53 protein-coding genes (1 of these 53 only partly in view) are annotated in these 56344 nt (G+C 71.6%); 29 read left to right on the top strand and 24 right to left on the bottom strand.

Annotated elements, in window-relative coordinates:
* Positions 1–140: 140 nt before the first annotated feature.
* Genes K3769_RS12760 through K3769_RS12745 form a run of 4 tightly spaced genes read right to left on the bottom strand, consistent with a single transcriptional unit; the run spans position 141 to position 6257 of the window.
* A complete protein-coding gene (locus K3769_RS12760) occupies positions 141–2030 on the bottom strand; it encodes an acetyl/propionyl/methylcrotonyl-CoA carboxylase subunit alpha (protein WP_267026552.1) in 1890 nt (629 codons plus the stop codon).
* Positions 2031–2047: 17 nt separating this feature from the next.
* A complete protein-coding gene (locus K3769_RS12755) occupies positions 2048–3655 on the bottom strand; it encodes an acyl-CoA carboxylase subunit beta (protein WP_267026551.1) in 1608 nt (535 codons plus the stop codon).
* On the bottom strand, positions 3652–5415 hold the full coding sequence (locus K3769_RS12750; protein WP_267031345.1) for an acyclic terpene utilization AtuA family protein: 1764 nt from the start codon (positions 5413–5415) through the stop codon (positions 3652–3654). Before K3769_RS12750 ends, K3769_RS12755 begins: the two co-directional genes overlap by 4 nt.
* Before the next feature lie 47 nt (positions 5416–5462).
* Positions 5463–6257 (bottom strand): TIGR03084 family metal-binding protein, encoded by a 795-nt coding sequence (locus K3769_RS12745; protein WP_267026550.1) that lies wholly within the window; start codon positions 6255–6257, stop codon positions 5463–5465.
* A 279-nt stretch (positions 6258–6536) separates the two neighbouring features.
* Between K3769_RS12745 and K3769_RS12740 the strand changes: the two genes are divergently transcribed.
* Complete coding sequence (locus tag K3769_RS12740; protein WP_267026549.1) at positions 6537–7232, top strand: hypothetical protein; 696 nt, start codon at positions 6537–6539, stop codon at positions 7230–7232.
* A gap of 115 nt (positions 7233–7347) precedes the next feature.
* Here K3769_RS12740 and K3769_RS12735 read toward each other — a convergent pair whose 3' ends face one another.
* Together K3769_RS12735 and K3769_RS12730 are read right to left on the bottom strand one after the other, a co-directional pair.
* On the bottom strand, positions 7348–8286 hold the full coding sequence (locus K3769_RS12735; protein WP_372515145.1) for an EamA family transporter: 939 nt from the start codon (positions 8284–8286) through the stop codon (positions 7348–7350).
* A gap of 282 nt (positions 8287–8568) precedes the next feature.
* Entirely contained in the window at positions 8569–11487 is a 2919-nt protein-coding gene (locus K3769_RS12730; RefSeq protein WP_267026547.1) for an FAD-binding and (Fe-S)-binding domain-containing protein, read from the bottom strand.
* 417 nt (positions 11488–11904) lie between these two features.
* Here K3769_RS12730 and K3769_RS12725 point away from each other — a divergent pair, with 417 nt between their 5' ends.
* The 5 genes from K3769_RS12725 (at position 11905) to serC (ending at position 17244) form a co-directional block, all read left to right on the top strand.
* Entirely contained in the window at positions 11905–13764 is a 1860-nt protein-coding gene (locus K3769_RS12725; protein WP_267026546.1) for a sensor histidine kinase, read from the top strand.
* Positions 13761–14255 (top strand): roadblock/LC7 domain-containing protein, encoded by a 495-nt coding sequence (locus tag K3769_RS12720; RefSeq protein ID WP_267026545.1) that lies wholly within the window; start codon positions 13761–13763, stop codon positions 14253–14255. The genes K3769_RS12725 and K3769_RS12720 overlap by 4 nt, the downstream gene beginning before the upstream one ends.
* Positions 14252–14608: a DUF742 domain-containing protein gene (locus K3769_RS12715; protein ID WP_267026544.1), complete on the top strand. Its 357-nt coding sequence runs from the start codon at positions 14252–14254 to the stop codon at positions 14606–14608. The genes K3769_RS12720 and K3769_RS12715 overlap by 4 nt, the downstream gene beginning before the upstream one ends.
* Positions 14589–15830, top strand: a complete 1242-nt coding sequence (locus tag K3769_RS12710; protein ID WP_267026543.1) for a cytochrome P450 — start codon at positions 14589–14591, stop codon at positions 15828–15830. The genes K3769_RS12715 and K3769_RS12710 overlap by 20 nt, the downstream gene beginning before the upstream one ends.
* Positions 15831–16125: 295 nt before the next feature.
* A complete protein-coding gene (gene serC / locus K3769_RS12705; protein ID WP_267026542.1) occupies positions 16126–17244 on the top strand; it encodes a phosphoserine transaminase in 1119 nt (372 codons plus the stop codon).
* Between the two features lie 359 nt (positions 17245–17603).
* On the opposite strand, the gene K3769_RS12700 is transcribed toward serC, so the two are convergent.
* Both K3769_RS12700 and K3769_RS12695 read right to left on the bottom strand, forming a co-directional pair.
* Positions 17604–17789, bottom strand: a complete 186-nt coding sequence (locus K3769_RS12700) for a DUF397 domain-containing protein (protein ID WP_267026541.1) — start codon at positions 17787–17789, stop codon at positions 17604–17606.
* Positions 17774–18655, bottom strand: a complete 882-nt coding sequence (locus K3769_RS12695; protein ID WP_267026540.1) for a helix-turn-helix domain-containing protein — start codon at positions 18653–18655, stop codon at positions 17774–17776. The genes K3769_RS12700 and K3769_RS12695 overlap by 16 nt, the downstream gene beginning before the upstream one ends.
* 185 nt (positions 18656–18840) lie before the next feature.
* Here K3769_RS12695 and K3769_RS12690 point away from each other — a divergent pair, with 185 nt between their 5' ends.
* Positions 18841–19263 (top strand): ATP-binding protein, encoded by a 423-nt coding sequence (locus K3769_RS12690; RefSeq protein WP_267026539.1) that lies wholly within the window; start codon positions 18841–18843, stop codon positions 19261–19263.
* Complete coding sequence (locus K3769_RS12685; RefSeq protein ID WP_267026538.1) at positions 19244–19552, top strand: hypothetical protein; 309 nt, start codon at positions 19244–19246, stop codon at positions 19550–19552. The genes K3769_RS12690 and K3769_RS12685 overlap by 20 nt, the downstream gene beginning before the upstream one ends.
* Positions 19553–19612: 60 nt before the next feature.
* Here the strand turns inward: K3769_RS12685 and K3769_RS12680 are convergent, their stop codons facing one another.
* The 3 genes from K3769_RS12680 to K3769_RS12670 form a co-directional block, all read right to left on the bottom strand.
* Positions 19613–21166: a cellulase family glycosylhydrolase gene (locus K3769_RS12680; RefSeq protein WP_267026537.1), complete on the bottom strand. Its 1554-nt coding sequence runs from the start codon at positions 21164–21166 to the stop codon at positions 19613–19615.
* Positions 21167–21305: 139 nt separating this feature from the next.
* The gene (locus tag K3769_RS12675; RefSeq protein ID WP_267026536.1) at positions 21306–22511 is read right to left on the bottom strand and encodes a sensor histidine kinase; all 1206 of its coding nucleotides are present in this window, start codon (positions 22509–22511) and stop codon (positions 21306–21308) included.
* Between the two features lie 32 nt (positions 22512–22543).
* Entirely contained in the window at positions 22544–23197 is a 654-nt protein-coding gene (locus K3769_RS12670; protein WP_267026535.1) for a response regulator transcription factor, read from the bottom strand.
* Between the two features lie 157 nt (positions 23198–23354).
* Here K3769_RS12670 and K3769_RS12665 point away from each other — a divergent pair, with 157 nt between their 5' ends.
* Genes K3769_RS12665 through K3769_RS12650 form a run of 4 tightly spaced genes read left to right on the top strand, consistent with a single transcriptional unit; the run spans position 23355 to position 27227 of the window.
* Positions 23355–23924 carry a hypothetical protein gene (locus tag K3769_RS12665; RefSeq protein WP_267026534.1) on the top strand — a complete coding sequence of 190 codons (570 nt, stop codon included), beginning with the start codon at positions 23355–23357 and terminating at the stop codon, positions 23922–23924.
* Complete coding sequence (locus K3769_RS12660; RefSeq protein ID WP_267026533.1) at positions 23921–25159, top strand: peptidoglycan-binding protein; 1239 nt, start codon at positions 23921–23923, stop codon at positions 25157–25159. Before K3769_RS12665 ends, K3769_RS12660 begins: the two co-directional genes overlap by 4 nt.
* Positions 25156–26019, top strand: coding sequence for an ABC transporter ATP-binding protein (locus K3769_RS12655; RefSeq protein WP_308216320.1), 864 nt, complete (start codon positions 25156–25158; stop codon positions 26017–26019). The genes K3769_RS12660 and K3769_RS12655 overlap by 4 nt, the downstream gene beginning before the upstream one ends.
* Positions 26016–27227: an ABC transporter permease gene (locus K3769_RS12650; RefSeq protein WP_267026532.1), complete on the top strand. Its 1212-nt coding sequence runs from the start codon at positions 26016–26018 to the stop codon at positions 27225–27227. Before K3769_RS12655 ends, K3769_RS12650 begins: the two co-directional genes overlap by 4 nt.
* A gap of 103 nt (positions 27228–27330) precedes the next feature.
* Here the strand turns inward: K3769_RS12650 and K3769_RS12645 are convergent, their stop codons facing one another.
* Positions 27331–28335 carry a YncE family protein gene (locus tag K3769_RS12645; RefSeq protein WP_267026531.1) on the bottom strand — a complete coding sequence of 335 codons (1005 nt, stop codon included), beginning with the start codon at positions 28333–28335 and terminating at the stop codon, positions 27331–27333.
* Positions 28336–28432: 97 nt separating this feature from the next.
* Between K3769_RS12645 and K3769_RS12640 the strand changes: the two genes are divergently transcribed.
* From K3769_RS12640 to K3769_RS40885, 3 genes are all read left to right on the top strand, one after another.
* Positions 28433–29131, top strand: a complete 699-nt coding sequence (locus K3769_RS12640) for a GDSL-type esterase/lipase family protein (protein WP_267031343.1) — start codon at positions 28433–28435, stop codon at positions 29129–29131.
* Between the two features lie 90 nt (positions 29132–29221).
* Complete coding sequence (locus K3769_RS12635; RefSeq protein ID WP_308216486.1) at positions 29222–29680, top strand: hypothetical protein; 459 nt, start codon at positions 29222–29224, stop codon at positions 29678–29680.
* On the top strand, positions 29617–29772 hold the full coding sequence (locus K3769_RS40885) for a hypothetical protein (RefSeq protein WP_308216470.1): 156 nt from the start codon (positions 29617–29619) through the stop codon (positions 29770–29772). The genes K3769_RS12635 and K3769_RS40885 overlap by 64 nt, the downstream gene beginning before the upstream one ends.
* Positions 29773–30072: 300 nt before the next feature.
* Here K3769_RS40885 and K3769_RS12630 read toward each other — a convergent pair whose 3' ends face one another.
* Positions 30073–30492, bottom strand: a complete 420-nt coding sequence (locus K3769_RS12630) for a hypothetical protein (protein ID WP_267026530.1) — start codon at positions 30490–30492, stop codon at positions 30073–30075.
* A gap of 83 nt (positions 30493–30575) precedes the next feature.
* Here K3769_RS12630 and K3769_RS12625 point away from each other — a divergent pair, with 83 nt between their 5' ends.
* A complete protein-coding gene (locus K3769_RS12625) occupies positions 30576–31388 on the top strand; it encodes a helix-turn-helix domain-containing protein (RefSeq protein ID WP_267026529.1) in 813 nt (270 codons plus the stop codon).
* Positions 31385–31594 (top strand): DUF397 domain-containing protein, encoded by a 210-nt coding sequence (locus K3769_RS12620; RefSeq protein ID WP_267026528.1) that lies wholly within the window; start codon positions 31385–31387, stop codon positions 31592–31594. The genes K3769_RS12625 and K3769_RS12620 overlap by 4 nt, the downstream gene beginning before the upstream one ends.
* On the opposite strand, the gene K3769_RS12615 is transcribed toward K3769_RS12620, so the two are convergent.
* A complete protein-coding gene (locus K3769_RS12615; protein WP_282566163.1) occupies positions 31576–32436 on the bottom strand; it encodes a phosphotransferase in 861 nt (286 codons plus the stop codon). The genes K3769_RS12620 and K3769_RS12615 overlap by 19 nt on opposite strands.
* A gap of 127 nt (positions 32437–32563) precedes the next feature.
* On the opposite strand from K3769_RS12615, the gene K3769_RS12610 reads away from it, so the two are divergent.
* Positions 32564–32926 carry a hypothetical protein gene (locus K3769_RS12610; RefSeq protein ID WP_267026526.1) on the top strand — a complete coding sequence of 121 codons (363 nt, stop codon included), beginning with the start codon at positions 32564–32566 and terminating at the stop codon, positions 32924–32926.
* Positions 32923–33435, top strand: a complete 513-nt coding sequence (locus tag K3769_RS12605; RefSeq protein ID WP_267026525.1) for a hypothetical protein — start codon at positions 32923–32925, stop codon at positions 33433–33435. The genes K3769_RS12610 and K3769_RS12605 overlap by 4 nt, the downstream gene beginning before the upstream one ends.
* A 101-nt stretch (positions 33436–33536) precedes the next feature.
* On the opposite strand, the gene K3769_RS12600 is transcribed toward K3769_RS12605, so the two are convergent.
* Complete coding sequence (locus tag K3769_RS12600) at positions 33537–35054, bottom strand: hypothetical protein (RefSeq protein ID WP_267026524.1); 1518 nt, start codon at positions 35052–35054, stop codon at positions 33537–33539.
* Positions 35055–35199: 145 nt separating this feature from the next.
* Here K3769_RS12600 and K3769_RS12595 point away from each other — a divergent pair, with 145 nt between their 5' ends.
* A complete protein-coding gene (locus tag K3769_RS12595) occupies positions 35200–35649 on the top strand; it encodes a DUF6924 domain-containing protein (RefSeq protein ID WP_267026523.1) in 450 nt (149 codons plus the stop codon).
* Between the two features lie 22 nt (positions 35650–35671).
* On the opposite strand, the gene K3769_RS12590 is transcribed toward K3769_RS12595, so the two are convergent.
* On the bottom strand, positions 35672–36949 hold the full coding sequence (locus tag K3769_RS12590; RefSeq protein ID WP_267026522.1) for an MFS transporter: 1278 nt from the start codon (positions 36947–36949) through the stop codon (positions 35672–35674).
* A 61-nt stretch (positions 36950–37010) separates the two neighbouring features.
* Here K3769_RS12590 and K3769_RS12585 point away from each other — a divergent pair, with 61 nt between their 5' ends.
* Positions 37011–38003 carry an aldo/keto reductase gene (locus K3769_RS12585; RefSeq protein ID WP_267026521.1) on the top strand — a complete coding sequence of 331 codons (993 nt, stop codon included), beginning with the start codon at positions 37011–37013 and terminating at the stop codon, positions 38001–38003.
* Positions 38004–38159: 156 nt separating this feature from the next.
* Here K3769_RS12585 and thpR read toward each other — a convergent pair whose 3' ends face one another.
* The 3 genes from thpR to K3769_RS12570 all read right to left on the bottom strand — a co-directional run bounded on the left by thpR (position 38160) and on the right by K3769_RS12570 (position 40699).
* Positions 38160–38747 (bottom strand): RNA 2',3'-cyclic phosphodiesterase, encoded by a 588-nt coding sequence (gene thpR / locus K3769_RS12580; RefSeq protein ID WP_267026520.1) that lies wholly within the window; start codon positions 38745–38747, stop codon positions 38160–38162.
* A gap of 64 nt (positions 38748–38811) precedes the next feature.
* Complete coding sequence (locus K3769_RS12575) at positions 38812–40161, bottom strand: MFS transporter (RefSeq protein WP_267026519.1); 1350 nt, start codon at positions 40159–40161, stop codon at positions 38812–38814.
* A 100-nt stretch (positions 40162–40261) separates the two neighbouring features.
* Positions 40262–40699 carry a MarR family winged helix-turn-helix transcriptional regulator gene (locus K3769_RS12570; RefSeq protein ID WP_107015362.1) on the bottom strand — a complete coding sequence of 146 codons (438 nt, stop codon included), beginning with the start codon at positions 40697–40699 and terminating at the stop codon, positions 40262–40264.
* Positions 40700–40874: 175 nt separating this feature from the next.
* On the opposite strand from K3769_RS12570, the gene K3769_RS12565 reads away from it, so the two are divergent.
* Positions 40875–41057 (top strand): ribbon-helix-helix protein, CopG family, encoded by a 183-nt coding sequence (locus K3769_RS12565; protein WP_210881101.1) that lies wholly within the window; start codon positions 40875–40877, stop codon positions 41055–41057.
* Positions 41058–41081: 24 nt separating this feature from the next.
* On the opposite strand, the gene K3769_RS12560 is transcribed toward K3769_RS12565, so the two are convergent.
* On the bottom strand, positions 41082–42533 hold the full coding sequence (locus K3769_RS12560) for an NCS2 family permease (RefSeq protein ID WP_267026518.1): 1452 nt from the start codon (positions 42531–42533) through the stop codon (positions 41082–41084).
* A gap of 144 nt (positions 42534–42677) precedes the next feature.
* Between K3769_RS12560 and K3769_RS12555 the strand changes: the two genes are divergently transcribed.
* Together K3769_RS12555 and K3769_RS12550 are read left to right on the top strand one after the other, a co-directional pair.
* Positions 42678–42926, top strand: coding sequence for a DUF2530 domain-containing protein (locus tag K3769_RS12555; protein WP_267026517.1), 249 nt, complete (start codon positions 42678–42680; stop codon positions 42924–42926).
* Between the two features lie 197 nt (positions 42927–43123).
* Positions 43124–45547 (top strand): HAD-IC family P-type ATPase, encoded by a 2424-nt coding sequence (locus tag K3769_RS12550; RefSeq protein ID WP_267026516.1) that lies wholly within the window; start codon positions 43124–43126, stop codon positions 45545–45547.
* Between the two features lie 116 nt (positions 45548–45663).
* Here the strand turns inward: K3769_RS12550 and K3769_RS12545 are convergent, their stop codons facing one another.
* The 3 genes from K3769_RS12545 to K3769_RS12535 form a co-directional block, all read right to left on the bottom strand.
* The gene (locus K3769_RS12545; RefSeq protein ID WP_267026515.1) at positions 45664–46593 is read right to left on the bottom strand and encodes a hypothetical protein; all 930 of its coding nucleotides are present in this window, start codon (positions 46591–46593) and stop codon (positions 45664–45666) included.
* A gap of 218 nt (positions 46594–46811) precedes the next feature.
* On the bottom strand, positions 46812–50018 hold the full coding sequence (locus K3769_RS12540) for a sacsin N-terminal ATP-binding-like domain-containing protein (protein ID WP_267026514.1): 3207 nt from the start codon (positions 50016–50018) through the stop codon (positions 46812–46814).
* Positions 50019–50265: 247 nt separating this feature from the next.
* Positions 50266–51189, bottom strand: a complete 924-nt coding sequence (locus tag K3769_RS12535) for a DUF3027 domain-containing protein (RefSeq protein ID WP_267026513.1) — start codon at positions 51187–51189, stop codon at positions 50266–50268.
* A gap of 457 nt (positions 51190–51646) precedes the next feature.
* Here K3769_RS12535 and K3769_RS12530 point away from each other — a divergent pair, with 457 nt between their 5' ends.
* From K3769_RS12530 to K3769_RS12515, 4 genes are all read left to right on the top strand, one after another.
* The gene (locus K3769_RS12530; RefSeq protein WP_267026512.1) at positions 51647–53068 is read left to right on the top strand and encodes an MFS transporter; all 1422 of its coding nucleotides are present in this window, start codon (positions 51647–51649) and stop codon (positions 53066–53068) included.
* Positions 53069–53261: 193 nt separating this feature from the next.
* Positions 53262–53750 (top strand): hypothetical protein, encoded by a 489-nt coding sequence (locus tag K3769_RS12525; RefSeq protein ID WP_267026511.1) that lies wholly within the window; start codon positions 53262–53264, stop codon positions 53748–53750.
* A 48-nt stretch (positions 53751–53798) separates the two neighbouring features.
* A complete protein-coding gene (locus K3769_RS12520) occupies positions 53799–54533 on the top strand; it encodes a futalosine hydrolase (protein WP_267026510.1) in 735 nt (244 codons plus the stop codon).
* The gene (locus K3769_RS12515) at positions 54517–55422 is read left to right on the top strand and encodes a 1,4-dihydroxy-6-naphtoate synthase (protein ID WP_267026509.1); all 906 of its coding nucleotides are present in this window, start codon (positions 54517–54519) and stop codon (positions 55420–55422) included. The genes K3769_RS12520 and K3769_RS12515 overlap by 17 nt, the downstream gene beginning before the upstream one ends.
* Positions 55423–55519: 97 nt before the next feature.
* Here the strand turns inward: K3769_RS12515 and K3769_RS40700 are convergent, their stop codons facing one another.
* A complete protein-coding gene (locus K3769_RS40700; RefSeq protein WP_308216319.1) occupies positions 55520–55903 on the bottom strand; it encodes a cold-shock protein in 384 nt (127 codons plus the stop codon).
* A gap of 196 nt (positions 55904–56099) precedes the next feature.
* Between K3769_RS40700 and K3769_RS12505 the strand changes: the two genes are divergently transcribed.
* Positions 56100–56344, top strand: the 5' portion of a protein-coding gene (locus K3769_RS12505) for a hypothetical protein (RefSeq protein ID WP_267026508.1). The gene runs 4 nt beyond the window's last position; only the first 245 of its 249 coding nucleotides appear in the window; the start codon lies at positions 56100–56102; its stop codon lies off the right edge, out of view.

Genomic DNA, 56344 nt, shown 5'->3' with positions numbered 1-56344 from the left:
GCGCCGTTCCCCGCGCCCCCAAAAACCGAAAGACAAAAGATTGCGCCGTTCCCCGCGCCCCTGAAGGTGGCGAAGGGATTGCGTCGTTCCTCGCGGCCCTGAAGGGCAGGAGCCCGGAGGTTGCGCCGTTCCCCGCCGCCCTAAAGGGGCTCTACCACTGCCAGCAGCGTGCCCACCTCCACCTGTTGGCCGGGGGTGGCGTGCAGCGTGGTCAGCGTGCCTGTCGTCGGGGAGGTGATCTTGTGTTCCATCTTCATCGCCTCCAGCCATATCAGCGGCTGGCCCGACCGGACCTGGGTCCCTTCGCCGAGGCCCTCCGCGACGCGGACCACCGTGCCCGGCATGGGGGCCAGGAGGGAGCCGGGGGCGTGGTCGGGCTCGGGGGCGGGGAAGCGGGGCAGGGCCGTGAGCGTGGTGTCGTTCACGTGGACCCGGTCGCCGTACCGGGACACGGCGAACTTGCGGCGTACGCCCGCGATGTCGAGGACGACAAGGTCCGCGCCGGCCTCGACCACGTGGACGCCGTCGGCGGCCGGGCCCCGCCGGGTGTGCCGGTAGTGGACCTCGTGCTCCTCGCCCGCCACGAGGTAGCGCCTGCTCTGCGGCTGCGAGGGCAGGTTGCGCCAGCCGCCGAACCGGGAGCGGCCGTGCGCGTCGGCGAGCGCGGCGGCCAGCGGGGCGTACGGGTCCGGGGCGGCCTCCGTGAGGTCGGCGAGGTGGTGGGCGTAGAAGGCGGTGTTCATCCGGCCCGCCGTGAACTCCTCGTGGCGCAGGGAGCGTACGAGGAGGTCGCGGTTGGTGACCGGACCGTGCACCGTCGCCCGTTCCAGGGCTCCGGCGAGTCTGCGGATCGCCTCCGCCCGGGTGGGGGCGTGGGCGACGGCCTTGGCGATCATGGCGTCGTAGTGGACGCCGATGGTGTCGCCGTCGCCGTAGCCGGTGTCGAGGCGGACGCCGGGTACGGCCAGCCGGTGCAGGGTGCCGGTCTGCGGGGCCCAGTCCTGGGCGGGGTCCTCGGCGTAGAGGCGGGCCTCGATCGCGTGGCCGGACGGGGCCGGCGGGTCGCCGTCGAGGGTGCCGCCCTCGGCGACGCGCAGTTGCAGGGCGACCAGGTCGGTCCCGAAGACGGCCTCGGTCACGGGGTGTTCGACCTGGAGGCGGGTGTTCATCTCCAGGAAGTGGACGCGCTCCTCGCCGTGTTGCTCGCCGGCGGGGTCGGTTGAGACCAGGAACTCCACCGTGCCGGCGCCCGTGTAGGAGATCGTGCGGGCGGCGGCCGTCGCCGCCGAGAGCAGGCGCTGCTCCGTCTCGGGGGCGAGGCCCGGTGCGGGGGCCTCCTCGATGACCTTCTGGTGGCGGCGCTGGAGGGAGCAGTCGCGGGTGCCGAGCGCCCACACGGTGCCGTGGCCGTCGGCGACGATCTGCACCTCGACGTGGCGCGCGTGCTCGACGTACGGCTCGACGAAGACCGTGCCGTCCCCGAAGGCGCTCGCGGCCTCGGCCGAGGCCGCCGCCAACTCATCCTTCAGGTGAACCAGTTCGCGCACGACCCGCATTCCGCGTCCGCCGCCGCCCGCCGACGCCTTCACCAGGACCGGCAGGTCCTTCTCGGTCACGGCGTCCGGGGCGAGGGGGGACAGCAGCGGCACCCCGGCGGCGGCCATCAGTTCCTTGGCGCGGGTCTTGGAGGCCATCGCCTCGATCGCCTCCGGGGACGGGCCGACCCAGACGAGGCCCGCGTCGAGGACGGCCCGCGCGAAGTCGGCGTTCTCGGAGAGGAACCCGTAGCCGGGGTGGACGGCGTCGGCGCCCGCCGCGACGGCGGCCTTCACGATCAGCTCGCCGCGCAGATACGTCTCGGCGGGCGAACTGCCCGGCAGGCGTACGGCGGAGTCGGCCACGCGCGCGTGGAGGGCGTCCGCGTCGGCGTCCGAGAACACGGCGACGGTACGGATGCCCAGCTCGTGGCAGGTGCGGAAGACGCGGCAGGCGATCTCGCCGCGGTTGGCGACCAGCAGACTCGCGATCATGGAACTCATGGGACCTCTCACATCCGGAAGACGCCGAAGCCGCCGCGCGCGCCCTCGTAGGGGGCCGTGTGGATCGCGGACAGGCACAGGCCGAGGACGGTTCGGGTGTCGCGCGGGTCGATGACGCCGTCGTCGTAGAGCCGCCCGGACAGGAACATCGGCAGGGACTCGGACTCGATCTGCTGCTCCACCATGGCGCGCAGGGCCGCGTCCGCGTCGTCGTCGTACGGTCGGCCCTTCGCGGCGGCGGACTGCCGGGCGACGATCGACAGGACGCCGGCGAGCTGCTGGGGGCCCATGACGGCGGACTTGGCGCTGGGCCAGGCGAAGAGGAAGCGCGGGTCGTACGCGCGACCGCACATCCCGTAATGGCCCGCCCCGTAGGAGGCGCCCATGAGCACGGACAGATGCGGGACGCGGCTGTTGCTGACCGCGTTGATCATCATCGCGCCGTGCTTGATGATGCCGCCCTGCTCGTACTCCTTGCCGACCATGTAGCCGGTGGTGTTGTGCAGGAAGAGCAGCGGGATGTCGCGCTGGTTGGCGAGCTGGATGAACTGGGCGGCCTTCTGCGACTCCTCGCTGAAGAGCACCCCGCGCGCGTTGGCGAGGACGCCCACGGGGTAGCCGTGCAGGCTCGCCCAGCCGGTCGTCAGGCTCGTCCCGTAGAGGGGCTTGAACTCGTCGAAGTCGGAGCCGTCGACGATCCGGGCGATCACCTCGCGCGGGTCGAAGGGGTGCTTGAGGTCGCCGGGCACGATGCCCAGCAGCTCCTCGGGGTCGTACTTGGGCGGCTCGGCGGGTGCCGGATCGGCGTACGCCTTGCGGTGGTTGAGGCGGGCGACCACACGCCGCGCCTGCCGCAGGGCGTCCCGCTCGTCGACGGCGAAGTAGTCGGCGAGACCCGACACGCGCGCGTGCATCTCGGCGCCGCCCAGGGACTCGTCGTCGCTCTCCTCGCCGGTGGCCATCTTCACCAGCGGCGGGCCGCCGAGGAAGACCTTCGCGCGCTCCTTGACCATGATCACGTGGTCGGACATGCCGGGGATGTACGCGCCCCCGGCGGTGGAGTTGCCGAAGACGACGGCCACGGTCGGGACACCGGCCGCCGACAGCCGGGTGATGTCCCGGAAGATGGCGCCCCCGGGGATGAAGATCTCCTTCTGGGAGGGCAGGTCGGCGCCGCCCGACTCGACGAGGCTGATGCTCGGAAGACGGTTGGCGTACGCGATGTCGTTGGCCCGCAGGGCCTTCTTCAGGCTCCAGGGGTTGCTGGCGCCGCCGCGTACGGTCGGGTCGTTGGCCGTGATCAGGCACTCGACGCCCTCGACGACGCCGATGCCCGTGACGAGCGAGGCGCCGACCGCGTACTCCGGGGAGTCGCTCCCCCAGGCGGCGAGCGGCGACAGTTCGAGGAACGGTGTGTCGGGGTCGAGCAGCAGCTCGACGCGTTCACGGGCGAGCAGCTTGCCGCGCGCCCGGTGCCGGGCCACGTACTTCTCGCCGCCGCCCGCGAGGGCCTTGGCGTGCTCGGTGTCGAGGTCGGCGAGTTTGCCGAGCATGCTCTCGCGGTGGGCCGCGTAGTCCGCGGAGGAGGTGTCCAGCGCGGACGCCAGGACCGTCACAGCAGTACCTCCGGTATGTCGAGGTGGCGGGAGCGCAGCCATTCGCCGAGGGCCTTGGCCTGCGGGTCGAAGCGGTGTTGCGCGGCGACGCCCTCGCCGAGGATGCCCTCGACGACGAAGTTCAGTGCGCGCAGCCGGGGCAGGACGTGCCGTACGACGGTCAACTCTGCCGTCTCCGGCAGGAGTTCGCGAAACCGGTCGGCGGTGAGGGTGTGGGCGAGCCAGCGCCAGGCCTCGTCCGTGCGCACCCAGACGCCGACGTTCGCGTTGCCGCCCTTGTCCCCGCTGCGGGCTCCGGCGACCAGGCCGAGGGGGGCGCGGCGCACGGCGGAACCGGCGGTCGGCGGGGGTTCGGGGAGCGGCGGTTCCTGCGAGGGCGCGAGGGGCCGGAGTACGAGGGTGTCGGGGGGCGGCGGCACGGGGATCCGGCGTCCGTCGTGGAGGACCGCCACGTGGTCCACGTCCGCCTGGGGGACGTACACGTCCTCGAAGACCCCGTAGGGGGCGCCCTTTCCCGGTGGTGCCGCCACGTGGAATCCGGGGTAGCTGCCGAGGGCCAGCTCGATGGCGGCTCCGCTGAGGGTGCGGCCCACGGTGTCCTGGTCGGGGTCGCGCACGACGAGCCGGAGCAGGGCGCTCGCGGTCTCCTCGGTGGACGCGTCGGGGCGGTCGGTGCGGGCGAGTTCCCAGCGCACCTCGGCGGGCCGCGACTCGGCTCCCGCGAGCGCGGCCTCCACCTGGGCCCGTACGAACGCGGCCTTCGCCTCGATGTCGAGCCCGGTCAGCACGAAGACGACCTCGTTGCGGAAGCCGCCGAGCCGGTTGAGCCCGACCTTGAGGGTGGGCGGCGGCGCCTCGCCCCGTACCCCCGCGATCCGTACGCGGTCGGGGCCCTCCTGGGTGAGGCGGACGGAGTCGAGGCGGGCGGTGACGTCGGGGCCCGCGTACCGGGCGCCCGCCGTCTCGTACAGGAGCTGGGCGGTGACCGTGCCGAGGTCGACGACGCCCCCGGTGCCGTCGTGCTTGGTGATGACGCTCGTGCCGTCGTCGTGGAGTTCGGCGACCGGGAAGCCCGGGTGGCGCAGCCGGGCCGGGTCGTGCTCGGTGAAGAAGGCGTAGTTGCCGCCGGTGGCCTGCGTGCCGCACTCCAGTACGTGTCCGGCGACGACGGCTCCCGCGAGCCGGTCGTAGGCGTCCGGCGCCCAGCCGAAGTGGGCGACCGCCGGCCCGGTGACCAGCGCGGCGTCGGTGACCCGGCCGGTGACGACGATGTCCGCGCCCGAACGCAGACAGGCGGTGATGCCCTGGCCGCCGAGGTAGGCGTGGGCGGCGAGATTCCCTGGGCCGGGGTGGCGGGCGGTGAGGTCGTCGCCCTCGACGTGGGCGACCCGCGCGGGGATGCCGAGCCGCGCCGCCAACTCCCGTACGGCGTCGGCGAGTCCGGCCGGGTTGAGGCCGCCCGCGTTGGCCACGATCCGTACGCCCCGCTCGTGGGCGAGACCCAGGCACTCCTCCAGCTGGCGCAGGAAGGTGCGGGCGTAGCCGCCGGCCGGGTTCTTGAGACGGTCGCGGCCGAGGATGAGCATGGTCAGTTCGGCGAGGTAGTCACCGGTCAGGACGTCCAGCGGGCCGCCGGTGAGCATCTCGCGCATGGCGTCGAAGCGGTCGCCGTAGAAGCCGGAGGCGTTGCCTATGCGCAGGGGGCGGGCGGCCGGGCCCGGCGCCGGGCCGGGGGCGTCGGCGGCCGTCCCGGTCGGCATACCGGAGGCCGTGCCACCGGTGGGACCGGCGGTGGTGGGGCCGTCGGTCATTCCGCGGGCCCCTTCGGTGCGCGGCCCGTGCCGGGCGGGCCCGCGAAGGCCTGGGCGATGTCCAGCCAGCGGTCGGCGTCGAGGCCCTCCGCCCGTACCGCGAGGTCGACGCGGTTGGCCCGCTGGGTGACGAGGAGGCAGAAGTCGAGCGCGGGGCCGGTGACGCGCTGGGCGGCGTCCTCGGGCCCGTACGACCACACCTCGCCCGAGGGCGCGGTGAGTTCGACGCGGAACTCCTCCTCGGGCGGGGTGAGCCCCCGCACCCCGAAGGCGAAGTCCCTGGCCCGCACGCCGATGCGCGCCACATGGCGGAGGCGGTCGGTGGCCGGCCTCGTCACCCGCACCGCGTCCGCGATGTCCTGGCCGTGGGCCCAGGTCTCCATGAGCCGGCCCGTCGCCATGGAGGCGACCGACATGGACGGCCCGTACCAGGGGAATCGCGTCCCGGCGGGTGCCGCGCGCAGGGCCTTCTCCAGTGCCTGCCGCCCGGCACGCCACTCGGCGAGGAGCCGGCCGGGGGGCAGCGCGGCCCCCTGCTCGGCACCCTCGTCCACGAAGCCGTCGGGTGAGGCGAGCGCCTTCCCGACCTCCCGGGCGAAGGCCGCAGCGTCGGTCACGGCGAGCAGGGCGGACCGGTCGGTCCAGGCGAGGTGCGCGATCTGGTGGGCGACGGTCCACCTCGGGGCCGGGGTGGCGAGCGCCCAGGCCTCCTCCGCCAACTCACCTACCAGGGCGTCGAGTTGCTCGCTCTCCCGGCTCAGATCGTCGATCACGGACGACGGGTCGGACACGATGGCGCTCCCCTCGGGGCACAACGGTGTGCGGTGCGGTGCGGTGCGTGGCTCCTGGCGTGCGGTGCAGGGCGTGCGGTGCGCTCTGGAGCATGGCAGCGGGGCGAGAAACAAGCAAGCATGCTTGCATTGATTGCTGCCCGCGCGGCGAAAGTGTCTATTGAGGTGTGTTTCAGGCATTGCCGGACACTTCACCCGGGAGCAGCATGCGGCGTACGGCGGGGAACGCACCGTGATCACCCGCCCCACGACATCCGACAGGGTTACAGAGAGGGCCACATGAGCACCCATTCGGAACCCCTGCGCCGCCTGGCTCTGGACAGGCTCATCAAGGACGCCGGCGGAACAGCACTGCCCGACGACGTGACCGACGAACCGCATTTCGCCGAACTTCTCGACGAATGCGCGGCGTTGATCGACGAGATCACCTTCACCAAGAAGAACGACGGGGCGGTGGCGCAGGCGACGGTCGGCGCGCATCCCCTGGTCACGTATGACCCCGTGTACTCGTCCGGGGAGGCCACCACGGACGACGCGCCGTTCCGCACGGCCTCGATCCTGCACGAGATCATGCACGTGAGCGTGGACAAGCTCTACGACAAGCCCACCGACCCGGGCGAGAAGGTCTACTGGCAGTCGGTGAACTTCCACTACGCCACCACGGCCGGCAGTTCGTTCGCCGAGCAGTCCCAGACGGTGAACGACAACCTGGACAAGATGCTGGCCCGCGCCGCCGCCGATCCCAAGGTGGACACGACGCTGCGCAGCCACATCCAGCGGCGCTACGTGTACGGCGCCTCGACCCCGAACGTCCACTACGACACGGTCCTGCTCGACCTGCTCGTCTATCTGCGCCTGAAGGGGCACAGCAGGAAGAACGTGCTCTTCGCCTATCTGACCAAACTGTCGCAGGAGGCGCGGAACCGTCGCATGGACTCGAAGGGCGGTCCCGTACCGCCGGCGTCCGCGACCTGAGCGAGGACCGACGTCTTCGGCCGGCGCCCCCGGTCCGCACCCCGGGGAGCGTGCGGTTCGCCGCGTCGGGGAGCGTCCGGTTCGCCGCTCGGGCGGCTGCCCCTGGGCGGCTGCCCTAGCCGACGTTCTTTGCTCTGCCTCGGCCCACCTGGGTGCGTACCGCTCCCATGCTCGCCGCGATGACCAGGGCGATCGCGAGCCCTTCGGTGACCGTGAGCGTCTGGCTCAGCACCAGGAAGCCGGCGATCGAGGCGACGGCCGGTTCCAGGCTCATCAGGACCGCGAAGGTCGAGGCGGGCATCCGGCGCAGGGCGACGAGTTCCAGCGTGTACGGGAGCACGGAGGACAGGATCGCCACGGCGGAGCCCAGGGCGATCGTGGTCGGGTCCAGGAGCCTGCTGCCCGACTCCGCGAGCCCCAGGGGCAGGAACACCACGGCCGCGACCACCATCGCCAGCGCCAGACCGTCGGCCTGCGGGAAGCGGCGCCCCGTACGCGCGCTGAACACGATGTACGCCGCCCACATCGCGCCCGCCGACAGGGCGAAGGCGACGCCCGCGGGGTCGAGGCTGCTGAAACCGCCGCCGCCCAGCAGGAAGACGCCACCGAGGGCGAGGCCGGCCCACAGGAGGTTGACGGCACGGCGTGAGGCGACCACCGAGAGGATCAGCGGGCCGAGCACTTCGAGGGTGACGGCGGGGCCCAGCGGGATGCGGGCCACCGACTGGTAGAAGAGGCCGTTCATCGCGGCCATCGTGACGCCGAAGAGGAGGACCGTGCCCCAGTCGGCGCGTGAGTGCCCGCGCAGTCCGGGCCGGCAGATCACCATCAGCACGATCGCGGCGACCGCGAGGCGCAGGGCGACCACGCCGAGCGCTCCGGCGCGCGGCATGAGGCTCACGGCGAGGGCGCCGCCGAACTGGACGCTGACGCCTCCGGCCAGGACGAGGCCCACCGGGCCGAGGGCGCGGATGCCTCGGGGGGCCGCGGCGGGGGGTTGTCCGGACGCGGGGTCCGGGAGCGCGGCGGTGGTGGCGGGGTCGGCGCGGGGGATGGTCACGGGGTGTCCAGGAAGTTCGGTGGGGTGCGGGTTTTGTACATCGTGGTGGACTTGCTGGTCCAGGGTAGTGGACTTGGTCAGGGTTGTGAAGCGGGTTTGCGGCTTACGGAGGGCGCGCGCGGGCGTGGGGTGGGGCACCGGGGTGGGGGTCGGTGTGGAGGGTGCGGGTTGGTCGGGGCTGGGGTGCGCAGTTCCCCGCGCCCCTAGGGGGTTGGGATGGGGGGTGTGGAGAGGTGCGGGTTGGTCGGGGCTGGAGTGCGCAGTTCCCCGCGCCCCTCAGGGGGGTGGTAGGGCTGCTGCCAGGGTTTCTGCCAAGTGTTGGGGGCGTGCCTCTGTCAGCTGGTGCAGTTGGGTGCGGCAGGAGAAGCCGTCTGCCAGGACGACCGCGTCGTCGGGGGCCTCGCGGACCGCCGGGAGCAGGTGTTCCTCGGCGCAGGCCTTCGACACCTCGAAGTGGCCCTCCTCGAAGCCGAAGTTGCCCGCGAGCCCGCAGCAGCCGCCCGCCAGCGTGCCGGTCAGGCCCGCCGCCTCGCGCAGCCGCCGGTCCGCCGCGTCTCCCAGGACCGCGTGCTGGTGGCAGTGGGTCTGCCCCACCACCGGGCGGTCCAGACGCGGGGGCGTCCAGTGCGGGGCATGGCGTTCCAGCGCCTCCGCGAACGTCACCACCGCCGCCGCCAGGCGTCCCGCGCGCGGATCGTCGGGCAGCAGCTCCGGCAGATCCGTACGCAGGGCCGCCGCGCAGCTCGGTTCGAGGACGACCACGGGCGGGACGGGCGCGGGCTCCGACGCGGACGCCGGGTCCAGGAGCGGGTCCAGGAGCGGGGCCATCAGGTCGAGCGTGCGGCGCAGCACCGTACGGGCGCGGTCCAGCTGTCCCGTCGAGACGTAGGTCAGACCGCAGCAGACGCCCGGACCGCGCGAGGTCGGTCGCCCGCCGGCGGTCACCGGCGTCACGTTCAGGCCCGCCGCCTCCAGGACCCGTACGGCCGCCTTGCCGACGGACGGGGAGAGGTGCTCCGTGAAGGTGTCCGGCCACAGGACGACCGTCGTCGTCGGACCGGCGGCTTCCGCAGCCGGTTCCGCGGGCACCGGCCGTGTGCCGCCGTGCCGCGCCCACCATCGGCTGAACGTCTCCCCCGCCACCCGCGGGATGTCCCGTTCCGGCGCGATGCCGCCCAGTCGTCTGGCGAGCGCCGCCAAGGGCCTGAGCGAGGAGAGGAAGTTGACCGGCCGTGCCGTACGGGTGCGGTCGACCAGCCGGAGCCACAGCGGCAGCCACCCCATCGCGTAGTGCGCCGCCGGCCGTCTGCGGCCCTCGTAGTGGTGGTGCAGGAACTCCGCCTTGTACGTGGCCATGTCGACGCCGACCGGGCAGTCCGAGCGGCAGCCCTTGCAGGACAGGCAGAGGTCCAGGGCGTCGCGTACCTCCGTGGAGCGCCAGCCGTCCGTGATCACCTCGCCGGCCAGCATCTCGTGCAGCAGCCGGGCGCGCCCGCGCGTGGAGTGCTCCTCCTCACCGGTGACGCGGAAGGAGGGGCACATCACCGAGGAGCCCGTCGTGGTCGTGGTGCGGCACTTGGCGACCCCCACGCACCGGCGTACCGCCGCCGAGAAGTCCCCGCCGTCGGCCGGGTAGCCGAACTCGACGTCCACCGGTTCGCGCGGGAGGACCGCGAAGCGCAGGTTCTCGTCCAGCCGGTGCGGCCTGGTCAGCATGCCGGGGTTGAGCAGGCCGTCCGGGTCCCAGAGGTCCTTCACCCGCTCGAAGAGGCCGATGACCCGGGGCCCGTACATCTTCGGCAGCAGTTCGGCCCGCGCCTGTCCGTCCCCGTGCTCGCCCGACAGCGAGCCGCCGTGCGAGACGACGAGTTCGGCCAGTTCCTCCGAGAAGCGACGGAAGCGGCCGACGCCCGCGGGGGTCAGCAGGTCGAAGTCGATGCGTACGTGCACGCAGCCGTCCCCGAAGTGGCCGTACGGCGCCCCGCGCAGCCCGTGGGACGTCAACAGGCCCCTGAAGTCCCGGAGGTACGCGCCCAGCCGGGCCGGTGGCACCGCGCAGTCCTCCCAGCCGGGCCAGGCCTCGGTGCCGTCCGGCATCCGGGTCGCCGTGCCGCTGGCGTCCTCGCGGATGCGCCACAGGGCACGCTGTGCGGCGGGGTCGGTGACCACCAGGGAGTCCGTCACGTCCGCCGCGCGGACGATCGCCTCGGCACGCGCGCGTGCCTCCGCCTCCGTGTCACCGCCCGTCTCCACGAACAGCCAGGCGCCGCCCCGGGGCAGCGCGGCGTCCGGGGGTACGAGGTCGGCCGCCATCCCCTCCACCGTCAGCGGCCCGTGCGGCAGCAGCCCGGGGGCCGCTTCCGCCGCCGCGCTCTCGTCCGGGTGGGCGAGGACGGCGAGCGCACGCGCGCGTGGTGCCTCGACGAGGCGTACGACCGCCTCCGTGACGATGCCGAGGGTGCCCTCGGAGCCGCAGAGGAGGCGGGCCACGTCCGCGCCGCGTTCGGGGAGCAGCGCGTCGAGTGCGTAGCCGGAGATGCGGCGCGGGAGGGTGGGGAAGCCGGTGCGGAGGGTTTTCAGTTCCTGTTCCACCAGGGTCCGTAGGCCGTCGGGGGCGCCCGCCCAGCCCGGGCCGGGGCGGAGCCTTTCGCCGCGGGCGGTGAGGACGGAGAGTTCGCGTACGTTGTCCGCGGTCGTGCCCCAGGCCACCGAGTGGGAGCCGCAGGAGTTGTTGCCGATCATTCCGCCGAGCGTGCAGCGGCTGTGGGTCGAGGGGTCGGGGCCGAAGCGCAGTCCGTGGAGGGCAGCGGCCTCCTGGAGGCGGTCCAGGACGACGCCCGGCTGGACCACGGCCGTGCGGGTCCCGGGGTCGAGCGACTCGACGCGGTTCATGTGGCGGGTGAAGTCGAGGACGACGCCGGTGCCGGTGGCCTGGCCGGCGATGGACGTGCCGCCGCTGCGGGCCACGACCGGTACGCCGAGTCCGGCGCACACGGAGAGGGTCGCGGCGACGTCGTCGGCGTCTCGTGGGGCGACCACGCCCAGGGGGACGCGGCGGTAGTTGGACGCGTCCATGGTGGTGAGCGCTCGCGCGGTCGCGTCGAACGCGACCTCGCCGCGGACGGTTGTGGCGAGCGCCGCGGTCAGTTCGCGCGTCAGCGCGGGGTGGGGTGGGGCGCGGTGCGTGTCCGTCATGTGTGCAAGTGTCTCCTGCGTAGGGCCTCCGGCGGGGGGTGGGTTGGTGGCAGGGCTTGCTTCGGCTGCGGGGCCTGCCGTGGCTGAGCACGCGCAGTTCCCCGCGCCCCTTGAAAGCCGGCCGGTTCCCGCGGCCGGAGCCCTCCGGCCGAACGCCCGCCGCCGCTGAGCACGCGCAGTTCCCCGCGCCCCTGAAAGGTGCGCCGGTCATCGCGCTCGGGAGGTGGAAGATTGCGCCGTTTCACGCGCCCCTTTCGTGCGCCCCGTTGTGCGCCGGGGCGGCTCCTCAGGGAATCGGGGACGAATTGTGAGAGTGCGCCAGAACGTGCCCGTTCCGATCACGAAGTCCCATATAGTGACCGCCAGTTGAGCACCAGGTGTCGCATCCCGCCCAGGACACGACCGAGGACACGATTCATGAACGCGCCCACCTCGCAAGCGCGCCCCACAAAAGATCGGCCGTCCCTCGCACAGCTCGGCAGCGCACGCCCCCGCCTGCGTGCCGTCGCCGTCGCCCCGCTCCTGACGGTCGTACCCGCCGGCTTCGCCGTCGGAGCCGCGGTCACCCTGGCTCCCGCGCAGGCGCGCGTCCCCCTCGGCTGGGGCCTGGGCGCGGCGCTCCTCCTGCTGTGTGCGGCCGCGGCCGTGGCCGGCCATGCCGCACAGACCTCGCGATTACTCCTCCGCCGTCTCGAAGAGGTCTCCCAGGACGCCGGCCGATTACTGCAGGAGAAGGCCGCCCTCACGGAGGAATCGGCCAGGGAACACGCCCGGCTCACCGACGAGTTCACCCGGGAACGCGCGCGGCTCGCCGAACAGAACGCCCACCAGAAGGTGCGACTCGCCGCCGAACTCGACCGCGAGCGCACCCGGCTCGGCGCCGAGAACGCGCGCGTGAGCGAGGAGTTGCGGCAGGCGCGAACCGACCGGGACACCGCGATCTCGGCCTCCGCCCACACCGCCGGCCGCCTCCAGGCCCTCACCACCGGCATGCTCGCCGACCTGCGCGCCATGGAGGAGAGGCACGCCGACGAGGACGTACTCGCCGACCTCCTCCACCTCGACCACCGCACCGCGCAGGCGGGCCGTCTCGCCGACTCCGTCGCCGTCCTCACGGGCGCGCGCTCCGGCCGCCGCTGGGCACGGCCCATCGTCATGGAGTCGATCCTGCGCGGCGCGATGGGCCGCATCGGCGGCTACCAGCGCGTACGCATCCACTCGGCGAGCGAGGCGGCGGTCGCCGGGCACGCCGCCGAGGCGGTGATGCACGCGCTCGCCGAGATCCTCGACAACGCCGCGAACTTCTCCCCGCCGACCGCCGAAGTGCACGTCTACGTGGAAGAGGTGCCGGCCGGAGTCGTCGTCTCCGTCGAGGACAGCGGCCTGGTGATGGGCGAGGCACAGCTGCGGCACGCCGAACGGGCCGTCTGCGGTACGCAGCCGGGGCCCGGCGGCCTCACCGGCGCCCGGCTCGGCCTCACGGTCGTCGGCCTGCTCGCCCGCAAGTACGGCCTGACGATCTCCTTCCGCCCCTCGGCGCGCGGCGGCACGGGCGTCCTGGTCCGCATCCCGCAGGACATCCTCGCGACCCCGGCGTCGAACCCGACGTCGACCCCGGCCGCCGCCACCACGTCGGCGCGGACGACTGACACGACCTCCGTACCGGCATCCGCGCCGACCTCCGTACCCACTGCGACACCACCGCCGTTCCGGGCGCCTTTCTCGACCTCGACCTCGACCTCGACCTCAACCGCGACCTCGACCTCGGCGGGCACGGCGAGCTCCGCGCCGCCGGCGAATCCGGTCGTACGGGGATCCTCGTCGCCCTTCCCCGGCCCGCGCCCCGGGCCCTGGTCCGACCCCGACGACCGGGAGGAGTTCCCCTGGTCCGGCTCCCACGGGCCGTCCGCGTCGTACGCCGCTTCCCACGCGGTCCCCGACCTGGACCCGGAGCCGGTTCCGGCCCACGGTTTCCGGCCCCGGCCCGCCGACCGTCCCGACCACCCCGGCCGGTCCGACGACGCCGAGCGCACCGAGCACGCCGAACTGCTCCCCAGGCGTCACCGCGGTCGCACCCTCGCCGAGGCCGAAGCCGCCGTCGAGGCCGCCACCGGGGCCGCGGCCGAGGCCTCCCGCCCCTCCCCCGACGACGTGACGAACCGCGCCACCCGCTTCAACAGCTTCCGCCAAGCCGTGCGCCGCCCTCCGGCGGACGAGCCCGTACAGGCCCGTACGAGCCCTGCCACCCCCCACCCGGAAGGCGACTCCACGCCATGACCGTCCACACCGGCACCACCTCGGCCACCGGAACCACGTCGCCCGCCACCGCCACCTCCGTCACCTCCGCCCCCTCCACCGCCCCCTTCAGCGCGTCGACGACCGAGGAGAAGCTCCGCTGGCTCGTGCAGGGGCTGCTGACGCGCACACCGGGTGCCCGGCACGCGCTCGTGCTCTCCCGGGACGGCCTCAAGCTGTGCAGTACGCCGGAACTCACCGTCGACCAGGCCGACCAGCTCGCCGCCATCGCCGCCGGGATCCAGGCCCTGTCCCACGGGGCCTCCCTCCAGTTCGGGGACGGCACCGGGGACGTACGGTCGGCGATGACCGAGTTCTACGGCGGGATCCTGTTCATCGTCGAGGCCGGCGAGGGCGCGCACCTGGCCCTGATCACGGCCGAGGACGCCGACGCCGGGCTCGTCGGACACAACATGGGCCAGCTGGTGGAACAACTCGACGGTCACCTGAGCGCGCCACCACGTACGCCATGAGCCGGCCGGGCAGGGACGACGCGCCCGACCGGCTCTACACCCTCACGCAGGGGCGTACCCGGTCCGCGCCCGGCACGCCCTTCGACCTGCTGACGCTGGTCGTCGCCGAGTGCGATCCGGTGCCCGGCATGCAGTCGGAGCACGCGGCGATCCTGCGCCTCACCGGGCGGCCCACCGCCGTCGCCGAGGTCGCCGCCGAGCTTCGGCTGCCCGTCACCATCACGAAGATCCTGCTCTGCGACCTGCTCGCCGAGGGCCGCGTCAGCGCGCGCCACCCCCGCAGGGCCGAACTCGGCGGCCGTCCCGATTCCCACGTCCTGGAACAGGTGCTCGTTGGACTCCGCAACCTCTGACGCCTTCCCCGTACGCCTCGACGGGCTTCGGTTCCGGTCCGAACCGGCGGCGCTGTACCGGGAGTTGCGACGTGAGTTCGGCGCGGTGGCGCCGGTGCTGCTCGACGCGGACATCCCGGCGTGGCTGGTGCTCGGCTACCGCGAGCTGCACCAGGTCACCGGGGACGCCGTGCTGTTCAGCCGCGACTCCGGCCTCTGGAACCAGTGGGAGCGCGTCCCCGACGACTGGCCGCTGCTGCCGATGATCGGGCGCGGGCGCTCCTCCGTCCTGCACACCGTCGGCGAACGCCATCGCACGCGGGTGGCGGTGATCGGCGGCGCCCTCGAAGCCGTCGACCCCTTCGAGCTGCGCGCCCACGCCGAACGCCTCGCCGACGAGCTGATCGACGCGGTGTGCGCCGACGGCACGGCGGACCTCGTCGCGCAGTACGCGGCCCTGCTCCCCGTACGGGTCCTCGCCACGCTCTACGGGTTCGCCGACGAGCAGGGGCCGGGCCTCGTCGCCGCCCTGAGCGACATGGTCGACGGGCGCGGGGACGCCCTCGCGGGGCAGTTGCACGTGGCCGCGTGCATGGCGCGGCTGGTGGCGGACCGGGCGGCGCGGCCCGCGGACGACGTGGTCAGCCGCATGCTCGCCGCCGGGCGTACGGCGCCGGGGCCCACCCTCAGCCACGAGGAGATCGCCAAGGACCTGATCGTCATGCTGACCGCGGGCCAGCAGCCGACCGCCGGCTGGATCGGCAACTCGCTGCGGCTGATGCTGACGGACGACCGTTTCGCGGCCTCGCTCCTCGGTGGCCGGCGCAGTGTCGCCGAGGCCATGAACGAGGTCCTGTGGGAGGACACGCCGGCCCGGACCGTGGCCGGCCGGTGGGCGTCCCGCGACGCCCGGCTCGGCGGTCGCGCCGTCCGCGCCGGGGATCTGCTGCTGCTCGGTATCCAGGCCGCGAACCACGATCCGCAGGTCCGCACCCACGGCACGGCCCTGACCGGCGGGAACAGCGCGCACTTCGCGTTCGGGCACGGGGAGCACCGGTGTCCGTTCCCGGCGCAGGAGATCGCGGAGGTGGTCGCGCGTACGGCGATCGAGGTGGTCCTGGACCGCCTCCCCGACCTCGACCTCGCGACCCCCGCCGCCTCCCTGACCCGCCGCCCGTCCCCCTGGCTGAGCAGCCTGACCCGGTTGCCGGTCCGCTTCACGCCGACCGCGCCGCGGGGCTGACCGAACTCACCGGGCTCGTCCGCGGCTGCGCGGAACGCAATCACGTACGCCTGCCCGACGCCCTGACCGTCACGGTGGACTTCCATGGGCGGAGCAACGACTCCACGCAGGTTCCCGCCGCCGTGGACGACTGCGTGGAGGCCCGCGCCCCCTCGGGCCGCCTACTTCCGTATCCCCGTCACCACGGGTCAAGGGACGCGGGGAACCGCGCGACCGGCCCCCCAGCGGTGACAGGCGCGTCTCACCCGACGGACGACGTTTCACCCAGGTTTCCGCGAGCCGCTACGCTCCCGTTGTGGCTGATATCCAGATCCCCGCTGACCTCAAGCCCGCCGACGGCCGTTTCGGCGCGGGCCCCTCCAAGGTGCGTACGGAGTCGCTCACCGCGCTCGCCGCAACGGGCACGTCCCTGATGGGCACGTCCCACCGCCAGGCCCCGGTCAAGAACCTCGTGGGGAAGGTCCGCGAAGGTGTGCGCGACCTCTTCCAGCTCCCCGAGGGCTACGAGGTGGTCCTCGGCAACGGCGGCTCGACCGCGTTCTGGGACGTGGCGACCCACGGACTGATCGAGAACAAGTCGCAGCACCTCACGTTCGGCGAGTTCTCGTCGAAGTTCGCGAAGGCGGCCAAGCTGGCGCCCTGGCTGGCGGACCCGGACGTCATCACCTCCGAGCCGGGTACGCACCCGGAGCCGGTGGCCCAGTCGGGCGTGGACGTCTACGGCCTCACCCACAACGAGACCTCCACCGGTGTCGCCGCCCCCATCAAGCGGGTCGCTAACGCCGACGAGGGCTCCCTGGTCCTGGTGGACGCCACCTCCGGCGCGGGCGGCCTCCCGGTCGACATCGCGGAGACGGACGTCTACTACTTCGCCCCGCAGAAGTCGTTCGCGGCGGACGGCGGCCTGTGGATCGGCGTCTTCTCCCCGGCCGCGATCGAGCGCGCCGAGCGCATCCACGCGAGCGGACGCCACGTACCGGAGTTCTTCTCGCTCCCCACGGCGATCGACAACTCGCGCAAGAACCAGACGTACAACACCCCGGCCCTCGCGACCCTCTTCCTCCTCAACGACCAGTTGGAGTGGATCAACGGCCAGGGCGGCCTCGACTGGGCGGTCCGCCGCACCGCGACCTCCTCGCGCACGCTCTACGGCTGGGCCGAGGACGTCAAGTACGCGAACCCGTTCGTCACCGACCCGGCCAAGCGCTCGCAGGTCATCGGCACGATCGACTTCTCGGACGACGTGGACGCGTCCGCCGTCGCCAAGGTCCTGCGCGCCAACGGCATCGTCGACACCGAGCCCTACCGCAAGCTCGGCCGCAACCAGCTCCGCGTCGCGATGTTCCCGGCGATCGACCCGGCGGACGTCGAAGCGCTCACGAAGTGCATCGACTACGTGATCGACAAGCTCTGACTTCACCGCGTACACCTTCTCGTACGCCGATGGGGGCGCCCGGACAACACCGGGCGCCCCCATCGGCGTACCGGCACAGGAGTCACCGGCTGCGGGTCACCGAGGCGGGCGAGGGCCACCGCAGTTGACCGTGCTGTGGCCCAGTGGGGTGTCCAGCCACGGACGGTGCTGAGATCCCGGCGGGTGTGCGCCGAAGTCGAAACGCGCCCGGCTTGATGTGGGAACGCCTTCCCCGAGCGCAGCCGATGACTTCAGGACGCTCAGGCCACGCCGCGGGTGTCGTACCCGCTCGAGTGATCGCCACGCCGGGGACGAAGCTGAGGTGAGAAGCGGCGCCCGCAGGTGCTCAGCTGGTGCCCCTAGCCGAACTGCTGCAGGAACGCCTGCCAGCTCTCGCGCGAGACGGTGAGCAGGGGGCCGTCCGACGCCGACTGCTTGCTGTCGCGGACAGCTCGGCCGCCGACAGCCGTGTGGGCCACCTCGACGCAGTTGCTCTCCGCTCCTGAGTACGACGACTTACGGAAGGGGCCTATGGCCTCGGGCACGATGCGTCTTCCTTCAAGCTCCGCAGTACGCCCCGGATGAGCTTCGCACTCGCGTCCGGTGCCAGTGCCGACGATCGTAGTAGGTCGTACATATTGGCGTAAGCGGCAAGGTCTTCCGGGGCCTCAAGGACCGAGGTACCTCTCAGGTTTTCCAGGGCCACTGCTTGCACCGCAGGTTCGGTGTCGAAGCTGAAAGTAGAGAAAGCCGAAGTGACGGTGGCGAGCGCTCCCATGCTGAACGGGAGCACCTGCACGGTGACGTTCTTCCGCTTCGCCACCGCGAGAACAGCCAAGAGCTGCTGCTGATGGACTTCGAGGCTCACCAGAGGATGGGTGATCACCGCTTCCCAGATGACGGCGGAGTACGTCGCCCCGCCCTCCTCGATCTTCGCCTGGCGGGCCTCCCGCACCTCGACCAACTGGGCGACGCGCTCGGGAGCCATGTGCACGGGACTCGTCCGGATGACTGCCTCTGTGTAGGCCGGAGTCTGCAGGAGTCCTGGCACCAGCGCCTGCTGCCATTCCTGGATGTAGGTCGCATCGTCCTCCAGGGCGATGTGATCCATGTAGTCCGGCCGCAGGTGTGCAGCGTGCTCAAGCCACCATCCCCGGTTCTTGGAGCGCTTGGCCAACTCCTCCAACTTGGCACGGACTTCCGGATCCGTGACTCCGTACGCATCCAGCAGCAGGCGCACTTCGATGACACGAGCGGTGACGTGCCCCGTCTCAACGCGACTCACTCTGGCCTGACTTGACGCGATCACCTCGGCCGCCTGCGGCTGGTCGAGCTTCGCGGCGAGCCGGTACTGCCTGAGCGCAGTGCCCAACCGCCTGCTGCGCACCGTCGGCCGTCCACCTGCGGGCATGGGACCTCCCCTCTCCTTTCGCAACGATGCCACACAGGTCACCGCACCCCAGAGCGCGTCACTCGATCGAGTGGACGAGTGAATGTATTCAGTTGAGCGCATTGCTAACGGCCAGAATTGGGCCGTAGCTTCAGCAATGCGCCGTCAGGCCAATCACTTGATGCCACGTCAGAACGGGGTCCCCCATGCCCATGTCCGAGACCTTCCGCATCCCCAGTCACAGAAGCCACGTCCCCACCGCCCGCCAGCGCGTCCGCAAGACACTCGCGGACTGGGGCATCACCGGTGAACTCGCCGACGACATCACCCTCTCCGCCAACGAACTCGTGACCAACGCGGTGATCCACTGCTGGGTGTCAGACGCCCAGGTGAGAGTCACGCTCGCGCTTCAAGGGGCCCACCTCCTCCTGGAGGTCCACGACCCCGACCGGGACCGGATCCCCAGGGCCCGGGAGCACGGTCCTGACACCCAGGACGGACGCGGACTCGCTCTGGTCGGGCAGCTGGCCCACAGTTGGGGGCACACCCGGCAGCCGCACACGAAGAGCGTGTGGGCAAGGTTCGCGCTTCCCGTCCCGGAGGAACCCCGTGTTCCGACCGGTGCGTGACGCCCTGGTCGGCCTGTTCACCCGCCCCCGCAGCGGCGGTCACGCGGTGAGCGACTTGGAGCTCTCGGCGGAGGTCAGGGCGCCGGACCCCTACGTGTGGAGGCTGCCCGATCCGGGCGAGGCCCGCTGGCGCCGGTGGGCGAAGCGGTCCCGCGCGGCCGGGTATCGGCTGCCTCTTCCTGGCGCCGAGGAGTGCTGGAACGTACCCGAACCACCTGTCCGGCCCCACCGTTGGGACAGCGCCGACGACGACATGGTCCGGCTGTACGTCGCTACTGGCACTCGTTGACAGGGGCGTCCCGGCAAGCACCGAGCGCCCCTGTCACCCAGCCGTCCGGGCGTCAGACCGTCACGTTGCCGTGCAACTGACAGCCGGCACACCCCCACCCCCCGGCGCTCCCCCGAACCCGAACATCGCCGAACCGCCCACCGCCACAGCCCCGTTGTGGTCGGCGTTCGTGGTCGTCACCGTCGGTCCGCTCTGGGTGTACGACGCGTTCCACATGCTGGTGACCTTCTGGGCGCCGGGCCAGGTCCAGGTCGTCTTCCAGGACTTGAGCGCTGTCCTGCCGGAGTTGGTCACCTTCACCTCGGCGTTGAAGCCGCCACCCCAGTCGCTGCTGACGGTGTACGCGGCGGTGCAGGCGGCGCCGCCTCCCGGGTCACCCGGATCGCCGGGGTCGCTTCCCCCGCCCTCCGCGGGGAACCCCGGCGCCTTGACGCTCGCCAGGTACCCGTCCTTCACCGTGTCCACGGTCGTCCAGTCGTCCTTCAGGATCCCGCCCGTGTCACCGGAGTTGGGGTTCCACGACCAGAAGGTCCAGGACATGCTGTCGGCGCCGTACGTGCCCGTGGGGCGCAGGTAGCTCACCAGCGCCGCGAGCCACTTCTGGTCGACGGTCGACTGCAGGGTCGTACCGAACTCGCCGACCCACACCGGGGCGATGTTCTGCTTGAAGATGTAACCCCAGTACTTGTCCCAGACGCCCGGCATGTTGGCGGGGAAGGACGGATCGCTGAACCAGTTCTGCTGGGCGACGCTGGTGGCGTAGTCGTGGGCCGAGTAGACGACCCGGTTCGGGACGTCCAGCTGTACGGGGTACTGCGCGACGCCCATCAGGTTGCCGCCCCACCAGCCCGACACGCCGTCGACCGTCTGCACGCCCTCCACGAAGATCAGCAGCTCGGAGTTGGCGGACAGGACCGCGTTCCCGGCGCGCTGGGCGGCCAGCCGCCAGTCCCTCGTCGTGTCGCCGCAGCCCCAGCAGGCCGGATCGTGCGGCTCGTTGTGGAGGTCGATGCCGATCACCGTCGGGTTGCCCTTGTAACGGGCCGCGAGGGACTTGAGGTTGGTGATCCAGGTCGTCTCGGGGACCGCGGCCGTGTACCAGAGCGCGGACTGGCCGCCCGCGTCCGGCCGGTGCCGGTCCAGGATGACCTTCAGGCCGTCCCGACCCGCGTACGCCACGAGCTTGTCGATGATCTGTAGGGGCGAGAGCCCCTGGAGGTCGGCGTTCTTGCCGCCGGAGAAGTCGATGCTGTTGGCCACGGCACCGCTCTTGAGGATGTCGTCGCTGTACGGCAGCCGGATGGCGTTGTAACCGAGCGACTTCATCTGGTCGATCATGCTCTTGTAGTCACGCGCCCAGAGTCCGTGGACAGCGTTGTTCGACGTCTCGAACCCGAACCAGTTGATGCCGGCGATCCGTACCGGCTGTCCTGCGGCGTCCAGGATCTGCCGACCGCTGGTGTGCCAGTAACCGGCTCCGGGGGCGGCTGCCGCCGAAGTGGCTTCCGCGGTGGCCGCCGGGTCCGCGTGGGCGGCCTGGACACCGGCCAGCGGCAACAGGAGCGCCGCGGCGGCAGCAGCAGCACCCAGCGCTCTTCGCAAGCTGCGGAACATGTCGCTGCTTCCTCTCGAAAGGCGCGGGCCCGGAACGGATGGGAGCGCTCCCACCACACCGCGCATCCCCATGGAAGGCATTAAGCGTGGACACGTCAAGGGGTCGCGCGGGAGTCGACCGCTCACAGGAGCCGACCGTTCAACCTTCACCGGCGCCGTGCTCACGGCCCCGCGCTCGCTCCACCGGCAGCTCCACCCGCACCGTCAGGCCACCGGCCGGATTGGCCCCGGTGGTCAGCGTTCCGTGGTGGGTGGTGGTGACCGCGCGGACCACGGACAACCCCAGACCTGCGCCCTTCCGGCGTCCGCTGCCCCGCCGGAAGGGCTCGTACAGCGTCGGAAGCTCGGCCGCGTCGACGCGTGCACCGGTGTTGGTCACCTCGACGAAGGCGCCGCCCACGCCGGTCGGTCCGGTGGCGATGTGGACCGACCCGTCGCGCTCGTTGTGGCGTACGGCATTGGTCACCAGGTTTCCCACGAGCTGGCCGAGAAGAGAGGGGTCGCCCCACACGGGCGCGGGACGCAGTCGGGTGTCCACGGTCACCTCGGTCTCCCGCGCCTCGTCGAGCACCTCGGCGATCGCGGTCCGGGCCTCCTCGGCCAGGTCCACGGCGGCCGGCAGGAGTACGCCGCTCTCCCCCTTCGCCAGGGCCAGCAGTGCGGCGATCAGCCGCTCGCTCCGGTGGTTGGCGTTCAGCGCGCGGCGGACGTTGGGCAGCAGATCGTCCGGTATCCGCCCCTGGGAGAGAGGGATCTCAAGTGCCGTTCGCTGCACGGTGAGCGGGGTGCGCAGTTCGTGGGAGGCGTGCCCGGTGAAACGCCGTTGCTCGGCGAAGCTGCGCTCCAGGCGGTCGAGCATGGCGTCGAACGTGTCCGCCAGTTCCTTCGCCTCGTCGGCCGGCCCCTCCAGGGCGAGCCTCGCGTGCAGGTTGCGGTCCCCGATGTCCCGGGCGGCCGCGGTCACCAGGCCGATCCGGGACAGACCGCGCTTCGCCACCCACCAACTCGCCACGACCGAGAGGCAAGCGATCACGACGAAGAGGAGCAGACACCGTGCCAGAAGCTCCTCCAGTACGTCCTGCTCGAATATCGCGAAGCGGGCCGCGCTGCTCGGCCGCGCAGTGACAGCCGGCCCGGTGGGAGCGTCCGTGACGGCCGACTCGGCCTGTGCGCTGTCGGCGGACCTCGCCGCCACAGACATGACGGTCGGGCCATGGCGCCCGATGATCTCCCGGGCGCTCACCCAGACCAGGGCGAGGAGAGCCGCGCAGCCGACGACGAACACGGTCGCGTTGAGCAGCGCCAGGCGGGTCCGGATGGTCAGTTGACCGAATGACCAGCGCACAGGGCTCACAGGGCTCACAGGGCTCACAGGGCTCACAGTCTGTATCCGAATCCGGGCACGGTCTCGATCAGCGGCGGCGGGCCGAGCTTGCGGCGCAGCTGGTGGACCGTGACCTTGACGGTGGTGCTTTCGGGGTCGGTGGCACAGTCCCACACCCTGTCGAGCAGGTCGGCCGGGCGCAGCGGGGCGCCGTCCGCGGACATCAGCGCCCCCAGGACTCCGAGTTCCTTGGGGGTGAGCCGCAGCAGGCGCCCGTCCCGCTCGGCGAACCGCCGGACGGTGTCGAGGCGCAGGCCGTGCCGTTCGAGCACGGTCGGTGTGCCACTGGGCCCGCGCCGGGCGAGTGCCTGCAGACGCGCGACCAGTTCGACATAGGAGAAGGGCTTCGCGAGGTAGTCGTCGGCGCCCTTGCCCAGGCCGTCGACGAGGTCGGCCAGCGATCCGGCCGCCGTCAGCATGAGAATCCGGGCCGGATATCCCGCCGTGTGCAGCATGCGGCACACGGCGTCGCCGTGCACGACCGGCAGATCACGGTCCAGGACCAGCACGTCGTACTCGGCCGCCGCGGCCATCTCCATCGCCCGGCCGCCGTCGACGGCGACATCCGCGACGATGCCCGAGGAGCGCAGCCCGTCGGCGATCATTTCGGCCAGGTCCTCCTCGTCCTCGACCACCAGCACGCGCATCGCAGCTCCCGTCTCGTCCGTTCGCCGAGACTCTGCCGGGCCGGGGGTTAAGCGGCGGTTAGCCACACGTCACCGACGACTAACCGGCACCCCCGTAGACCTGCCTCCGGCGGCGCCGACCGGTGCCGCCGGAGGCAGGTCCGGCAGGAGGAAGAACATGCGACGAAGGCTGATGTCCTGGGCAGCGGTGACGACGCTCACGCTGGCGGCGGCCGTGTCCGTGACCGCTTGCACGTCGGAGTCCGAGGAGAAGGCGCCCAACGTGGCGGGCGGCGACAAGGACAAGCAGGGCAAGCAGGACGGACAGAGCGATGCCCAGGACCAGAAGGACATCGCCGCGGCGTACACGAAGTGCATGCGGGAGATGGGACACGAGGTGTCGGTCGACGAGTTCGGCCGCGTCAGCACCTCCGCCATGAGCCCGGAAAGTGGGAGTCAGGGTCGGGAAGCCGGTGACGACCTGCCCGCGGCCGTCGAGAAGTGCGACAAACAGGTCCCCGGCATGGCGCAGCTCAAGGAGAAGGGGGACACGGAGAGCCTGAAGCAGGCCCGTGGCATGGCCCAGTGTCTCCGCGAGAACGGCATCCCGAACATGGCGGACCCGGACCCGAAGAAGAAGGCGCTCTCCGTTCCGAAGGACGCGGTCGGCGAGAAGTGGACCAGGGCCATGAGCGTCTGCGGTGACAAGTTCCCGGGTACCACCTTCCTCTCGGAGCAGGCTCAGTGACGCTGCGCAGGGAGGGAACGGACGGGGACGACCGGGCACGACAGGAGCCGGCCCGGGAACGGACGGCGGAGGAACGGGAACGGGCGGAGCAGGAACGCGAAGCGGTGTACGCCGGGCCAGGACGCCGCCGCGGCGCGTCGCGCACGCGTCGGCGGGCCGTCACCGTCGGGGTCGTCGCCGTGGTCGTCGCGGTGGCCGGCGCCGCACTGCTCGTCCGTCCCTGGCCGCGTGACACGAAGGACGCCGCCACCGAGCGCCCGTCCCACTCGACGGCACCCGTGCAACGCACCTCGCTGGCCTCCGGGCTGCGGCTGGACGGCGAGCTCGGGCACGCGCCGCCCGACGAGATCACCGCCCAGGGGCAGGGCACCTTCACCAGACTGCCGAAGACCGGTGAGCAGGTCCGGCTCGGCAGGACGCTGTACGAGATCGACGCGCGACCGGTCGTACTGTTCCGTGGCTCCCGCCCCTTCTGGCGCGTACTGAAGAAGGGCATGAGCGACGGCCCGGACGTCAAGGACCTGGAGCGCAACCTCACCGATCTCGGATACGCGAACGCGGCCGGCCTGACCGTCGACGAGGAGTTCACCGACGCCACCGCCGCGGCCGTCGAACGGTGGCAGAAGGCCCTCGGCGTACGGACGACGGGCACGGTGGAACTGGGCCAGGTCGCGGTCCTGCCGTACGGGGACGTACGGGTCGAGGAGGTGGTCGCCAAGCCCGGCGCGACCGCCGGTGCCGGCGGCACGGTGCTGAAGGTGACGACCACGGACGTGTACGCCACCGTCAAGCCCACGGAGGATGAGCTTCCGCAACTGCCCCCGGGCGGCAAGGTGACGGTTCAACTGGACGCCGGAGGCAGCGTCCAGGGGAAGATCACCTCCATCACGCGGGACACCGGGCAGGGCGGAGAGGGCGATCCCGGCGGATCGGACGGCGAGACCAAGCCCACCGTGTCGATCCGGCTGTCGGACCAGAAGAAGGCCGCTGCCGCGCTGCGCGGCGGCCGGGTCGGCGCCGCCGTCACCGTTCCGGAGAAGAAGGCGGACGACGTACTCGTCGTGCCGGTGACCGCGCTGCTCGCCATGACGGGGGGCGGCTACGGCGTCGAGGTCGTCAGGCCAGGACCTGCCGAGCCGGTACTCGTCCCCGTGCAGGTGGGCTTGATCGTCGCCAACCAGGCCGAGGTCGAAGGCCGTCTCAAAGAGGGCGACAAGGTGGTGGTCCCCGCATGAGCGAGTCCCGCACGAGCGAGTCCCGCATGAGCGAGTACGGTCGGCGTCCGCCACCGGTCCTGCTGCTGGACAAGGTCGTCAAGGAGTACGACGGCGACCCGCCCCTGCGCATCCTGCACGACATCGACCTGACCGTGGCCCAGGGAGAACTCGTCGCGGTGGTCGGCCCCTCCGGCTCGGGCAAGAGCACCCTGCTGTCCTTGATCGGAACGCTCGACCGGCCCACATCGGGACGGATCCAGCTGGAGGGCCACGACCTGACGGCGCTGAGCGACCGGCAGATCGCGGCACTGCGCGCCCGTAGCATCGGGTTCGTCTTCCAGCAGTTCTTCCTGCTGCCGGGCCTGACGACCCTGGAGAACGTCGCCACCGGCCTCCTCTACACCGGGGAGACCGTCGGACGCAGACACGAACGCGCGGTACGCGCCCTGCGCGAGGTGGGCCTGGCACACCGGCTCGGTCATCGGCCCGACCAGCTCTCCGGCGGCGAGAAACAACGCGTCGCCATCGCACGGGCGTTGGTCGGCAGACCCGGACTCCTCCTCGCCGACGAGCCGACCGGCGCCCTGGACACCGCTTCCGGGCGGGGTGTCGTCGAACTGCTGCTGCAACTGAACGCACAGGGCACGACCGTCGTCGTCATCACCCACGACCGGGACCTGGCCGCGTCCTTCCCGCGGCGCATAGGACTGCAGGACGGGCGCGTCGAGTTCGACACCGCGGACAACGGCGCACACGGGCGCGAGCAGACGTACGAGCACGACCACGGGCACGACTACGGCCTCGGCCCCTCGCCCTCGCCCTCGCCCTCGCCCGGACAGAGTGCTTGGCGTCGCCCCGCGCGGGAAGGAACGGCATGACCGGCCACCTGCCGCGGCCGGCCCGCCTGCGCCCGACCGACCTGCTCAGGATCGGGCTGGTCGGCCCCCGTACCCGCCGCCTGCGCTCGGCGCTGTCCGCCCTCGGCATCTCCCTGGGCATCGCGGCGGTCGTCGCCATCACCGGGATCTCGGCATCCAGCCAGGCCCACCTCCTCGACCGCCTCGACCGCCTCGGCAGCAACCTGATCACCGTGTCACCCGGCGAGAGCTACGACGGTACGAAGGTGCCGTTGCCCAGGGAAGCGGTCACGATGCTCGGCAACATCGCCCCCGTCGAGCAGGTCAGCGCCACCGCGGACACCGGGGCGAACATCTACCGCACCGACCTCGTCCCCTCGAACCAGACCAACAGCCTGCGCGTACTGTCGGCCCGCCTCGACCTGCTCAGGACCCTGCGCGGGCAACTGGCCGCCGGACGCTGGCTCGACCGGGGCACCGAACGGCTCCCGGTCGTGGTGCTGGGCGCCACCGCAGCCGACCGGTTGGGTATGACCCGCCCGGGGACCAAGGTCTGGCTCGCGGGCGAGGACCTGCCCGGAGCTTGGTACGGAGTCATCGGCGTCCTGGCACCGAACGAACTCGTGCCCGAGATCGACGACTCGGTACTCGTGGGCGCCCCACAGGCGGTCCGCGCTCTGGACGGCGCCCGCACACCGTCGACCGTCTACCTGCGCACCCATCCGGAGCGGGTGCGCGAGGTGCAGGAGGTCGCCGCGGCCACGGCCAACCCGGCCCAGTCGTCCACGGTCGCCGTCTCCCGCCCGTCCGACCTGCTCAAGGCGCGTACCGAAACGAACACCGCCCTCACCGGCCTCGTACTCACCCTCGCGGGCGTGGCCCTGCTGGTCGGCGGAGTCGGGATCGCGAACACCATGGTCGTCGGCGTCATGGAGCGGCGCGGGGAAGTGGGACTCCGCCGCGCTCTGGGGGCGCGCCGCGGGCAGATCACCCTGCAGTTCCTGATCGAGGCGGTACTGCTCGGCCTCTTCGGCGGCCTGGCCGGCGCCGCCATGGGAGTCGTGGTGGTGTACGGGTACGCGGCCGTACAGGACTGGCCCGCCGCCGTCCCCCTGGCGTGGGTCGTGGCGGGGCCGTCGGTGGCCGTACTCGTCGGCACGGCGGCCGGCCTGTATCCCGCGCTGCGGGCGGCCCGCATGTCACCCACGGGCGCACTCCGCTCGGCATGAGCGCCGGCCCGGCAGACCCTGGCCCGGCCGGACCGGCGGCCGGGCGCGGGGAAGGCGCCCGGTCCCCCGGAACAGCCGCCGACCGGCGGCCGGGGGCCGGGGGCTACGGCCGGTCGCCGCCACGCCGGAACAGCCGCTTGAGGCCGTAGACGACGGCGAGGGCGACGGCCAGAGCGACCGCGCCCATCTTGTAGTCATTGCCCGACCCGTCGTCTCCGTCGTCCCCGGCGGCCGAACCGCCGCCACCCGACGACTGGCCGTCGCCGCCGCCCGTCACGCTCCCCGCCTCGACGGAACTCCCGCTCCCCTCGCTCCCGTACAGCAGCGTGGATCCGTCGGGGGTGTACGTCACCGACTCGCCCTGCCGTTGCAACGGCACCTTCAACTGCGCCTGGCGCTTGGGTTTCCCGTTGTTCCACCGGTACGCGATACCGCCGAAGTAGCCGCGTACGGCGAGCTGTTCGCCGTCGGGCGAGAAGGCGCCGTCGGTGACCCAGAGGCCGATGTCGGCGGTGCGCTTGAAGGTGTTGGTGCCGGACGCGGAGAGCTGGGCGGGCCCTTCGTAGAGGCCGCCACCGTCCTCGTTCTTCGAAACGATGTAGACCCGCCCGGTCTTCGGATGCACCATCAGCGCCTCGGCGTCCCGGGCCCCGTCCGCGTACTTCACGTCGTACTGCGTGGCGCGGACGGTCTGGTCCTTGAGCTTTTTCGGCTCGGGCAGTTCGTAGATCCACACGTGGTCCCACGTACCGCCGAGGTTGTCGCCGATGTCACCGACGTACAGATGACCGTTCGGCCCCATGGAGATGGCCTCGACGTCCCGGGGGCTTCCGACGCCCGTCATGGTGACGGTCGCGACGGTCTTGCCGGTCTTGCTGTCGACCGCGTAGAGGAAGGCGCCGTCGTCGCTGTCGTTGTGGGTCCAGTAGACGCCGGGGTGGGCCCGGGAGGCGACGAGTCCGCTGGACTCGGTGATGCGGGGGTCCTCGATGGTGAACCCTTTCGAGCCGTCGCCATCACCCTCGGCGGCGGCAACGGCGGGGGCGGCGGGCACGGCGAGCACCCCGGCGAGAAGGGCCCCGGCAAGGAGCACGAACGAGCGACACATGCCCCCAGCCTCCCACCCCGCCGCCGGTTCGGCGGGCGTGTCCAGCTTCACACCGCGGCCCGCCCCGCCTCCGCCGGTGATCGTCCATCATGAGCGGATGCTCAGGTTCATGCCCGTCGGCGATTCCATGACGATCGGAAGCGCGGGCGAACACACGTGGCGCTACCGCATGTGGCAGCACCTGCGCGCGACGCACGGGGCCCCGTTCCAGATCGTCGGCCCCCGGGAAACGTTGTACGACAAGGCCACGGGCGCGGCCGACTCGTACGAGTACGCCGACCCGGACCCCGCCTTCCCCCGCGCCCACCTCGCCGGCTGGGGCGAGGGCTGGTACCACCTGAGCCCGCTGATCGCCGACGCGGTGCGGGCGTCGCGGGCGGACGTGCTCCTGGTCTCCCTGGGCCTGATAGACCTCGGCTTCTACACGAACGTGACCCAGACGGCGGAGAACGTCCACGCGTTCGTCGCGCAGGCGCGGTCGGCGAACCCCCACATCGCCATGGCCCTGCTCCCCGTGATCCCGAACATTCGGGCGGAATCGGACGCGGCCTTCGCCCAGGAGGTCACCCGCTTCAACGACCTGCTGGACAAGACGGTCGCGAACCTGAACGAGCCCGGCTCCCCTCTCCTGCTGGCCTCGCTCCCCCACGGATACGACATCCACACGGACACGTACGACGGCACGCACCCCAACGCAGCGGGCGAACACAAACTGGCGGCGACCTACGCCCAGGCCCTGCACCAGGGCTGGGGCATGGGCGCGCCTTACAGCCCGACCCTGGCCGGAACCACCTGACCGAATCCGCGGGTCTCCTGGTCACCGTGGATGCCGTTGGAGTGCGTGGTGGCATCCGCCCGAGGGTGCCGGTGGCGGAGGAGCACGACGATGAGCAGTCTCAACGACCGCATCCTGGACGATCTGTTCGACAAGGTGCCCGTCCCCGAGGGGTACAAGGGCGAGATCGTCGAGGGCGCCTTCTCCATCGCGCCGCACCTCGACCTTCACTGGCAGACCACGCTCACCATCCTCGACACCCTGGCGGCCAGGTTCGACAACGACTTCCAGGTCCTCTCCGACGTCCGCATCGACTTCCCCGGCGACCTGAACGGCTTCGCACCGGCCGTGGCGAAACTGCGCGACGGTTCGACGGCGGACGCCGAGGGCCGTTGGCTCCACCAGGACGTCGAGTTCGTCGCGGAGGTCATCGACCCGCACAGGACGAAGAACGACTACGGCCCAAGAGGACCGCGTACGCCGTCGCCGAGGTTCCCGTCTACCTCATCGTCGACCCGTACCAGGGCAAGTGCCACCTCTTCACCCAACCCCGGGACGGGGACTACCTGAGCAGACTCTCGGTCAGGTACGGAACGGACATCGACATGACGAACACGCTCCTCGACCTCACGCTGAAGACGGACGAGTTCCCCCGGGACTGAGCCGGGGCGCTCTGTCAGACCTGCGTCCGTCCCACCATCAGCACCTTGATCGCCTCTCCGTCGCGCGACGTGAGGCGTCGCAGGCCGGCCGCCGCGGAGCAGGATCTTCGCGTCGCTGTTGAGGCGCGAGTGCCGTACGACGTCGTACGAGGCCTTCGTGTAGCGCCGAACCGGCGCGATAGCACGACGGAGCATTTCTGGTGGACGTCCATCCACTAGTGGTGAAGGTCCTCGGATGGTGTTGGTAGCGCCTCCGGGGACCGCTCCGCATGCGAATGCACACGGAGTGTGATGTCGCGATCACGGTGCACGACTGATCACGCGACTCACGACCTCCGCCAGCAACCCCGCCTCCACGAAAGGCACTTCGCGCGTCGGCTCCGACCGCCAGTCCAACGGCCAGGTCAACCCGTCCAACGCGGGCACCCCCACGTACGCCCACCCCTGGGCGTCGCGGCCCAGCGCCCGCACGTCGGCGGGCCAGCGATGGCCGGTGGCACTTTGCGGGGGCAACAGGAAGTACATGTACCGGCATCCCGTCGCCCCCCGGACGATCGGGCCCGCCTGGAAGTCCGTGAACTGGATGAGTTCGTACGCCACTTGTTCTGCGAGTACGCCCGCGATGCGCACGGCGTCGAAGTGGATTCCGGCGTGGCGCAGGCCGTGCCCGGCAGCCGGGATCCACGAGTGCACCCTGTTCGGTGCGGTTTCCGAGTTCATGAAGCAAATGCTTACGGCCGCTCACATACTGTGACCAGGGTTACGCAGGGTCCGTGCACGTCTGTGCACTCGGGGAGGTCGTTGTGCACGCCGGTGAACAGAGCTCCAGCAACCTGGAGATGTTCGGCTCGTTGCTGCGGTTCTTCCGCGAACGGGCCGGGATGACGCAGGAGGGGTTGGGAGGGCAGGTCGGCTACTCCAAGTCGCAGGTAGCGATGGTGGAGCGGGGCGAGCGGCCCCCCAAGGGGCGCCTGGTCGAGATCGCGGACGAGGCGCTGGGTGCACAAGGTGCACTTCTCACGGCGGGCAAGCAGCTGCGGACCAGCCACTTCCCCGCATGGTTCGAGGACTACGCCGAGCTGGAAGCGAAGGCCGCCGCCATCAGCATGTACGCGAATCATGTGGTTCCCGGACTGCTCCAAGCGGAGGGGTACGCACGAGCGATCTTCAACTGTCACTGCCCGCCGCTGGATGAGGACGAGGTCGAGGCCCGGGTGTCGGCGCGCTTGGAACGCCAGAAAGTCCTGCAGCGCAAGCCCGCCCCGCTCGTCGACTTCGTACTGGAGGAGCACACGTTGACGCGGCCCCTGGGCGGCCCCACGGCCCTCAAGGAGCAGCTGAGCCACATGCTCGAAGTGGGGCAACGGCGCAACGTCGGAATCCAGGTGATGCCGCACAACCGCAAAGTGCACGCCGGCTTGAACGGCCCGATGATCCTGGCGGAGACCGCCGAGCGCGACCGACTTGCCTACGTCGAGGGCCCGGGCGGGGGCTACTTCGTGGACCAACAACCCAACCTGGGTGACCTTTTCGCGCAGTATGGCATTCTGCGAGCTCAGGCACTCAGCCCCGAGGAGTCGACGAAGTTGATCGAACGAGTGGCGGACGCACTATGAACACGGACCTCAAGTGGTTCAAGAGCAGCTACAGCGGTAGCCAGGGCGGTGAATGCCTGGAGATAGCCATATCCGAGACCGCTCTCCTCCACATCCGGGACTCCAAAACCCCCGCCGCCCCCATCCTCACCGTCGCCCCGGCGACATGGTCCGCCTTCCTCCCGTACGCGGCCACGTACGGAAGCAATCAGCCCGGCCCGCACTGAACGAGCGCGGTACGAACCCGTTCGAGCCCTTCCGCTCTCCAGCGCTCCCGGTCGGGCATCTGGTCATCGCGGCGCCATCGCCACGCCGAGAACAGCGCCCAGTTGAGGGCGCGACACCGGTGTACGAGGGCGGCGTCGGCACCCGCATAGAGCCGTCCCACTTCCTCGGGCGCATGGGCGAGGTCGAACTCGACCGGCCCCCGGCAACACGTGCCGAGGTCGACGAAGAGCGGACCCCTCCTCGTGTTCAGGAGGTTCCCGGGATGCGGCTCGCCGTGCAGCAACTGCTCACCGGCTCCGCCGACGTGGGCAGCGGCGCTCAGTTCCTTCAGTGTGGTGCTGAGGAATTCGCGGTCAGCGTATGGCAGTTCAGGGGAACGCCTCCGGTCGTCCACTTCCCTCAACGCCACGGCGACCCGGTCGGTGAAGTGCGGTGCGGCGGCCAGGTCGATCCGGCGCAGGGCGGCGTGGTGCCGAGTGAACGCGTCCGCGTAGTCGGCCGGAGCGATCTCCGATCCCACCGGTTCGTAGTAGGTCCAGAGCGAGATGGCGAAGCCGTCACGCACCTGGACTCGGGGCTCGACGCGAGGGTCGAGCTCGGCCACTGGCGCGTCGACGTCGACGAGACGCCGCGCGACCTCCACCTCGAACTCGGAGTCGGCCAGATGCCCCAAGGGCGCGACCCGCACCAGCACCTCGCAGGGGGTCAGGCGCAGGGCCACGCGATCCGAGTTGTGGACGACGATCGCGTCGTCCACCCGTAAGCCCAGCTCAGAAGCGGTTACCCGCCCTGCCGCGACGGCACGACGAAGTCCTGCTGAATCCACACCGGTCTCCCTCATCTACTGAGCACACGCCCCACGCGAGACCCGGAAGGCGCCTGGAGAGAGCCATACATACCCAGACCACCCCACGCACAGCCCCTCCCTTCGCATGCCGTCACGTACAAAGCTGTTGTACGTTGGCCGTATGGCCGCAAAGCGCAGCATGATCACCTTTGCCACGGACCCGGAGACCAAAGAACGCATCCGCTCCTACGCGGAAGCGGCGGGAGTCGATGTCAGTACGTACGTCATGGCCGCGGTGGGCGCCGCGATGGCACACGACGACCAGGTCGCCCGGACCTTCGCGCCCCTCGACGACTTGATCGCCGAGGCGGAGGCGCAGGACGCCACGGCCGGTCAGCCGACGGGAGAGCGCCGGCAGGACTCGGTACCGGATGCCGAGCGCGAGGAGATCTCCGCCTCTCTGGACGCCTTCTTCGGTTCGAGTGCTTCGGGTACTTCGGGTACTTCGGGTACTTCGGGTACCAGGCGCAGGGGCGTCGTATGACTGCCGTGGTCTACGACGCCGGAATGCTGATCCATCTGGAGCAGGGGCGGAAGAAGGCCGTGACCCTACACCAGGAGATCCTCAGGCGCGGAGGGCACCGGCCCATCGTCCCGTTGCCCGTGCTAGGGCAGGTCTGGCGGCCCGGAGCCGGGAACTACACCTGCCTCAAGCCCGTACTCGCAGGCTGCACGGTGTACGCCGCCCGGGACTCACGAGCCCCGCTGTTCACCGCCAAGGGGTGGGACGACCCGCTCCACGCCTGTCGGCCGTGCGTAGCAGGGCACACGGAGGCCGACGGCAAGCGCGTGGGCGCGCTCGGTGCCAGGGCCAAGCTTCCCGCGAAGAAGGACTTCGACGTCGTGGACGCGTTGGTGCTCGTGATCGCCGCCCATCACGGCAGAGCCCTGATCGTCACCACCGATCCCGACGATCTGCTGGCCTACCGGGAAGCTCTCGGCGAGCACCACATCGGCATCTGCCATCCGGACGCCCCCCAGCGGATTCTCTGAAGTCGCGGAGCTACGAGAAGCCTCCCGGCGCGACGCAGGTCCTCGGCCCAACCACCAAGGTCACCCCAGTGAACACGTGGACCATCCGGACCATCGACTCGTCAGTCCCGATGCCATGCCAGATCCCACATCACCGCAGGTCGCAAGGACGGGTTCGCCGCTGCCGCCTCCGCCACCTGCCAGTCCGTGTCGGCCAGCAGGTCGACGATGACCGGCGGCGGGAGCGCCGGGTGACCCGCGGCTACGGGTCTCGCCTGGCTGTCCGTCAGGCAGGTGAGCAGTGCCGAGGCCGGGGCCGCGCGATGCCGGGCGATTTCGCGGAACGCCTTCTGCACCGGCGGTTCGTGTCGGGCCAGTTCGTCCAGCAGGGCCGGGGTCGCGTCCGGGTTGGTCGCCACCTTGGCCAGGACACGTACACCGTGGCGTTCGACCATGGCGCGCAACCGCGCCTCGGTGAGGCCGGGGTGGGGAGCCAGCGCCTTGACCACCTTCGCGTCCGGGTCGTCGGCCAGCCGGTCGCGTATCACGGGCGGCAGATCCCGCCGGTGGGCCACGAGCATGCGGGCCGCCGGGTCCGGTGACAGCGCCAACTCCTCGATCTCGGTGGGCGAGGCCGCGGCGATGCGGGGCAGCAGGGTGGCGGCGGCCTTGGCGGTCGCTACAAGGCGGGTGAGTACGTCGAGCGGTACGCGCGGGTGGTGTGCGAGCGCGCGACGCACCTCGGGGTCACGGTCGTCGGCCATCGTCCGGATCAGCGCTTCGTCGATCGCCGGGTTCTCGGCGATGTCCCTGCGAATGGCGGAGGTTGGGTCCTCGGCCAGGCGTGCGTACGTCTGCGGGGGCAGGTCCTCGCGCGTGGCGAGCGCCCAGCGCAGCAGCATCGACGGGTGGTCCGCGAAAGCGGTGACCGACTCGACCGGGGTGGCGGGGTTGCGGAGCGCCGCCTCCCGCGTGCCGTGGACGGCGGACTCGTGGGAGCCGTCGCAGGAAGCCCCCGCCGGCAGATCGCAGTCGGGGCGCGGGCACTGCGGATCGTGAACGAACGGGATCTCCTCGCGGTCGCAGACCAGACACTGACGCGCAGCCGGCAACCCCTCTCCCGTCAGCAGCGCCACCAGCACGGCAGGGGGTGTCGCCTCGTTGGCCGCGACCGCCCGGCGTACCTCGGCGTGCGGATGCGTCGCGAGTCTCGCGGCGACGTCCGGGACCGTCGTCCACAGGGCCAGCTCGGCGACCACCCGTACGTCCGGGTCCGCCGCGAGGGTGTCCACCACGTCGGGCGGGAGGCCGGGGCAGGCCGCCAGTTTCTCCCGGCGCTCATGGGCCGGGTCCGCCGCGAGGAGACGCGCCCACTGCGGATGGCTGACGCCGACGCCCCGGTCGAGCAGGGCGAGGGCGGCGTCCGGCCGAGCGGCGGGATCCACGTCGTCCGCGGTCAACCGGCCCTCGTACGCAAGCCGTAGCGCGCTCCCCTCGACCCGCTCGACCAACGCGACCGCCTGCGCATGGCTGAGATCCGGGCGGCAGGCGAGGTCGTCGTCCGCGAGGGATATCAGCCGGTCGACCAGCTCGGACGGCAGGGCCGGATTGGCGGCGAGCCCGCACAGGATGTGATGCACAGAGGCATCCTGCCGGAGAGCCGCGTACTTCCCGGCGCCGACGGCCGGACCACCGTTGCCGGACCCGTTGTCAGACCCTCCCCCTACTCTTCGGAGCACCGTCAACGCGGCCTTTGACGCCGCCCGTTGGAAAGAGTGCCGAACCGTGCGAGTCCTGCCGAAGACCGACGCCGACTATCCGCCCCTGCTGCTCGTGCGCACCGACTACCGCGACGACGACGGCTGGCAGCGGGTGCTGGCCGCCCTCGACCAGCCCTGGGTCTTCGACGAGGGCGACGAGGACAACGGCCGCCTCAAGGAGGACATCGTCCAGGTGGACGACCCCGCGTGGGCGGACGCGACCCCCTCCGACGTCCTCGCCGCGCTCACCGCGCCCGGGGAAGAGGGCGGGGAGGCGTCCGACGAGTGCGGGTGGCCGGTCGTCTTCCTCGCCGACCAAGCCAGCATGGAGGGCGCGGAACCGACACTCCTCGCGGTGAGCCCCGACCCGGAGGAGGAGACCGAGCCCTACCGCATACCGGCCCTGGAGACCCCGCACGAGATGCACTGCAACCTGGCCATCGCGAACATGGACTTCGACGAGTTCGGCGGCTGACGCCAGGACGAGGGCCGGCCGCTCACTCCTCCGACACCTGTTTCCTCTCCCGGGGCGGGGCCGCCGCCCCGGGCGGACGAACCCCCGCCACCGCCCGCACCGCACGCACCTGCGGCGACAGCAGCGCCAGCACCGTGGCCGTCACCACCAGCGCCGCGCAGCCCGCCAGCGCCGGACCCGTGCCCACCGCCGACGCGAGCGGACCCGCGACCAGCAGGCCCAGCGGGGCGAAGGCCAGCGAGCCGAACCATTCGTACGAGCTGACGCGGGAGATGACCTCCTCGGGGATCTCGCGGTGCAGGGTCGTGGTCCACAGGACGGCGAAGACGTCCGAGGAGACGCCCGCGCAGAACATCGCCACCGCCACCGCCCACACCGGCGCGCGCAGCGCGAGCAACGCGACCGGCGCCGCCGCCGGGAAGGTGGCCAGGACCGCCACGAGTACGGGCCGGGCCACTCGGACGCGTGCCGCGAGGCCCGCTCCCGCGATGGTGCCCAGCGCCTGCGCGGCGACGATCAGCGACCAGGCGCGCGCCCCGCCGAGGTGCTGCTCGGCCACCAGGGGACCGAGGACCCCGACGTTGGCGTTGAGGGCCGCCACGACGAACGCGTACTGCACGACCACGACCCACAGCCACTGCCGGGAGGCGAACTCCCGCCAGCCGTCCCGCAGGTCGGCCCAGCCGGATGATGCCGCACGCGGACGCGCGGTCACCCGCAGCCCCCTGATGAGCAGGGCGCTCGCGGCGAACGAGGCGGCGTTCAGGGCCAGCGCCCAGCCCGCCCCGACGAACGCGACCGTCACACCTGATACCGACAGCCCCAGCAGCATCGACGTGTTGGTCCCCATCTGCAGCACGCCGTTGGCCTGTTGCAGCCGTGCCGCGGGCACGATCAGCGGCACCACGCCCGTCATCGCCGGCGCGAACAGCGCGGTCGCCGTCCCCGCCAGGACCGCCAGCAGACACATGCCCGGCAGGGGCGCGTGCCCGGTCAGCACCATCGCGGCGAGCCCCGCGTAGGCGGCGCCCCCGAGCAGGTCGGACACCACCATGAGCCGCGAACGCGAGACCCGGTCCGCGATCACGCCGCCCACCAGGACGAAGAGGAGCTGCGGCAGCGCCTGGCACGCCAGCACCAGTGAGAGCCGCCCCGGGCTCGCCCCCGGCAGCTCCAGTACGGCGAACGCCAGTGCCACCCGAGCGAAGGCACTGCCCAGCACCGAGACCGTACGGGCCGCGAACAGCAGCACGAAACGCCGGTCGCGCCACAGGGACGCGGCCGTCGAGGGGGTCGTCATGGGCGGTCACCCTAGAGGGAGGTGTTGCTTAGAGCGCACTCGACCACGTTGGCTATGAGCCATGAAGTACACGCAGCTGGGACGCACAGGACTCAAGGTCAGCCGGCTCGTCCTCGGCACCATGAACTTCGGTCCGCAGACGGACGAGGCCGACAGCCACGCGATCATGGATACGGCGCTGGCCTCGGGCATCAACTTCTTCGACACAGCAAATGTGTATGGGTGGGGCGCGAACAAGGGCCGTACCGAGGAGATCGTCGGCTCCTGGTTCGCCCAGGGGGACGGCCGCCGCGACCGGACCGTCCTCGCCACCAAGGTGTACGGCAACATGGCCGCCGACGGCGACGCCTGGCCCAACCACGACAAGCTCTCCGCGCTCAACATCCGGCGGGCGGTGGACGCCAGCCTGAAGCGGCTGGGAACCGACTACATCGACGTCTACCAGTTCCACCACATCGACCGCAGCACCCCCTTCGAGGAGATCTGGCAGGCGATCGACGTCCTGATCCAGCAGGGCAAGATCCTCTACGTGGGGTCCTCGAACTTCCCCGGCTACAAGATCGCCCAGGCCAACGAGATCGCCGCCCGCCGCGGCGGCACGATCGGCCTCGTCAGCGAGCAGTGCCTCTACAACCTCGCCGAGCGCCGCGCCGAGATGGAGGTCGTCCCGGCCGCGCGGGAGTACGGGCTCGGCGTCATCCCGTGGTCGCCGCTGCACGGCGGTCTGCTGGGCGGAGTCCTCAAGAAGGAGGTCCAGGGCGGGCGCCGGGCGAGCGGCCGGGCCGCCGACACCCTCGCCGACCCCGCCGGCCGCGCGCGCATCCAGTCGTACGAGGACCTGCTCGACAAGCACGGCATCGAGCCCGGCGAGGCGGCACTGGCCTGGCTGCTGACCCGCCCTGGCGTCACGGGCCCGATCGTCGGCCCACGCACCGCCGAACAGCTGGAGTCCGCGCTGCGGGCCGTCGACCTGGAGTTGAGTGAGGAACTTCTGACCGGCCTGGACGAGATCTTCCCCGGTCCCGGCCCGTCCCCGGAGGCCTTCGCCTGGTAGCCGCGCACGGGGCAACGCCCAGGTGGGGGCCCGGCGGCGGACGTCACCTACCGACGGCCGCCGCCAAGGCCACCACGACGAACATCAGCACCAGCACACCGGCCATGATCCGGTTCCGCGTCTTCGGGTCCACGCACCGAGCGTAACCGGCCTGCCTCAGCCACCCGCCCCTCGGGGTCCGCCCAGGGGCCATCGTGCCAGCGCCTCGTAGCGCGGCTGCTCCCCCGGCACCCCCGACGCGGGCAGCCGGCTGCGCATCAGGCACAGCTCGCCCACCGTCCAGGTCCGCCCCTCGAAACCGTCCAGCGCGGACACGTACGGGGCGAGGTCCGCGGGCTCACGGTTGCCGCGGGCCAGCGTGAGGTGCGGCCGGTAGGCGCGGTGCTCCTCCCGCGTCACCCCCGCCCTGCGCCCCGCCGCCACCGCCCGGTCGGCGAGCAGCCGCAGAGTCCGTACGTCGCCCGCGGCGCCCGCCCACAGCGCCCGGCCCCCGAAGCGGCCCCCGGCGCGCAGGGAGAGGGGGAAGGGTTCCGTCCGCCGCGCCGACCGCTCCAACCGGACCGACAGCTCCGGTACGAGTTCCTCGCCGACCTCCCCGTAGAACGCGAGCGTGAAGTGCCAGCCCGGCCGGGTCGTCCAGCGCAGGCCGTCGCCCGCCCCCGGCAGCCGGCGCAGCTCGTCGACCGCCGCGCCGAGCTCGGCCGTCACGTCCGCCGGCGGCAGCACAGCGGCGAAGAGTCTCATCCGGCCACCCTGCCACGGGCCGCACCCCCGCCCGGGGCGAAGCCCCGCTTCTGAGGGTGAGGGCTTACGCCGCCGTCGCCAGTTCCCGTTCCCGGGGGACGAAGCGGACCTGCGGGTGGCCGTGGTGCCAGCCCAACGACAGGCGCAGGCCGCCCACGCGGGCCAGGACCAGACCGACGGTCGCCGCCGCCAGCGCCGAGACGACTCCGCCCATGGCGAAGCCCACCCGGGGCCCGTACGCGTCCGTGATCCAGCCGACCACGGGCGCGCCCAGCGGCGTACCGCCCATGAAGACCATCATGAACAGCGCCATGACCCGGCCGCGCATGGCGGGGTCGGTACCCATCTGGACGGCGGTGTTGGCTGTGACGTTGACGGTCAGGCCGGCCATCCCGATGGGGACCATGAGGGCGGCGAAGAGCCAGTACGACGGGGCCAGCGAGGCCACGATCTCCAGGACTCCGAAGGCCACGGCCGCGGCGATCAGCACGCGCAGCCGGGCCGTGCCGCGCCGGGCGGCGAGCAGCGCGCCCGCGACCGAGCCCACGGCCATCAACGTGTTGAACAGGCTGTACGCGCCCGCGCCGCCGTGGAAGACGTCGTCCGCGTAGGCCGAGAGCCAGACGGGGAAGTTGAAGCCGAAGGTGCCGATGAAGCCGACGAGGACGATCGGCCAGATCAGTTCGGGGCGGCCGGCGACATAGCGCAGGCCCTCCCGGAGCTGGCCCTTGCCGCGCGGGGCGCGCTCGACCTGGTTCAGCTCGCCGGAGCGCATCAGGAGCAGGCCCGCGATGGGCGCGACGAACGACAGGCCGTTGAGCAGGAACGCCCAGCCCGTGCCCACGCCGGTGATCAGCAGACCCGCGACGGCGGGGCCGATCAGACGGGCGGACTGGAAGTTGGCGGAGTTGAGGCTGACCGCGTTCTGGAGCTGGCCGGGGCCGACCATCTCGGCGACGAAGGACTGCCGGGCCGGGTTGTCGATCACCGTGGCGAGGCCGACGGCGAAGGCGGCGACGTACACGTGCCAGACCTCGACGTGTCCGGTGAGGGTCAGGAAGGCGAGTGCGATGCCGGTGAGGCCCATCGCGGTCTGGGTGGCGAGCAGCGTGGGGCGCTTCGGCAGGCGGTCGACGAGGACTCCGCCGTAGAGGCCGAAGAGCAGCATCGGCAGGAACTGCAGGGCCGTGGTGAAACCGACGGCGGCGGACGAGCCGGTGAGGCTCAGGACCAGCCAGTCCTGGGCGATCCGCTGCATCCAGGTGCCGGTGTTCGAGACGACCTGGCCGGTGAAGAACAGCCGGTAGTTCCTGATCTTCAGCGAGCTGAACATCGAGGAACGGGTCTTGGGGTCGTGCGGGGTGTCGTGGGCGGCAGGTGCGGGGGCGGAGTCTGCTCCGGATCCCGTACTCAACGGCGTTCGCCTCCTTGCGTGGTGCGTGCGGTGCTGGTGGTGCTGGTGGTGCGTACTGCCTCACAGGCGTCCGCGGGCTCCCGCGGCCGGCCGGAGCCGCCTACAGGTGCGCGAGCTTCTCCAGTACGGGAGCGGCCTCGCGGAGCTTGGCCCACTCGTCCTCGTCCAGGCCGTCGACGAGCGAGGCCAGCCACGCGTTCCGCTTCGTGCGGCTCTCCGCAAGCATGGCCTCCGCGCGCTCGGTCTGCGTGACGACCTTCTGGCGGCGGTCGTCCGGGTGCGCTTCGAGGCGGACCAGGCCCTTCGCCTCCAGCAGCGCCACGATGCGGGTCATCGAGGGCGGCTGCACGTGCTCCTTGCGGGCGAGTTCGCCCGGCGTGGCCGTGCCGCAGCGGGCGAGGGTGCCCAGGACCGACATCTCGGTCGGGCTCAGCGACTCGTCGACCCGCTGGTGCTTGAGTCGGCGCGACAGACGCATCACGGCGGAGCGCAGGGAGTTCACGGCGGCAACGTCGTCACCATGGGTGAGGTCAGGCATGTTCTTTAGAATAACTCATTACTCTAACTAAAGACCACCACGACACCCCGCCTGTCACCGTGAGTCCGGCCACTTACCGGCTCTTCACACGCGCGCCAACCCTTACTTCACCCATACGAGTGAGACGAGCGCGGAAAGTGACACAGGACACCCCCCGGCCGCGACTCTCGTACCCATGGGGACCACAGTGCTCAGCCTGCGGATAGACGAGGAGCTGCTCGACCGGCTCCGGCAGCACGCGGCGAAAAGAGGAATGAGCGTCCAGGACTATGTCGTCCGGACGCTCATTCGCGATGACTTCGACGAGCGGTTCTCGACCGCGGTCGAGGAGACGGAAAAGTTCTACGGGGTTCCGTGAGCCCCGGGGCCGGCGTGCACGGGATCAGGTCAGGCCCAGCGCCGGCATCAGGTAGTAGAAGGCGAAGACCGCCGACACCACGTACATGGCGGCCGGCACGTCCCGTCCGCGCCCGGCCGCCAGCCGCAGCACGACGAACGTGATGAAGCCCATCCCGATGCCGTTCGTGATCGAGTAGGTGAACGGCATCATCAGCATCGTCACGAACGCCGGGATCGCGATCGTGTGGTCGGCCCAGTCGATCTGCCGGACGGACCCGGACAGGATCAGGAAGCCGACCGCGAGCAGGGCCGGGGTGGCCGCCTGGGACGGGACCATCGTGGCGATCGGGGTGAGGAAGAGCGCGACGGCGAAGAGCGCGCCGGTGACCACGTTCGCGAAGCCGGTGCGCGCGCCCTCGCCGACGCCCGCCGTGGACTCCACGAAGCAGGTGGTCGCGGACGAGGAGGTCGCGCCGCCCGCGGCGACCGCGATGCCGTCGACGAAGAGCACCTTGCTGATGCCCGGCATGTTGCCGTCCGCGTCGGTCAGCTTCGCCTCGTCGCCGATGCCCATGATCGTGCCCATCGCGTCGAAGAAGCACGACAGCAGGACCGTGAAGACGAACAGCACGCCGGTCAGTACGCCGACCTTGCCGAAGCCGCCGAAGAGGCTGACCTGGCCGACGAGACCGAAGTCGGGGCTCGCGACCGGGTTGCCGGGCCACTTCGGGGTGGTCAGGCCCCAGGAGGGCACCTCGGCGACCGCGTTGATCACCACGGCGACGACCGTCATGGTGACGATCGAGATGAGGATCGCGCCGGGCACCTTGCGCACGATCAGCGCGAGGGTGAGGAGCGTGCCGAGAACGAAGACCAGGACGGGCCAGCCGTTCAGGTGGCCGGTGCCGCCGAGCTGCAGCGGCACGGTCGTCCGGGCGACGTCCGGGATACGGGAGACGAAGCCCGAGTCGACCAGGCCGATCAGCATGATGAACAGGCCGATGCCGATCGCGATGCCCTTGCGCAGGCCGAGCGGTACGGCGTTCATGACGCGCTCGCGCAGACCGGTGGCGACGAGCAGCATGACCACGAGGCCGGCCAGCACGACCATGCCCATCGCGTCCGGCCAGGACATCCGGGGCGCGAGCTGGAGGGCGACGACGGTGTTCACGCCGAGGCCGGCCGCGAGGGCGATCGGTACGTTGCCGATGACGCCCATCAGGAGCGTGGTGAACGCGGCGGTCAGCGCGGTCGCGGTGACCAGCTGGCCGTTGTCGAGCTGGTGCCCGTACATGTCCTTCGCGCTGCCCAGGATGATCGGGTTCAGCACGATGATGTAGGCCATCGCGAAGAAGGTGGCGAGACCGCCGCGGATCTCGCGCGGCAGGGTGCTGCCGCGCTCGGAGATCTTGAAGTAGCGGTCGAGGGCGCTGGGGGCGGACGCGGGGTCCGGCTCACCGGGCGCGGGAGCCTTGGCGGGGGCCGAGGTGGGCATCGAGGACCTTTTTGGAGTTTCGTACGAGCAAAAGTGGCCATGGTCAGACAGATTCAGTATGAACATATGACGGCTTTGGCGCTATCTCCGCGCGTAGACCGCGGCAGCTGTGGTCCGTCCCCAGCCTGCTCGTAAGCTGTCCTCATGGCGAAGTGGACACCGACACACGAGGCACCGGAACCGCTGGAGGGGCCCGTGGTCGCCACCGTCACGGGCGGTGCGATCCTCTGGTTCGTCCTCTTCCTGGTCCAGCTGCCGTTCTACGGCTGGCTCGACGACCACGGGCACGTGTGGTGGTTGTGGACGTGTCTCGCGGGGGCGGGGCTGGGGTTGATCGGGATCTGGTACGTGCGGGGGCGCGAGGCGGCGATCAAGCGGGCCTCCGCACCGTAGGGGGTGGCCCTAATCGATTGCGATCGATTGCGCAGTTCCCCGCGCCCCTAGGTACCTAGGGGCGCGGGGAACTGCGCAATCTTTTGGGGCGCGAGGAACCGCCGTGTACTACCACGGCACCATCCCCGCTCCTCCCCTGGTCGGATCTTGCCGCACTCACCGGGTGCACCCGCATATCCCCCCGTACCGTCGAAGACATGACCCACATCGACGCGGGCGCCGAACTCGACCCCGTGCACCCCGTCCCCCTGCCCGCAAGCACGAGCGCGCAGGGACTGACCACCGCCGAGGTCGAGGAGCGCGTCGCCCGGGGTGAGGTCAACGACGTCCCCGTACGCAGCAGCCGCACCACCGCCGACATCGTCCGGGCCAACGTCTTCACCCGGTTCAACGCCATCATCGGCGTGCTCTGGCTGATCATGCTGTTCGTCGCCCCGTTCCAGGACAGCCTCTTCGGCTACGTGATCCTCGCGAACACCGGCATCGGCATCATCCAGGAGCTGCGCGCCAAGAAGACCCTGGACTCCCTCGCGGTGATCGGCGAGTCCCGCCCCACCGTCCGCAGGGACGGCACCGCCACCTCCGTCGGCACCTCCGAGATCGTGCTGGGCGACCTGATCGAGATCGGGCCGGGCGACAAGATCGCCGTGGACGGCGAGTGCGCCGAGGCCGACGGCCTGGAGATCGACGAGTCCCTGCTCACCGGCGAGGCCGACCCGGTCGTCAAACGGCCCGGCGACCCGGTCATGTCGGGCAGCTTCGTGGTCGCGGGCGGCGGCGCCTTCACCGCGACGAAGGTGGGCCGCGAGGCGTACGCGGCGCAACTCGCCGAGGAGGCGAGCCGTTTCACCCTCGTCCACTCCGAACTGCGTACCGGCATCTCCACGATCCTCAAGTACGTGACCTGGATGCTGATCCCGGCCGCGATCGGCCTCGCCGTCACGCAACTGGTCAGCAAGGACAACGACTTCAAGGACTCCATCGCGCGCGCCGTCGGCGGCATCGTGCCGATGGTCCCCGAGGGCCTGGTCCTGCTCACCTCGGTCGCCTTCGCCATAGGCGTCGTCCGGCTCGGCCGCAAACAGTGCCTGGTGCAGGAACTCCCGGCCATCGAGGGCCTGGCCCGCGTCGACACCGTCTGCCTCGACAAGACGGGCACGCTCACCGAGGGCGGCATGGACGTCACCGAGCTGCGCCCCCTGGGCGACCTGGACGGCGACGAGGCGTACGTACGCGAAGTGCTGGGCGCCCTCGGCGCGTCCGACCCCCGCCCGAACGCCTCCCTCCAGGCCATCGTCGACGCCTACCCGGACAGCGGGAACTGGCGCCGCGAGGGTGCGCTGCCCTTCTCCTCCGCGCGCAAGTACAGCGGGGCGTCCTTCGACGAAGGCGAGGGCGGGGACGAGGGCCGGGTGACCACCTGGCTGCTGGGCGCCCCCGACGTGCTGCTGGCCGACGACGACCCCGTACTCGCCGAGACCGAACAGCTCAACGAGCAGGGGCTACGGGTCCTGCTGCTCGCGCGTGCCGTCCGCGACCTCGACGACCCCCGGGTCCAGGACGGCGCACGGCCCGCCGCGCTCGTCGTCCTGGAGCAGCGGCTGCGGCCCGACGCCGCGGACACCCTGCGGTACTTCGACGAGCAGGACGTACGCGCCAAGGTGATCTCCGGCGACAACGCCGTGTCGGTGGGCGCGGTCGCCGCCAAACTCGGTCTGCCCGGTGCCTCCGCCACGGTCGACGCGCGCCGGCTGCCCGCCGAGCGGGAGGAGATGGCCGAGGCGCTGGACCGGGGCTCGGTGTTCGGGCGGGTCACGCCGCAGCAGAAGCGGGAGATGGTGGGCGCGCTCCAGTCGCGCGGGCACACGGTGGCGATGACCGGCGACGGGGTGAACGACGTGCTCGCCCTCAAGGACGCCGACATCGGTGTCGCGATGGGTTCGGGCTCGGAGGCCACCAAGGCGGTCGCCCAGATCGTGCTGCTGAACAACAGCTTCGCGACGCTGCCCTCGGTGGTCGCGGAGGGCCGCCGGGTGATCGGGAACATCACCCGGGTCGCCACGCTGTTCCTGGTCAAGACGGTGTACTCGGTGCTGCTCGCGGTGCTGGTGGTGTGCTTCCAGGTGGAGTACCCGTTCCTGCCGCGGCACTTGACGCTGCTGTCGACGCTGACGATCGGCGTGCCGGCGTTTTTCCTGGCGCTCGCGCCCAACAAGGAACGGGCCCGGCCGCACTTCGTCCGCCGGGTGATGCGGTACTCGATCCCGGGCGGGGTGGTGGCGGGGCTGGCGACCTTCACAACGTACCTGCTCGCGCGGCACCACTATTCCGGTGAGGGGGCGCTGGACGCGGAGACGAGCGCGGCGACGCTGACGCTGTTCCTGGTGTCGATGTGGGTGCTGGCGATCATCGCGCGGCCGTACACGTGGTGGCGGGTGTGTCTGGTGGCCGCGATGGGGCTCGGTTTCCTGCTGGTGCTGGTGGTGCCGTGGCTGCAGTCGTTCTTCGCGCTGAAGCTGGTGGGGGCCACGATGCCGTGGACTGCCGTCGGGGTGGCGGTGGTGGGGGCCGGGGTCCTCGAACTGGGGTGGAAGTGGGTGGACCGCCGCTTCCCCGTGTAGCGCGGACCGAAAGACAAAAGATTGCGCCGTTCCCCGCGCCCCTTGAGGGGCGCGGGGAACGGCGCAATCAGCCACGACTCACCCGCGCCCGTCGGGGGGTGCGGTGGAGCGGAAGGTTACTTCACGTCCACGAAGTCGCCCGCGGCCTTGACCGCCGGAGTCGTCGACGTACCCGCGAAGTTGTACCGGAAGTAGCCGTCGGACGCGGCCTTGACCGTGGTCTTCAGCGCACCCTTGGTGCCGGACTTGACGGTCTTGACGTCCACGTACGTGGACGTGCCCTTCTTCTTGAACTGGAGCTTCACCGGCTGGACGGTGTAGCCCGCGTACTTGAACGTGTCCCAGTTCGCGCGGGTCAGGGCACCCGTGACCGTGATGGTCTTGCCCTTCTTCACCGGCTCCGGGGAGGCGTTCACGGAGAGCTTGGAGTAGCGCTGCACCTTGGTGCTGCCGACCTTGGACTGCTCCGCGTACCCGACCTTGGTGATGTCGTAGTCGGCGGCGGACGGGTCCTCGCCGTTGAAGGCGATCGCGTAGGCGTTGGCCGACCACGCACCGGCGTCGGAGTTCCACAGCTCGCCGTCGCCGGGACGCACGTCGATGGTGGCCTTGCAGGAGGCGGTCGTGGAGGTGACGGCCACACAGGTCGGCCAGTCGTCGCCGACCAGGATGTTCTCCGGCTCCTCGTAGGAACCCTTGTAGATCTCGACGTCGACGAAGAAGTCGGCGGCGTTGATGTCGACCTCGGCGCCGTGCTTCAGCGTGAACGTCGTCGGGACGGTGACCTGCTTGGTGGTGCCGGCCACGATGGCCTTGCCGTTGTTGATCTTCACGTTCGAGACGCTCGCGTCGAGCGCGTACGGCGCGTCGACCGCCGCGGCGGCGGCCCGGGAGCCGGACTTGGCGGCGGCGGCGTGAGCGGCGTCGAGGACCTTCGCGGTGTCCTCGCGCGTGATCGCGGAGTCGTCCGCCTGCGCGGCGGGCACGGCGAAGGCGGAAAGAGCCAGGGCGCCGGTGACGGCGGCCACGGTGGCACGTATACGCATGCGTTCCCCTGATGGAGAAAGGGGCCCCGACGGTAGGTCGGCACGCTGGGGCCCGAGTGATCGAGAGTCTGTTGACTCAGGTGATCAGATTCCGAACGGGGGCGAATGGTTGTACGGATCGTGAAGGTTTTGCGAACTCGTGATCAACTCCCCCGCAGAGCGCCCCGCCCGACCCTCGTTCGGGGCGCTCCAAACCCTCGGCCGAACTCTCCAGACCCTCAGTCGAACCAGCGGTCCCGCGCCAGTTCCTCCGTCCTGGACGGGTCCTCCAGCAGGGCCGCGACCTCGAAACGGCGGGGCCACTGACCGGCCGCCCACGCCAGGCCCGCGGCGACGCCCTCCAGCGTGGCCGCGTGCAGCACCCCGTCACGGGTGCGGCGCCAGTCGAGTTCGGTGCCGTCGACGACCAGTTCCTCGTGCTCGACATAGGTCGCGGGGGTCGAGGAGCCCAGCAGAACCCGTACGGACTCCGGTACGTCGTGTTCCGCGCCCTCGCTGGTCACCTCGCCCGTGACGGACTCGCTCAGCCGCCGGACCTGGAACAGTTCGGCCAGGTCGGCGGCCCGGGACGGCGGTACCGGGAGCAGGGGCGTGCCCGCGGTGAAGGGCAGCAGATCGGGCGAGTCGACGACCACGGCGTCGGCCGCGTCCACGACCCGCACCTCGCCGTCCACCACGGCCCGCACCTCGTCCGGCAGGGTCACCTGCTCGGGATCGAGGTCCGCCAGCGCGCCGTACAGGGCGTGCAGCTGGGACGCCGAGACCTCGCGGTCGGGGTCGGCGAGCCGGTCGAGCAGTTCGGCGCCGCCGCCCGGTTCGGCGAGCAGCGCGGCCACGGACGTACGGACGCCGAGGGCCCGCAGCACCTGCTCGTCGTCGAAACCGGCCGCGTCGGCGGCGTCGTACAGGCCGTGCAGGAGCGGGTCGCCGCCCTCGGCGCGCAGGCCCGCCGGGCGGCGGCCGTCGAGGACGGGGTGCCCGCGCAGCCACCAGGCGGTGTAGGAGCGGATGATCTCGTGCGTGCCGTCCGGCAGCAGGACGCGGACCGGCTGGGTGAGGGCGTCCCGCAGCGGCGGGCGGGAGAGCAGGGCCAGGGCCTCGGGCCAGCGGTCGTCGTCCACGAGGTCGAGGTCGCGCACGGCGACGATCTCCGTGGCGACGGGCGGCACGGGTGACTCCGGCAGCCCGTCCAGGGCGTCCTCGCACCACACGTCCACGGCGTCGAGCAGCCCGGCGTCGTCGGGTTCGGCGAAGTCGCCGTCCCTGGGCTCCAGTTCGTCGGGGTCGAGGACGACGTCCGTGGCGCGTACGAGCTGGAAGTTCGCCAGGACACCGCAGGCGGCGAGCGGCTGCTCGCCCCAGCGTTCGGCGAGTTCGGTGTCGACGGAGGCGAGCTCGTCCTCGCGCATCACCTGGGCGAAGGGGCTGCCGGGCAGAACGAGTTCGCCCGCCGGGACGAGTTCGCCCTCGTCGTCGGGGAGCGCGAGGGCGCCGAGCCAGGGTTCGTCGCCGGGTTCGAGGTCGGCGTCCCGGACGAGCGCGAGGACGGTGTCCGCCAGTTCCTCGGCGTCGGGGGACGTGTCGTCGTCCCAGGCACCCCGGTCGTCGTCGAGGGAGCCGGCGACGGCGGCCCGGACCTGCGGGGTGGTCAGGACGGCCCGCGCGGTGGCGGGCAGGGCGCCCAGCTTCTCCAGGAGCGGATGGACGGCGTCCGGATGGGCGACCTTGAGACCGAGCCGGGCGAGGGCGTCGGGGGCGACGCCGCTGGTGGTCGCGGCCCCGTCGGCGGTGGGCAGCAGGACCTGGCGGGGGCCGATCGTCGTCCGGCCGTCGGCCAGCGGCACCGGCAGCCCGGACAGCCGGTCGGGGTCGACTCCGGCCAGGCTGTCGTACAGGCGCCGCCACCACTCAGGGGCCTTCTCCAGGCCCGCGAGCCGGTCGACCGCCTCGGCCAGCGGGACCCGCGCGACCCCCAGGGTGCGCAGTTCGGCCCGCCGTTCGAGCCCGGCGGGCAGCAGGCTGGGCAGCACCTCCGCGAGCACCCGTACGGTCTCGGCGCCCGCCCCCTCCACCACCTCGGCGTCGCGGGGGCGCAGGGCCTCGGGCCGGTCGGAGGGGACATCGAGAGCGCCGTCCGGGTCTGCGGCGGTGTCCACGGCCGCGTCGGCATCGGCATCGGCCCCGCCGGCCGGCTCAGCCGCGGGCGGCAGGAAGGCGGTGCGCGGCATCCGTTCGAGGATCGCCTGGCGCAGGGCCCCGTCCAGTTCGCCCTTGCCGAGCGGCCCCGGCACCAGGTCGATGATCCCGGCGGTCACGGGCCGCCAGGCGGCGAGCAGTTCGACGTACGCCTCCGCCGCGCGCTGCACCAGGAAGTCGGTCAGCGGGCCGGGGGCGGCATGGCGGCGGGTGGTGTCGAGCGGGAGGGAGGCGATGAGCAGCGCGGGTACGCCGAGGGGTTCGTCGCTGGGGGTGGGCGCGTGCACGACGGGGCCCGTGCGGGGGCGGCCCGGGGTGCCGTCGGCGTCGACCGGGACGGCCCAGGTGACCGACCAGTGGGGGCGCAGGCGCTCCTCGACGGGCCGGTCGGCGAGCAGGGCGGGCTCCAGGGGTCCGTGCGCGGAGACGGTGCGCCAGCGGGTCGTCCCGTCGCGGGAGTCCTCGACGACCACACCGCCGCCGTCGTCCTCGGTGCGCCGCCGGACGGTCCGTACGCTGCCGTCGCCGCTCTCGACGACCACTTCCGCCAGGCCGGGCAGGGCGAGCAGCAGGGCGTCGTCGACACCGTCGAGGAGCCGTTCCGCGAGCGCCTCGGCGGCGGGGTCCCGCAGCGGCAGGACGACGACGCTGTCGTACGGGTCCGGCGCGGAGCCCTCGGCCGCGAACGGCAACCGGAGCAGGGGTACGTGGCCGTCGCGGCGGCGTACCTCGTCCCCGAGGCCGGGGCTGTGGCGGGCGATGTCGGTGGCGAGGTCGCGGGCCTCGGCGAGGGACCAGCGGACGCCGCCGTGCCTGCCCAGCAGGGCGGGTTCGTCGGTCACGGCGAGGACGGCCGCGAAGCCGACGCCGAAGCGGCCGACCGCGCTGTCGCTCTCGTCGCGCTTGGCGGAGGCGCGCAGGGTGGAGAGGGATTCGACGCCGGTGGCGTCCAGGGGGGCGCCGGTGTTGGCGGCGGCGAGGACTCCGTCGCGCAGGGTCAGGCGCAGGCGGCCGGGGACGCCGGCGCGGGAGGCGGCGTCGGCGGCGTTCTGGGCGAGTTCGACGACGAGGCGGTCGCGGTAGCCGCCGAGGACGAGGTCCTCCTCGGAGTTGGCGTCCTCGCGGAACCGTGCCGGACTGGTCGCCCAGGCGTCCAGCACCCCGCGTCGCAGCCGGGCCGTCCCGAACGGATCCGCGCCCTCGGCAGCCGGCCGCACGAAGTTGCTCACGCTTGACACTCCCTCATCGTCGTACGCCCGCGCGCATCGGCCGGTCGCCGCAAGAAGGTACCGCGCGGGTCCCTCGGCAGGGGGCCGGGGTGGAAGGGGTGGCTCCGCGGGTTCGCCGGGGGCGGGTGAGTGGGGCTTGTCGCGCAGTTCCCCGCGCCCCTTCAGGGGCGCGGGGAACTGCGCGATCTTTTGGCTTCGGGGGATGGGGGGCCGCACGATCAGACACATACGCCCCGCCGGCCGCAGGTTAGCTGTGGCCGTACTCCGACGCGGAGCCGTCCGCCCCCGCCGGGACAGAACCCGAATCCGGCGCGGGCCGCAGCGGGAACGGATCCATCCGGGTCTCGTCGATCACCGGCGGCGCGGGCCGCGGGGGCGCGGGCATGACCGCCGCCTCGGAATGCCCTCCGCATCCGTAGGACAGCGCCACCACCCGGCCGTCCGCGGGCGAGAACTCATTCGCGCACAGACCGAACGCCTGTCCGAGCGACCCGCCGATGGGATTGAGGAACCCACAGCTGACACACGTCGCGGGAGCGGCCTGCGCCATCGCGGTCTTCGCCCCGTACGACTCCTCCCACCGGTCCGCCGCGACATGCAGCCCGTACCGGGACAGCACACGCGCCCGCCGCATCCCCAGCTCCTCGGCCACGGACGCGATCGACCCGCGGGACGGCACGAGCGGCAGCGCGGCCGGCGCCTGCGGTGTGATCTCCGCGTCCTCCGCCTCGGCCAGCTGGGCCATCTCCTCGGAGATCGGCGCGTTCGGAGCGGGCTCGTCCTCGCCGGAGTAGCCGGGCTCCAGACGCAGATCCTCCGCGTCCGTGGGCAGCAGGTCCCCGGGACCCATGTCCCCCGGCCGCAGCCGCTCGCTCCATGGCACCCACTCGGGCGCCAGCAGGGCGTCGGCGCCCGGCAGCAGCACGGTCTCGTTCAGGGTGACGACCTTCGCCCGGGAGGCCCGGGCCACCGTCACGGCCCACCGCCACCCGCGGTAGCCCATCTCCTTGCACTCGAAGAAGTGCGTGACGACGCGGTCCCCTTCGCTGACCAGTCCCGCGTGCTCACCCACCACGCCGGGAGCGGCGGCCTCCTCGGCGGCGGCCCGGGCGAGGTCCACTGCCTCGGCACACAGACGGTCGGGGGTTCGGCTTCGCGTTGTCGCGCTCACAGGTATCGCTTCTCTCCTACGCCGTCTCACGAGTGCGCCATCCCTCGACGGGGGTGCGGACGGAGCGGACCGGAGGGCCGCGTCGACGTCCGCGCCCGATCGCACTCGGGCGCACCTACGTCATCCATTCTGCGGGATGACCGAGAGGCGCGCGGCCGAGAACAACCGCCGCGGGCGCGTTACGCACGCTACCGTCTCGTCGGCGCTGGGCCTACACCGGCGTTGCCCTCAGGCTGTCGCGGCGTTGCCCCGACCGGGTGCACGGCCCGCCGCAGCCCGGCCGTGCGGGGCGTTCGCGGCCGGTGCGCGGGGCATTCTCCGCGCATCCTCCGCACACCCCTCACGCATCCTTCGCGCGCCCTTCGCGCACGTCCGGCACCCGGTCCAGCGCCCCCACTCAGCCGCTATACGGGCGGTAACTGCGCTACTTCCCCCGTTCTCGGGGCACTATTGCGGAGTGGCAGCCGCGAGGTCGCCCCAGGGCGTCACCGGAATCGGTGCGGCCGGGGCAGAAGGCAAGAGCGGAACGGGCCCGGTGCGCGGGGCCGTCCGTTCCGTCGGGCATGCCCTGCGCCTGCCGTTCAGCGGTACGGCGAGAGGCATCAGAAAAGCGACACACGCGCACGGCGCGGGCGAGTCGGGCCTCGGCAAACTGATCGAACTGCACGGGGTGAACGGCGCCGGCGACATGCTGATCACCGTCGCGCTCGCCTCCACGGTCTTCTTCTCGGTCCCCACGGACGAGGCGCGCGGCCGGGTGGCGCTCTACCTGGCGATCACGATGGCCCCCTTCACCCTGCTCGCCCCGGTCATCGGCCCTCTCCTGGACCGCCTCCCGCACGGCCGGCGCGCCGCGATGGCCGGCGCGTTCATAGCGCGCGCGTTCATGGCCCTGCTGCTGTCGGGCGCGGTCGTCACGGGCAGCATCGAGCTGTACCCGGCGGCCCTCGGCGTCCTGGTGGCCTCGAAGGCGTACGGCGTGGTCAGAAGCGCCGTGGTGCCCCGGCTGCTGCCACCCGCGTTCTCCCTGGTCAAGGCGAACTCACGGGTCACGCTCGGCGGCCTGCTCGCGACGGGCGTGGCGGCCCCGATCGGCGCGGGCCTGCAGGCCCTCGGCCCCCGCTACCCGCTCTACGGCGCCTTCCTGATCTTCGTGGCGGGTACGTTCCTGTCGTTCTCCCTGCCGCACAAGGTCGACTCGGCCAAGGGCGAGGACAAGGCCCTGCTGGCCGCGGACGAGCAGCACCTGCACGGCCCGCACCTCAAACAGTCCAAGCGCCCGGGTCTGCGGACGGTCGGCACGGCGGTCACGCACGCGCTCGCCGCGAACGCCGCGCTGCGCGGCCTGTCCGGGTTCCTGATCTTCTTCCTGGCCTTCCTGCTGCGCGAACACCCCCTCGCGGGCGCCAGCGCGGCGGTCTCGCTGACGGTCGTCGGCGTGTCGGCGGGCGTGGGCAACGCGCTGGGCACGGCGGTCGGGGCGGCCCTGAGATCCCGGGCACCCGAACTGATCATCGTCACCGTGGTCGCGGTGGTACTCGGCGTGGCGATCACGGCGGCGGTCTTCTTCGGGGTGCTGCTGGTGGCGGTGCTCGCGGCGTTCGCCGGTTTCGCCCAGGCGCTGTCCAAGCTGTCCCTGGACGCGCTGATCCAGCGGGACGTACCGGAACTGGTGCGGACGTCCGCGTTCGCGCGCTCCGAGACGCTTCTGCAGATGTCCTGGGTGGTCGGCGGGGCGATCGGGATCGCGTTGCCGCTCAACGGCACGCTCGGGATGGCGGTGGCCGCCACGATCATCGCCGTCGGCTGGCTCACCACGGTCCGCGGACTGCTGAGCGCGGCCCGGCACGGCGGACGACACCACGCGCACCTGGCCTGAGCGGTTCGGCCGTCCGGTGGTCAGGCCGTCCCGGGGGTCAGGCCGTCCCGGGGGTCAGGTCGTCCGGGGGGCAGGCCGTCCGGGGTCAGGCCGTCCGGTCGCCACCCGCTCGCCGGGGTGATCCGCACCCGCGGCACGCCGCGTAGCGCACCCACATGGCCGGGCCGCGGGACCCGCCCGATAACCTTCGGCCATGAGCTCCCAGCGTCCCCTTGCGCGCCGTCGCCGCGCCGTCGCCGCCGCAAGTGCCGTTTCCGCCGGACTTCTCGTGCTGTCCGCCTGCGACAAGCCGACGCCGATGGCCACCGTCACGGTCGGCAAGAACTCGGTCAGTGTCGAGGCCGAGTGCTACGAGGACGGCAAGACCATCGGCAAGGAGGAAGCGACCAAGTGCGCCCTCAAGAAGTCCTCCGACACGATCAGCGTCTCGCAGGGTGAGACGCTGCGCATCGGTGTCGACCCGGAGATCGCCGACGAGGGCTGGGCCCTGTGGCTCAACGGCGAACAGGTCACGTCCCCCTTCAAGAAGACGTACTACGCCTTCGAGGGCGTCGACCTCTTCGCCGAGCAGTCGGGCCAGGCCGCACCGAAGACGATCTACATCAGCGTCGTCCAGCAGAACAAGACCGGTACACAGGTCCAGGGTGTCTGGAACTTCAAGCTCGAGAACGCGGACGCCTGAGCCACCGCTGAGCCGCCCGGTCCTCATGGCCCCCATGGAGCGCCGCTCATGCGTGTCCTCGTAACCACCGCCGTCCCCGCCGAACGGGACGCGGTGGCCGCGGCGTTCACGGCACCGGCGTCGGCGCACCCGGTGCCGGGAGCGGCCCTGAGCAGGGTGGCGTTCCCGGCGGAGAGCCACGGCCTCGTCCTCGACCTGCTCGCCGGCGGCGTCGGACCGGCCGCTGCCGCCGCGTCGACCGCAGCCGCGCTCACGTCGGCCGCGCTGACCGGTGAGCCGTACGACGTGGTCGTCTCCGCCGGTATCGGCGGCGGGTTCCAGCCCGGGGCCCCCGTCGGCTCGCTCGTCCTCGCCGACGACATCACCGTCGCCGACCTCGGCGCCGAGACCCCCGACGGCTACGCGCCCGTCACCGAACTGGGGTTCGGAGCCGTCACCCACCGGCCGCCGGATTCACTCGTACGAGAGATCGCGGCCGTCACCGGAGCACGTCAGGGGTCCGTCCTGACCGTCAGCACGGTGACCGGCAGCGCCGCGCGCGCCGCGGAACTGCGCCGGCGCCACCCGCGGGCGCTCGCCGAGGCCATGGAGGGCTTCGGGGTGGCGGAGGCCGCCGCGGCGCACGGCGTCCCCGTCCTGGAGATCCGTGCCGTGTCCAATCCCGTGGGCCCCCGGGACCGCGCCGCCTGGCGGATCGGCGAGGCCCTCGCGGCACTCACCGGCGCGTTCGGGAAGCTTGCGCCCGTACTGGAGAGTTGGAACCCACATGACGTCACTGACTGAACCCTCGCAGTCCCCCCAGACCTCCCAGACCTCGGCGGATTCGCAGGCCGGGCCGCTGCGGATCGCGTACTCGCCCTGTCCGAACGACACCTTCGTCTTCGACGCCTGGGCGCACGGCCGGATCCCCGGAGCGCCCGGGCTCGACGTGACCTTCGCGGACATCGACATCACCAACGGCATGGCCGAGCGCGGCGAGTTCGACGTCCTGAAGGTGTCGTACGCCGTCCTGCCATACGTCCTGGACGAATGGGCCCTGCTGCCCTGCGGGGGCGCCCTGGGGCGGGGCTGCGGGCCGCTGGTCCTCACCCGGGAGCCGGGCGTGGACCTCACCGGCCGCACGGTCGCCGTACCGAGCGAGCGGTCGACCGCGTACATGCTGTTCCGCCTGTGGGCCGCGGACACGGTGCCGGGCGGGGTCGGCGAGATCGTGGTGATGCCGTTCCACGAGATCATGCCCGCGGTACGGGACGGGAAGGTGGACGCCGGGCTGGTCATCCACGAGGCCCGCTTCACCTACCAGAACTACGGTCTGCACAAGCTCGCCGACATGGGCGAGCACTGGGAGCGGACGACGGGCCTGCCGATCCCGCTGGGCGCAATCATCGCCCGCCGGGCGCTGGGCGAGGAGACCTTGCGGCTGCTCGCCGAGTCCGCCCGCGCCTCCGTGCGGGCCGCCTGGGACGACCCCGAGACCTCACGGGCGTACGTGCTGGAGCACGCGCAGGAGATGGACGCGTCGGTCGCCGACCAGCACATCGGCCTGTACGTCAACGAGTTCACGGCGGACCTGGGCGAGGACGGCTACGCGGCGGTCCGCGGCCTCCTCACCCGAGCGGCGGCCGAGGGACTCGTTCCGGCGCTCGGGCCGGGGGCGCTGGACTTCCCCTGACGGCCCCCGGCCGGATTTCCCGGCCGGGATTTCCCGGCCGGAAGGTCCCGGCAGAGAGGTCTGTTACCGCTTCACACCCCCGCGCCCCTGCCGCGCGCTACACGTCCAACTGGTCCGCCACCGCGCGCAGCAGGCCCGCGATCTTCTTGCCCGATGTCTTCTCGGGGTAGCGGCCCCTCTCCAGCATCGGCGTGATGTTTTCCAGGAGGGTCGTCAAATCCTGGACGATGGAAGCCAGTTCGTCCGGCTTGCGGCGCTGGGCGGCCGCCACCGAGGGCGTGGGGTCCAGGAGCGTCACCGAGAGTGCCTGGTCACCGCGCTGTCCGGCGACCACACCGAACTCCACCCGCTGCCCCGGCTTGAGAACATCGACTCCGGCGGGCAGGACCGAGGAATGAACGAAGACGTCGCCGCCGTCGTCGCGGGAGAGAAAGCCGAAGCCCTTCTCACTGTTGAACCACTTGACCTTGCCGGTAGGCACGTCTGTCCTCGTCCTCGTAATCGTCGGAAACTGCGTCGGAAAGACTTCAAGACTTCGGCTGAAAACTGCTCGGGAAACAGGTCCGTACAGCACTACAGCGGGTCGTCGGACCCGCCGGTACCAAGGCTAATGGTCCGGCGGCTGCTGACAAGACGTCGCCGGATTGTTCCTCCGGGCAGGGAACTACCCTGGTGGAGTGCGTGACAAAACCCAAGCGAATTCCGCCGCGGCCGGAGAACGGCTCATCCGTGCCGGTGCCATCGTGTTCTTCGTCGGAGCTGTGGCCACTCTGGTCACCGTGGCCCCGCTGCTGCTCGACACGACGCCCTTTCCTACGTACATGTTCGGTCTGAGCATGTTGATGGGCGTCGGATTCCTCATCGCGGGAGCGGGGGTGTTCCAGTCGATCGCCGACGGCCGCCGGCAGGCACGCGGACGTTC

The sequence above is a fragment of the Streptomyces ortus genome (assembly GCF_026341275.1).
Lineage (GTDB): Bacteria > Actinomycetota > Actinomycetes > Streptomycetales > Streptomycetaceae > Streptomyces > Streptomyces ortus.
Note: the sequence above shows the minus strand (reverse complement) of the source record. Positions and strands in the feature narration are given on the sequence as shown.

What these genes read in the sequence shown, in the direction of transcription:
- K3769_RS12760 (WP_267026552.1), bottom strand. Translation starts at nt 2,030, where the DNA reads ATGATCGCGAGTCTGCTGGTCGCCAACCGCGGCGAGATCGCCTGCCGC.
- K3769_RS12750 (WP_267031345.1), bottom strand. Translation starts at nt 5,415, where the DNA reads ATGCCGACCGGGACGGCCGCCGACGCCCCCGGCCCGGCGCCGGGCCCG.
- K3769_RS12740 (WP_267026549.1), top strand. Translation starts at nt 6,537, where the DNA reads ATGAGCACCCATTCGGAACCCCTGCGCCGCCTGGCTCTGGACAGGCTC.
- K3769_RS12730 (WP_267026547.1), bottom strand. Translation starts at nt 11,487, where the DNA reads ATGACGGACACGCACCGCGCCCCACCCCACCCCGCGCTGACGCGCGAA.
- K3769_RS12725 (WP_267026546.1), top strand. Translation starts at nt 11,905, where the DNA reads ATGAACGCGCCCACCTCGCAAGCGCGCCCCACAAAAGATCGGCCGTCC.
- K3769_RS12720 (WP_267026545.1), top strand. Translation starts at nt 13,761, where the DNA reads ATGACCGTCCACACCGGCACCACCTCGGCCACCGGAACCACGTCGCCC.
- K3769_RS12715 (WP_267026544.1), top strand. Translation starts at nt 14,252, where the DNA reads ATGAGCCGGCCGGGCAGGGACGACGCGCCCGACCGGCTCTACACCCTC.
- K3769_RS12695 (WP_267026540.1), bottom strand. Translation starts at nt 18,655, where the DNA reads ATGCCCGCAGGTGGACGGCCGACGGTGCGCAGCAGGCGGTTGGGCACT.
- K3769_RS12690 (WP_267026539.1), top strand. Translation starts at nt 18,841, where the DNA reads ATGCCCATGTCCGAGACCTTCCGCATCCCCAGTCACAGAAGCCACGTC.
- K3769_RS12680 (WP_267026537.1), bottom strand. Translation starts at nt 21,166, where the DNA reads ATGTTCCGCAGCTTGCGAAGAGCGCTGGGTGCTGCTGCTGCCGCCGCG.
- K3769_RS12670 (WP_267026535.1), bottom strand. Translation starts at nt 23,197, where the DNA reads ATGCGCGTGCTGGTGGTCGAGGACGAGGAGGACCTGGCCGAAATGATC.
- K3769_RS12665 (WP_267026534.1), top strand. Translation starts at nt 23,355, where the DNA reads ATGCGACGAAGGCTGATGTCCTGGGCAGCGGTGACGACGCTCACGCTG.
- K3769_RS12655 (WP_308216320.1), top strand. Translation starts at nt 25,156, where the DNA reads ATGAGCGAGTCCCGCACGAGCGAGTCCCGCATGAGCGAGTACGGTCGG.
- K3769_RS12650 (WP_267026532.1), top strand. Translation starts at nt 26,016, where the DNA reads ATGACCGGCCACCTGCCGCGGCCGGCCCGCCTGCGCCCGACCGACCTG.
- K3769_RS12645 (WP_267026531.1), bottom strand. Translation starts at nt 28,335, where the DNA reads ATGTGTCGCTCGTTCGTGCTCCTTGCCGGGGCCCTTCTCGCCGGGGTG.
- K3769_RS12640 (WP_267031343.1), top strand. Translation starts at nt 28,433, where the DNA reads ATGCTCAGGTTCATGCCCGTCGGCGATTCCATGACGATCGGAAGCGCG.
- K3769_RS12635 (WP_308216486.1), top strand. Translation starts at nt 29,222, where the DNA reads ATGAGCAGTCTCAACGACCGCATCCTGGACGATCTGTTCGACAAGGTG.
- K3769_RS12630 (WP_267026530.1), bottom strand. Translation starts at nt 30,492, where the DNA reads ATGAACTCGGAAACCGCACCGAACAGGGTGCACTCGTGGATCCCGGCT.
- K3769_RS12620 (WP_267026528.1), top strand. Translation starts at nt 31,385, where the DNA reads ATGAACACGGACCTCAAGTGGTTCAAGAGCAGCTACAGCGGTAGCCAG.
- K3769_RS12615 (WP_282566163.1), bottom strand. Translation starts at nt 32,436, where the DNA reads ATGAGGGAGACCGGTGTGGATTCAGCAGGACTTCGTCGTGCCGTCGCG.
- K3769_RS12610 (WP_267026526.1), top strand. Translation starts at nt 32,564, where the DNA reads ATGGCCGCAAAGCGCAGCATGATCACCTTTGCCACGGACCCGGAGACC.
- K3769_RS12605 (WP_267026525.1), top strand. Translation starts at nt 32,923, where the DNA reads ATGACTGCCGTGGTCTACGACGCCGGAATGCTGATCCATCTGGAGCAG.
- K3769_RS12590 (WP_267026522.1), bottom strand. Translation starts at nt 36,949, where the DNA reads ATGACGACCCCCTCGACGGCCGCGTCCCTGTGGCGCGACCGGCGTTTC.
- K3769_RS12585 (WP_267026521.1), top strand. Translation starts at nt 37,011, where the DNA reads ATGAAGTACACGCAGCTGGGACGCACAGGACTCAAGGTCAGCCGGCTC.
- thpR (WP_267026520.1), bottom strand. Translation starts at nt 38,747, where the DNA reads ATGAGACTCTTCGCCGCTGTGCTGCCGCCGGCGGACGTGACGGCCGAG.
- K3769_RS12570 (WP_107015362.1), bottom strand. Translation starts at nt 40,699, where the DNA reads ATGCCTGACCTCACCCATGGTGACGACGTTGCCGCCGTGAACTCCCTG.
- K3769_RS12565 (WP_210881101.1), top strand. Translation starts at nt 40,875, where the DNA reads ATGGGGACCACAGTGCTCAGCCTGCGGATAGACGAGGAGCTGCTCGAC.
- K3769_RS12560 (WP_267026518.1), bottom strand. Translation starts at nt 42,533, where the DNA reads ATGCCCACCTCGGCCCCCGCCAAGGCTCCCGCGCCCGGTGAGCCGGAC.
- K3769_RS12555 (WP_267026517.1), top strand. Translation starts at nt 42,678, where the DNA reads ATGGCGAAGTGGACACCGACACACGAGGCACCGGAACCGCTGGAGGGG.
- K3769_RS12550 (WP_267026516.1), top strand. Translation starts at nt 43,124, where the DNA reads ATGACCCACATCGACGCGGGCGCCGAACTCGACCCCGTGCACCCCGTC.
- K3769_RS12545 (WP_267026515.1), bottom strand. Translation starts at nt 46,593, where the DNA reads ATGCGTATACGTGCCACCGTGGCCGCCGTCACCGGCGCCCTGGCTCTT.
- K3769_RS12525 (WP_267026511.1), top strand. Translation starts at nt 53,262, where the DNA reads ATGAGCTCCCAGCGTCCCCTTGCGCGCCGTCGCCGCGCCGTCGCCGCC.
- K3769_RS12520 (WP_267026510.1), top strand. Translation starts at nt 53,799, where the DNA reads ATGCGTGTCCTCGTAACCACCGCCGTCCCCGCCGAACGGGACGCGGTG.
- K3769_RS12515 (WP_267026509.1), top strand. Translation starts at nt 54,517, where the DNA reads ATGACGTCACTGACTGAACCCTCGCAGTCCCCCCAGACCTCCCAGACC.